Source organism: Chryseobacterium jejuense (assembly GCF_900100075.1).
In the GTDB taxonomy this organism is placed as follows: Bacteria; Bacteroidota; Bacteroidia; order Flavobacteriales; family Weeksellaceae; genus Chryseobacterium; species Chryseobacterium jejuense.
Window position 1 is genome coordinate 1 of the sequence record NZ_FNEG01000004.1, and the last position, 57,671, is coordinate 57,671.

Sequence of the window (57,671 nt, forward strand, 5' to 3'; positions counted from 1 at the left end):
GCGATGACAAGATTGTTTACCTCATTTTGTCTACCCGCTCTATCACCGCCTGTTAAGAAGCCTGTATAAGCAATTCTCCCTAACTGGTCATACTTGGTAATAAGCCATTTATTGGCGGTCTTCAGATTGCCATCCTGGGAGAGAATTAACCTGTCTGATTTATCATACACCATTAGTTCCCAGCCTTTGCCAGGGAGTTTCTTTTCTACCAAACGATTTCTACCGTCATAGCGGTATTCATAAGCTAAAGCCTGTTGATCGTCCCATCCCCAGGTTTGTTTTTTTGATAACAAAGGTGGAATTACCCAAGCCAGTTGCCCATATTCATTATAGACATAATAGGTATCAGCATTTTCTGTTGTACTTAGAATTTTTCTTACTAAAAGGAGCTGACCTTTGCCATTTTTGAACTCTATAGTTTTGTTTCCGTCTTCATCGGCAACTATATTTTTATACAATTGACCCATATTATAAGTTCCACCATAATCAATTGTTGATTTAGTAGCATTATTTTCCCAAGTTGTCGTAGTGGTATATTTTATTACTTCTCCTGTTTCATTGGTTGCATAATCAAAGTTGATCGGTTTACTGCTCCAATCATTACCCACTTGAATCTGCTGTTGAAGTCGGTCCAAAGGAGAGTTTTCCACTATTTTCTCGGAATAGATCTTTTCTGAGCCATAAGGGGTATTGGCTGCATTGGATAACGGATTGGGAACAATAGCGCCATTCAAAGTTCCTCCCTGAGGAACAGGTAGATAATCTTTAAGCTGTCTTCCAAACTGGTCATATTCAATATGAGTAGCTACATCTCTTCCAAGGGGTGAGGCTTTTACATTTACAACCTGTTTGGACCTTCCCAGACCATCAAAATACTGGACGGTTTCTGAGGTTTTGGTAGGGGTAGCTCCATTATAATCCAGATAAGTTTTGGATTGAATATAGTTTTCTCCCTGGGTAAGCTGGCCCTGTACTGAATGGCTTATCAGCAACAGGCCTATGGGAATAAGTATTTTTTTCATCGTCTTAGTTTTTGTAATGGTAATTGAACTCTTTTAGCAGTCTTCCAGTCTGGGTATTTTCTCTGACTTCTTTAAGTCTGCCCGCTGTATCATAAAGATAAACTTCACGGATGCCTGATGGTGGGGTAATACTTCTCACTCCAATTAAAGGATCGTAAGTATAAGTCGTAATCTGATAATCACCTAAATTCCTTTTAAAAGTATTAAAAGCGTTTAGTAAGTTGGTTTCATCATTATTTCTTTCAGCTGAAGCATCTGTATTAGAGGCATTCACAATACTATCTATGAAAGATTGTCCAATGTTTTCCAGTTTTGCATTTTCAATCTTGGCAATTGGCTGGGTTCCATGATAGCCCCAGATAATGACTGTTGAAACTCCATCTTTTGTAGTATACTGCTGGGTATTTCCCTTAAGGTCATACTTATCATATTTTACTTCATTAGCCACTACTGCAGGATTTTGCACGTCGTAGGACAAAGCAGACATAGGAAGTACCAAATCTCCTGTTTGAGGAGTTGGAAGCGCAGTAGGAAAAATTGTTTTGGATTTTGACAATATATTGGTTGTTCCATTGATAGTCTGTTTTGTTTCCGTCTCTAATGGCGTGGCAATCATATTTTTGTCGATTAAAAGCTGATTCCCGGTCTGATGCGCATACTGATACTCTGTTTTTACACTTTCACCGGAGGGTAAAATATTTTCAGTACTTCTTACATTAAAAGGTTTATTAATATCAGTATCCCAATAATTATTTAACACTTGGGTTACAATAGTTTTATTTCCAAAGAACTCTTTTGTTGTGGTTGCTATATGCTCTACTTTTGCAGATTCTATCATGGACATTTTCTGGTCAACAGCATAGATCTCCACTGGAACATCCATAACAATAGCAGTTCCTTTTGTAATATCAAAATCTGTAGAAAAAGCAGCTATTTTCGGATTATTCGTGGTAAATTCTGATAAACCATTTTTCAGAGTGTTAATCACATAGGTATTTTTTACTATTTTTAGTGTATCATTGGCTGTATTCAGATAAATTTCTCTTTTCAGCCTTCCGCCTTTCCATTTATTATACACATAATTTGAACTGCTGGAAATTTCATATTCTCTTACAATTTTTCCTTTTCCTGTAATTTCAACTACAGAAGGATAATTAATGACATCCGAACTTCCATAGCTCGTATTAGCCTGGCTGGAGTTGTGAAGACGATAATATCTTTCAAAAGAATATCCAGTCTGTGTTCCACCAATTCCAGCCGTTTCTGTTATTTGCCTCTTGATAAAAGATGAAAAATTATATTTTTGTTTCAACTGGAAGTCAGGAACAAAAACTCCATTGCTATATTTTCCATAAGCATATTCATAAACGTTTGAAACATTATTGGCATCAATATCTTCAATTTTCCGGATACGAGGGGCACCATACTTTCTCGTTTTATCGCCATAAATAGGATATGAATATCTAATCTTCGCTGAAATACTACAGTTACACATTCCTATTTTGTTCAGATTTAACAGTACATTCTGCCCAGTTGGAATTGTCCAATCAATAGTGCTGGATTTATATTGGGAAAAAGTCTTACTTCCAGTTTGTGCAAATCCGAAACATGAAGTTACTGCAGGACCCTCAGGGCCAGTATTACTAGAATTTTTACATGCATTCCAAAAATCTATTTGCAGTTTTTGAGGAGTAGCATTAATTCCAAGATTTATGATTTGTTGTATATGATCTGATGTAACAGGGAATGTTTGGGTGTCATCAAACCCATCTTCTGTATCTCTTGTTCTAACTGTTCCTATAGCCAAATATCCATCGGCGTCTCCTATACGTTCTCTTTGTGTATTATATGGAAGTTCATAGTAAAAATTTTTCTTTGCCCCTGTAGGGTATTTTATAGAGGTAAGAGTCCCTAAAACAGCATAATCTTCATTAGATTCTCTGTTTCTTGTAGAAATAGCCTGCATTTCTGCTAAAGGGACGTCGTAGTCAAAAACCTTATTGGGGATATTAGGTATTTCTCCGTTATGGATACTATTGATATAGCCCCAGTAATCATCATTACTGCTGCTGCGTTTAGGCATTTTGTACTGTTCGTTATATTCAAATGTATACTCTGTGCTTTGCAAATTATCACGAACACTCAAGAGTTTAAGCCTGTAATCTTCATAGGTTTTATTTGCATTATCCGTTTCAAAATAACTATAATTAAGGCTAATATCTTTTATAATAACCCCTGCTTTATTGGTTACAATCACTCTTCGAAGTGCAACTCCTAAACCGCCGCTCAAATCCTTTCTGAATGAGGAACCATCTGCAAATGCTCCATTAGCATCATTGGAGTACAAAAAGTTGACTTCTCCATTATCAAAACTTATTTTACTGATCAAAGATTCTGAAAATGAAGTTGAGGTTTCCGTTTTTTCATATCTGGGAAGACGAGTCAGATCCTGAAAATTTCCACTTGGTCTGACTGATATTTTAAAATTGGCAACCTGACTGATATTTCTTTCTGTATAACTATTATTCTTATTATAGGAAAACAGAATAGATTTGTTGTTAATTTTAAGTTCGTCAAGGTTGTATAATGTCTTATGCGCTACGGTAGGACCTCCTATACTCTCAGGCATCACTAAATTTCTTGAAGACATCCAGTATTCAGCACCCTGAGTATCTTTTACATAAAATTTATCACTGTTTCTTGTAATCACCACATCATCATTGGGAATCAAAAAGGTCTGATTATTCTCTTTCATCAAAAAAGAACCTGATGCAGTGGGCAGGTTATAATCAAAAATATCTTTTTGGGTATCGTAATTCCCATTGTATATACTTTCAAGATCAGCCCTTATCTGATTGTTCATGTATGACTCTGTAATAGTCCCGCTATACGCTCCATAGTCAGCTATATTTTTTTTAAAAAATGGGACATCCAGGTCATCTAAACCTACAACATTATGAGAAATCGTTCCGGGAATATTAAGTGACCAGCCTAATCCTACCGTAGTAGCCACTTCATTTAGTTTTATTCCTCCTGTATTATAAGCCAAAGAAATAGGAATACTAATTCCGTTAACGCTTATCGTATAAATTGGAATATTGATATTGGCTTTTCCTCTGAAGTAATCCATAGGTATTGCTTCCACTTTGGAAAGGCTGTAGGACTCCGCACTTGCCGGCAGAGGAACAACCTGTTTGGTTTGCTCACCACCGATAAGCTGTGCATTACAGAGCGTCCCCAATAGTAATAATAGTATTATTTTCTTCATGATTAATGTTTTTATTTCTTAATCAGCTTTGCATTCGCTGTTTTATTATTATCTGTTTTTATAGTCACTAAATAAGCTCCCTGTATCAAAGCCTGGGTATTAATCTTAGTCACTCTATTCTTGGTTTTGAAGTTCTGAAGTTGTCTACCACTCATATCATACAGCATAATATCAGCTTCTTTGAAATCAAAGCCGATTTCTACATATGCATAATCGGATACTGGATTTGGATAGATCTTAATGTCATATTTTTCAATCAGATCATTGACCTGCTTGTCTCCCAGCTTTACAATTTTCCAGTTCTCTTTTCCAAGTTCTTTCGCGCTGGTTCCGGCAAGAACAATTGAGCCATCTCTATTCAGTTTCAAATCTGAAAGCCGCTCTTCTTTCTGTCTCGAATCTCCACTCACATGCTTTCTCCACTGTTCATTTCCGTTGCTATCCAAATACAGCATCCAGAAAGTCTCATCGTCTTTTTCTATTCTTCCTTCTGCTTGGGTGTAACCACCTAATAAAATTCCTTTTGAAGAATTGTCATTTGCAGAATGGATTACGCTCATTCCCATTAGAATATCGCGGTTTTTGAAATTGTAGGACTTTTGCCACTGCTCATCTCCTCTATCATTCAAAGCAATCAGCCAAAGGTCTGTGCCTTCTTCAATTCCTACTGTTTTGTTTCCGGATCTTTCTGATCTGGATTCTCCACCGATGATATAACCGTTTGCAGTTAAAGCCAACGTTCTGATATGATCGTCTCCTTTACCGCCAAAGTTCTTTTCCCATTCTACTTTTCCGTTTTTGTCTAATTTGATGATCCAATAGTCGCCTTCACCGAAATTTTCTGTAGATTTTCCGGTGCGAGCTACGGGATTCGCGGTACGAGCTTCAGAAGGTGATGAAGTTCCACGAGGACTATCTCCGGATCCCGAAACACGAATCTCGGAACTCCGTGAGTAAATTCCCAATAAGGCTCCACCATCTTTTGTTGGAATCATTTTCTCCACTTCATCTAAACCTTTTCCACCTAAGATCAATTGGGAGAGTTCTTTTCCATCTTTATCCAGTCTGGTGATCCAGACATCTTTGGAACCATATCCTTTGGGTGAGTTTTGGATATTTCCAGCGACGAAAAAGCCCAAATCTGTACTTTGAATGACTGCTCTGGCTTCTTCATCTGCTGAAGATCCCAAAGTCTTTTGCCACAGTTCATCTCCAAATTCATTGATCCTGATGAGCCAGATATCTGATCCTCCTTTGGAATCCTCTTTCTTATCAAGCCCTTTTCCTGAATAGGTGGTTCCGGCCAATAGAAATCCACCATCCTGAGTGGTTACTGCCCCTGATAAATAATCGTGATTATTTCCTGAGAAATACTTTTCCCAGGCTTCTTCTCCCTGCTGGTTCAGTTTAACCAGATGAAAATCGTAACCGTTATTTTGTCTACTTCCAGCTTCCATCTTCCCGCTTTCTGCCTGAATAGAGCTTCCTGTAATGAGATACTGCTGATCGATCGTAGTAGTGACCTGGCTTAGAAAATCCTGAGTAGAGGATTTAATGTCTTTTTGCCACAAAACTTCCTGGGCAGACAGCCCCAGAATGGTGCATACAGTACATGCACTGAGATAAATCTTTTTCATTCCCGTGTTATTTTTGAGTTGAGTAATTAGCTTTTCAAGTTCGGCGTAAATTTAACTTTTTTTTACTTCACGCAAATCATTTTATCGTGATTTAATATAAAATATTTCCAAACATTAGGATATTTCATTGCGATTCTATGATCCTTCATTGATTCTACAAATCTACTACAACACTGCGACAGAACCTGTCGTATTTTAAGTAATAAGAAATATGTTTTGGCTAAAGCCGGATGGATTTTTATTTTATTTGGCAGGGCTAAAGCCCAGCCCTATTGATGAAGCTAAGAAGAGGTTGAAACTTAGTAACAGGATAATTGATAATTGATAATTGATAATTGATAATTGATAATTGATAATTGATAATTGATACTAAAAAAATATCTTCAATAGATATAAAAGCATACCTATCACCCCACAGGTATGAGTAATATTGAATCTTAACAACAATATTATCATTCATCATTTATTACTTATACCCTAGCCCCGATAGTAGCGGTTACCCCACAGCAAGCGGTTAGCCCTTCGACTTTGCTTAGGCTAACGTTTTGGCGCGAGGAGTATGAGTGGATAGCGGGATGAAGCTCCTAAAAACAAATCTTACCATCTGAAATGTAAATTCATAAAAAAACCACCCTTTTCCGAGTGGTTTTATATTTTAAAAAATTTGATCTTATTGATAAATGACTACGTCGTCTTTTTTTATTTGATAACCGGTTTTCTTGTAGGGAACTAACATATAGGTTTCTTTAATATAGCTTCCGCTTTTCCAGATTTTGTTTTTTCCTTCTTTTTCAAGGATAATACTTTTGGCATTTCCCTCCGGGATAAAAATTTCTGCCCGTTTCAGATCTTTACTAAAAATAACTGCCGTCATTGTAGTATAGCTTTTATCCGAGCCTACTTCCTTTAATTTGATTTTCTGCTCGAAAACCTTTACACAATTATTTCTGATTTGTGAATAGGTATAACCTGCAGAGCCTATACAACCATGAACATCTCTATCGCCTCCCAAAGCCGGAGCTTTTTGTTGGGCAAAAATTAGAGAGCCAAGGAACATCATGCTAAATAAAATTGGTTTTTTCATATTTAAATTATTAATGTTTTCAGTGGGGTAAAAGTGTTTTGGAAATAAAGATATTAATTTCATTCCTAGTTACAAAATGCATTGCCCTTTTTAAGCAACATAAGTCTTATTCTAAGGAAATATTCTCAAGCTATTTTTATCTTATTGAGATTGGTGTTCATGATCTAATGACCTTCATTAATTGGTATAAAAATTCTAACCGGTATCGCATCATCAGTTACTAAATCATTTTATATACTCATAAAAAAAGCCACCCTTTCGAGTGACTTTGTTTTTCTTTGAAAATCTGATATTATTGATAGATTACAACATTATCCTTTTTAAGCTGAAATCCGCTTTTTTTGTAAGGAGTTAATACATAACCATCTTTTTTCCAGGCTTTTGCTTTCCCTGGTCTGGTAAGGATTATGCTCCCTTCTTCTGCATCTTTAACAAAAACTTCAGCATTTTTTTTGTCTTTGCTGAAAATAACTGCTGCAATATAATCTCCTTTTGTAGCAACCTCTTTTAATTTGATTTTTTCTTCAAAAGTTCTTACACAGTTTTTCTTAATCTGTGAATACGTATATCCTGCTGAACCAATACATCCGTGAGCATCTTTATCACCACCTAATACCGGTGTCTGTTGTGCGAATGCTAAAGTTCCAAGGAACATTGCGCTAAGTAAAATTGTTTTTTTCATGTTGCTGGTATTATTATGATAACTACGCTGGTATTAATAAAAATCATGCCAAAAAAACCATAAAACACATTACTATGAAAAAATTCTTCTACTTTTTACTTTGTCCAATTGACTTTAGAATGCTTCACCTCATCAGAGCTTGTTCCAATCATAACATCAAACTCTCCTGATTCCCAGTCGAATTTCAAATCTCCGTTGTAGAATTTTAGGTTTTCAGGAGTGATATCAAAGGTTACTTTTTTCGATTCTCCTTTTTTCAAAAATATTTTCTGGAAGCCTTTCAATTCTTTTACAGGTCTTGTAATACTACCTACCATGTCTCTGATGTATAGCTGAACGACTTCTGCTCCATCATAGTTTCCGGAATTGGTTACCGTTACAGATGCCTGAATGGTTTGATCTCCTTTCGGATTGGAATTGGAAACACTGATATCGGAGTAATTGAACTTGGTATAGCTTAATCCATACCCAAATGCATACAATGGGGTATTGCATTCATCCATATAATTGGAACGGAATCTTTGGTATTCACATTTATCCGTTAGTTTCTGATCTAATGGACGGCCTGTATTTTTAGCATTGTAATAAATAGGAATCTGTCCTAAGCTTCTTGGGAAAGTCATTGGAAGTTTTCCTGATGGGTTTACTTTTCCGAAAAGAATATCAGCCAATGCATTTCCAGCTTCTGAACCTGGGAACCATGCATTGACAATCGCATCAGGCGTATCTTTTACATTCGTTAATGCTAAAGGACGACCTGTGAAAAGGATCATAGCGATTGGTTTTCCGGTCTTTTTCAATTCATTTAAAAGATCAACCTGCGATTGAGGAATGGTTATTTCTGATCTTGATGAAGATTCACCACTCATTTCAGCAGATTCTCCGATAGCGAGAACAATAACATCTGCTTTGTTGGCAACGTCTACAGCTTCTTTTAACAGCTGTTCTTTTGAGCGGTTGTCTCTATCCGTTTTCTTTCCATGAGCTGCATAGATTTCTTCCAGTTTTGCATTGTAATCAATATTAGCCCCTTTGGCAGAAAGGAATTTCACTTCTTTACCATAGTTCGCCTGAAGCCCCTGCATTAAATTAACTGAAACATTATGTTTTGTAGCGACACTCCAGGTTCCGGCCATGTTGATTGAATTATTCACCAATGGACCAATCACTGCGACAGTTCCAGATTTTTTTAAAGGTAATACCTGGTTTTCATTTTTCAATAAAACCATAGACTGAGCAGCAACATTTCTCGCAATGTTACGGTTTTCCAGGTTGTATACTTCTTTGGCTGCTAATTTTGCATCACCATGCTTGTATGGGTTATCGAAAAGACCTAAGTCATATTTAGCTTCAAGGATTCTTCTTGCTGCCATATCGATTTCAGCCTGCGTTACTTTTCCTTCGGATAATGATTTTTTTAAAGTGGTTAGAAAACCTTCTCCCACCATATCCATATCAACACCTGCTTTTAAAGCCAATGCAGAAACCTGCTGAAGATCTCCCATACCGTGGTCAACCATTTCATTGATTCCGGTATAATCTGTTACTACAAATCCTTTGAATTTCCATTGATTTCTCAATACTTCGGTCTGAAGCCATCTGTTCCCTGTTGCAGGAACTCCATCCACTTCATTGAAAGAAGCCATTACCGAAGCAACACCTGCATCTACAGCAGCTTTGTAAGGTGGAAAATATTCGTTGAACATTCTTACATGGCTCATATCAACCGTGTTGTAATCTCTTCCAGATTCTCCTGCTCCATATAAAGCAAAATGCTTTACACAAGCTAATATATTGGTTCCGTTAGCCAAGTCTTTCCCTTGGTAACCGTACACCATGTTTTTTGAGATTTCACTTCCTAAATAAGGATCTTCACCGGAACCTTCGGAAACTCTTCCCCATCTTGGTTCACGGGAAATATCTACCATTGGCGAAAATGTCCAGTTAATCCCATCAGAAGCAGCTTCTCTTGCGGCTACTTTTGCAGACTGTTGTACCAGATTCATATCCCATGAAGCGGCTAGCCCTAATGGAATTGGAAAGGTTGTTTCATATCCGTGAATAACGTCCATTCCGAAGATCATTGGAATTTTCAAACGGCTTTTTTCAACAGCTACTTTCTGAACGGCTTTAATTTTATCCGCTCCTTTTATATTGAATAATCCGCCTACTAATCCCTGCTCTACTTTTTTCCCGATATCTGAACTCTGTGCCATCCCGGTAGTAAAGTCTCCCGAAGTTGGTAGGTTCATCTGACCAATTTTTTCATCTAAGGTCATTTTAGATAAAAGATTGTCTACAAAGGCTTTTTTCTTGGCCTGATATTGAGCAGTCTGATAAGACTGTACAGGCTTATCCACCATTTCCTGGGCAGAAAACACCGGCGAAAGTGCCAGGGCTGCAAGTACAATTAACTTTTTCATAAATCTATCTTCTTATTATTATTGTTTTGATTTTTACTGAGTTTTATTTCTTGGCATTACCTTCTATTTATCTTTCTTTTTAGACAGCATCCATTCATACAGCTTTGGATTTGAATAAGTTGAATCCCATGAGTTATGATTATCATTAGGAAAAATCACCAATTCAGCTGTTGGGTTCACAGGATGAAGCTTCTGGTAAAATTTAAAAGCATTTTCCGGTAATACGATATCATCCATTCCACCATGGAATATTTTCATATTCAAATCTTTGAATTGCTGAATATTGGCGGTCATCACCTGATCTGTAGGGGCACAAACTGAGGCTACTGCCGCAAACATTTCAGGATGTTCCATCGCCAGTTTTAAGGTTCCCCAACCTCCCATAGAGAGGCCTGTAAGGTAAATTCGGGAAGCATCAATTTTATGTTTTTTCTGAATTTCTTTGATCAGATTATATACTGAAACTGTATCCCACCAGCTATCTGTAGGACATTGTGGTGCTAAAATAGCGACTGGTTCCTTAATCAGATTCTTATAAGTAAACGGACTATGGGCTTTTACCAACTCAAGATTATTTCCTCTTTCTCCTGAACCGTGAAGAAACACAATCAACGGAACATTTTCTTTGGAATTTTTTGGATAATCCAAAAGGTAGGAAATTTTCTCCTGCCGTTTAACTTCTTTATTTAATTCTGCTTTTATTTCCTGAGCAGTAAGCTGTAGGGAAAGTGGCAGCAATAAAAGGGAAAGATATTTTAATTTCATAGTGCTATTAGGTTGGGGCTAATGCCTTGAATTTGGTTTTTCTTTTTATTTCTCTCACAGATTGTACAGATAAAGCAGGTTATTGTGTTTGAGTTCTATTCAAAATCTGCGTTATCAGCTACATCTGAAAGTTTTATTTTTTATCATTGATTGAAATGGTCTTTGTAAGCCTATTCCCATCAATTATTTTATTCCATATTTTGTGGATTGGAAACTTAGTTTTTTCAACCCCTGCTGAATTTCCGGGGCATTCATAAACAACTTCCATAAGAAGCCTGTTCTATAGTTTTCAATCATAGGTGCGATTGTTCCTTGGTCAATGGCCAAATATCTTGGGGTAAACCAGTTGTTATAATTGATGGACGTAGCGTCGTAAGGGCCTGCAGACCCAATGAATTCAGGTTTTTGGGTATAGATGAACCTAAGAAAATCCATAGATTCTTTTGGAGTGTATGGGAAGCTGCTCAAAGCGGCTGTTGGTGTTATGACTCCATTGTCATTACCCGGCATGTGAGCGGTATAGCCTGTACTTCCATCCTCATTTCTTGTATATCCGGCTGTTAATCCCCAATATTTTGGACTGTAGCCTTTCCATTGTTTTGGATTTTCAACACAATATTTATAGTCAATAAGGGTTTGATTTTTATTAATATCAAAATAGTTTTTCACCAGTTTATCAGATAATCCTGTAGGATCAAGCCCGACATATGAATATTGAGCCCAGAAAAGTGGCCCGCCATATTCTTCAGCGTAGTTATGTTTTACATACAGAGGTAATCCGTATTTTGTTTTGTCTGTAAGGTAGGTTCCATTTCTGGTCCAGCCTTTATAATAGGTTTCCGCATCTATAGAATAAGTAGGTGAAGATGCGGCAAGGATATAAGTAATTAAACATTCGTTATATCCTTCTAATGGAAAATTCATTTCCCATTGATATTCTGGTGACCAGTGCCAGTACAACACTTTCTCACCGCCTTTGGTGTACCAGTTCCATTGAATTCCTTTCCAAAGTTCATCACATTTTGCTGCTAAAGCTTTTTCTTCTGCATTTCCGTTTTTAAAGTATTCACGAACCATTAATATTCCTGAAGTAAGGAATGCTGTTTCTACAAGATCTCCACCATTATCCTTCTTTCCAAAAGGAACCGTTTTTCCTGTTTCTCCATTGATCCAATGTGGCCAGGCACCTTTATGACGGTCTGCTTTTGCCAGAAAATCCATGATGTGAGTCAATCTTTTCACAGCCTCTTTTCTTGGAATGAATCCTCTCTCCACTCCTACCAGTAAAGTAGCCAATCCAAATCCCGAACCTCCTGTTGTAATAACATGTTTATCATTATCAGGATAAATATTGTCCTCATGATAACGCTCTCTTCCCAACATAGAATTGGGTTCTGCATAGTCCCAAAAGTATTTTAGGGCATCTCTTTGCACTTTATCCATCAGCTGTTCATCAGTAATGGTACTTGAAACGCTATTATTTTTTACGATTTCCTGTTTTGAAACCTGAGCGTTTTTGCAGGAATACATAAAGAATAAAGAAGTTACAGCAATTGACAATAGGGTCCTTTTCATTGGTATCGGGTTACGGGTTATAAAATTAGAGGAGAATTTTCACTCTCCTCTAGTTTATGGTTATTGATTAATATCCTGGGTTTTGTTGGGACAATCCTCCTGCTTCCATGATAAATTCATAAGGAAGTGGGAATAGTTCATGTTTTCCAACGATGAATTTTTTACCTCCATCTGCAGCCATTGCCGTTTGTGCCTGACCAGTTCTTACTAAGTCAAACCATCTATCATGTTCAAAAGCTAACTCTAATCTTCTTTCTTTCCAGATTGCTGTTCTAACATCTGCCTGAGAAGTAGCTGGAGTTGGAGTAATTTTAGCTCTTTCTCTTACCTGATTCAATAATGGAATAGCAACACTTGTTTGTCCTAATTCATTCAATGCTTCTGCTTTGATTAACAAAACTTCAGCATATCTCAGATAACGGATATTGGTATCTGTAGCATCTTTATCATAGAATGCTGAAGAATAAGCCTTATAGTTATAGAACTTGTTCTCTACTTTACTAGAAATATATCTTCCATCATACAATGTCATATCTCTATGAATAATAGTAGCATCTCTTCTCTCAGTATCTCCTTCTGCTGTGTAAGCATCATATAACCCTTGAGTAGGTGTTGCAAATCCCCAGCCCCAGCCTCCAGTACCACGAACTCCCTGAACTTTACTGTACTGCTGGATAGCTCTTCCTGCATCAGCACCTGAACCTTGAATTTCAAAAATTGATTCAGCATTATTCTCTCCAGAAACTTTATAAATATCAATAAAGCTAGGAGTTAAAGAGTATCCTGTCACTAAATCACATTGTTCAGCAGCCAGTTGCCATTTTTTCTGATAAAGATAAACTTTAGCCAAAAGAGCATGAGCTGCTCCTACCGATGCTCTTCCTACCTCTGTTCCTCCATAAGCTTCTTTCCCTGGCAATGATTCAATAGCTTCTTTCAGGTCTTTTTCAATGAAGGCATATATTTCTTCTTTAGAAACTCTTGTTAGCTGCATTTTTTTATCCTCAGCATTTCCTAAAATAGGAACACGATCTACCAAGGGAACCCCTCCAAAAGATTTCACAAGGGTGAAATACATAAATGCTCTCAGGAATTTTGCCTCACCCATTAGTCTTTTACGCAATTCAGGGTTTGCTTTGTCTAATTGCGGGATATATTTTAAAGCCTCATTACATCTATTAATTCCCTGATAGTTAGAAGCAAAAAGTTCTTTAAAAGATGGTGTTGTAGCAGTAATATTCAATGCATCCAATAGGTTTTTATCAGATCCTGTATCTCCATCAGTAGATCCTTTATCAGCATCATCAGAAATAATAGAAGTAACTCCTATCCAGGCAAATGTGCTCATATTCCAGTCTAAAAACTTAGCATAGATAGAATTCACAAAGTAAGTAGCTCCATTATCATTATTAAATTTTTCTAGATCATCAATTGTCATTGACTCTGAGGGTTTCACATCAATAAATTCATCACTACAACTTTGTACAGCAGCTACTGAACCTAATAACATTAAAGAGACTAATAATATCTTATTTCTTTTCATTTTTTCTAAAAGTTTACGTTTACACCAAATACAAAAGATTTTAACGTAGGGTAAGCATTTAATTCTACCCCTGCCATTTTGTAAGGATCCCCTTCTGTTTTCGCATCTGCCGGATTATATCCTGATAATTCTGAGGAATATCCTGAATATTTTTGCCATACAAAAGGATTGATCGCGCTTACATAAAACTTCACTGATTTTACATAATCTACTACATTCCTCACAGTATATCCTATTGAGATATTATTAATTCTAAAGTAATCCCCATCTTCTAAGAAATAAGTGGAGGCAATAGGATTATCTGTATAAGGCTTTGGATGATATGAATTCTGATTGGATGGAGACCAGTAATCCTGAGCTACTGAAGATTCAATATTTACACTGTTACTTCTCTGCGCTTTTTTACCATTATAAACACTAAACCCAAAGGCTCCATATCCATTTGCTGCAAAATCCCAGTTCTTATAACTTAAAGAAACATTGATTCCTAAAGTAGATTTAGGAATATAAGAATTAAAATATTTTCTGTCTCCTGCATCAGCAGATCCGGTAATACCATTTCCGTTAAGATCCTTATATTTCATATTACCATTGGCATCTACCCCATCATATTCCCATAAATAGAAGCTTCCCAAAGCTTGTCCGACTGTGGAGCTGTTAAATAGTTTAACCCATTGTCCATTGCCCAAATCCCCACCACTCAACTGCGCAATATTTTTGCTTGTATCTACTTTGGTCAATGTATTTTGATTGTAAGAATAATTGGCTCCTAAAGAGTAAGTCCAGTCTTCTCCTACTTTATCAGCCCAGTTCAATGAAAATTCCGCTCCTCTGTTTCTTACTGCACCTACGTGAGAATAATAAGTTTCAGACTGCCCTGATGTAATATAATTGGTAATTCCTAAAATAAGATTGTTGGTTTCTCTGTTATAAACATCAATACCTCCGGTTAATCTCTTATTAAACAATCCAAAATCCAATCCTAAGGATGATTCTTCAGTAACTTCCCATCCTAATACAGGATCAAACCCTTTATTGACAGTAATACCATTACTTACCGGATTAGCATTTCCAAAACCATAGTTGTAATCTTTACCCGAATTCAAAGGCAGGTAATTCAAAGGAACTCTCTGATTACCTAATTTACCCCAACCTCCTCTTAATTTTAACAGATCAAAGAATCCATCTTTCATGAACTCTTCTTCAGAAATAATCCATCCTGCTCCAAATGATGGGAAAGTTCCCCATTTTTGACCTGCGGCAAACTGTGAAGATCCATCACGTCTTATAGTTGCACTTAGCAAATAGCGGTTCATTAATTTATACTGTGCTCTGGCAAAATAAGAAACAGTAGTATTCCTGTCGTATTTCACAGATTTCAAGCTTTGAACATTATTTACATAATCGGTTCCGTTAAGGTTCCAGTAATTAGAATCATTCAACAACAAATTCTTTCTTTTTACAATAAGCTGGTCAATACCATTTCTTACTGTAGTTTCAGTACCTATTGTTGCTTCAATATCGTGAACTCCAAATTTTTTATTATATGTTAAATAATTGGTTAATGACCAGTTATAATAATCTTCTCGAGTGTTTTCTAAAGTATTAACAGGGTTCGTATTTGAGAAGCCTCCAGGCACCCTTGTAGGTTCTTCTGCAAGCCAAATATCAACCTCATTTCTAAAATTATAAGATTTATAGTTTGAATACTCTCCATTAAACTGAGAAGTAAATTTTAACCCTTTAATGATATCTATATCTAATTTTAAGCCTCCTTGGAGCAAAGTATTTTTGTTTTGCTCATTATTAAGCAATAACTGGCTTACCGGATTGGTAACATCATTAAATTTTTTCCCTGAATAATCTACAAGTCCTGTCGTTTCATTTACAAAAGGCATCCCAAATTGTCCTGAAGGATAATAAACAGGAACCATAGGAGATTGCTTATAAGCAGTTGTAAATGCATTAAAAGGTTTTGGAGTGGTTTTTGTGAATGCTACACTGAAATTTTGAGAAAGGGTAATTCCCTTAGCAATCTTGAACTCATTATTAGATCTGATGGTAGCACGATTATAATCTGTACCTCTTAAAATAGATTGTTCGTCATAATTACTTAAACTGAAAAAATATTTCACAGCCTCAGAAGATCCGGATACTGAGAGGTTATGTTGATTGTAAACCCCTGTTCTTGTAATTTCTTTAAACCAATCTGTATTCACTGGTTGATTGGTAGAAAATCTATTCAAATTAAGAGCCGTATTATTATAGGTTGCAAACTCTGATGCATTTGCCATTTTCACAGTCTTCAATGGACTTCTTACACCTACTAATCCATCATAAGAAACACTTAATTTACCTTTTCCTGACTTCGTTGTAATAATAATTACTCCGTTTGCAGCCCTATTACCATAAATGGCCAATGCCGCTGCATCTTTCAAAATATCATAAGTAAGAATATCATTAGAGTTGATATTGTTGATATTTTCAAGGAACATTCCATCTACAACATATAAAGGAGATCTTCCTCCAGTTACTGTCCCAAGCCCTCTGATCATTACCAAAGGCGTAGATCCCGGCATATCTGATGCGACAATCTGTACTCCGGCAGCTTTACCCTGAATAGCCTGTGAAGCGTTCAGGACTTTAGTTTTGGTTACTTCTTCTGCACTGATAGAGCTGATGGATGTTGTATTATCCACTTTCTTACGGCTACCATATCCAATCATGACTACTTCGTCAATCTTCTGAACTTTGGCAGAGTCTTTTGTAACCTGTGCATTCACGTTCATCCCGAAGTATAAAACTGCGATGAGGCATGGATACTTTAAATTACTTTGTTTCATATAGTTTCAATTTTATTCGTACAATCAGATTTTCAACATTGTCTCATTTTGAAGCAATTAATTTCTCAAATGAAGACATTAGCCAAAAATAGAAAAAAAACTGAAACTTGTTAACATATCTTAAAAATTCAAAAAAAATTAAATTTTATTAAACAAAACTATCAATAAAATTAAATTTTACAAATTTAAAACCAAAATTAGCATCAATTCAATATCATATCATCAATGTAAAAATCAAATTTTTAACAAAAAAAATCACCAAATAATTCACTAATCATTAATATTTTGTTAAATAGATAATAGTATTTACCTTTGGTGCAGTTTTTGAAAAAAGCATTAAAAAGGATCAATGAAAAAATATATCATTGCAGCGGCTCTTATAGTGGGGACCGGTGCCGTTATTACCACCACTGTACAATCTTGTACAACGCTTGCCACTTCGGACATGGGGCTTTCCATTATTAAGAGAATGTTACTGAATGGTATTGATAAAGGAATGGGTGTTTACACCAATAAAGAAGCCTTTTTACAGAATAATATGGTAGATAAGGCTCTTCCTAAACAGCTTCGGGAGATTAACTCTATGCTGGAAAAAATTGCTCCTTCATTGGTTGCTAAGGAAAGAGATTATATTGCTCAGGCAGCTGCCTATACCGTAAATACCTCAAGACCTATTCTACAGGGTGCTGTAAATAGTTTAAACGCTCAGGATGTAACCAGAATTATTGAAGGAACTACGGCTACACAGATTCTAAAAGAGAAAACATCCCAACAGCTTATTGCGGCTATCGCTCCAAAAGTAGATGAAAAACTGAACGAATTTGGTATTGTAAAAACTATTAACACTGCTTTGGCCGGAAGTAATTTCCTGGGAAGTCTTTTGGGAGGTAATACCAATACAGTAAACGCAGGAGGATTGAGCCAACTAGCTTCGGAACAATTGGTAGCAGGACTCTTTAACATCATTGAAGATTACGAGCATCAGAACTCCAAGTCCCTATTAGGACCTTTTGGAAAATAGAAAAAATTTCGTTATATTTATATATTATATTAGAATTGAAGATGGATATATTACAAGGAAATCAACACGCAAATCCTGAAGATTTCTATAAATCTTTAAAGGAAAAACTGGAAGGTCATCATGATTTTCCTGAGGATTATTTATTTAAATTTATTATTCCTACAGACCAGTCAAAACTTACTGAAATTTACAAAGTTTTTGATGGTATTAAATTTACATTGGGAAACCGCGAAAGCAAAAATGGAAAATACACAGCCTGCAACATTAATGCATTTGTATTAGATGCCAATCAGGTGGTGAATATTTATCAGGAAGTAGCAAAAATAGAGGGCGTTATTCTATTGTAAAATAAAAAAGGTTGTCAGAAATGACAGCCTTTTTATTAAAGACAGAGAGAAATTAAATTCCCTCTCTATTTAAAAACAAAGTTGCGGCTGTTTCGAAGAAACAGCCGCAACTTTTATATATATTTATTATTTCTCAATAAAAAACTTTACATTCTCAATAGGTCTTCCCAACATAGCTACTGAACCTTTTACCAAGATAGGTCTCTGGATTAGGGAAGGATTTTCAGAAAGAATCTTAATCCATTCTTCTTCTGAATAATTTTTATCTGCATAGTTTTCAGTATACAGCTTATCTGTCTTCCGGATGATATGAAAAACACTCTGATTAAGCTTTTTCAACACGGTTTTAATCTCCAGAATACTTAGTGGATCCTCAATGATATTAATGATCTCAAAAGACACTCCGTTTTCATCAAGATACTCTAATACAGCATTTGACTTTGAACAGCTTCCGTTATGTAAAACCTTCACTAACATTTCTAATTATTTTAAAAAATTAAACTTGTCTATCACAAATTTAAAAAGAATTCAATGGACGTTGTCTTAATGTTCTGATAAAAGTTTGTTAAAACAATCCGTGTAATTCAGTTTCAATTTTTTCCAGAATCAATCCGAAGTCTTCCGGTTTTTCAACGAAATCTAAATCATCAACCTCAATAATCAACAGTTTTCCTTCTGTATAGTTAGAAATCCATTTTTCATATTTCTGGTTCAGTTTTGAAAGGTATTCGATACTGATGGATGCTTCATATTCACGTCCTCTTTTGTAAATTTTCTTTACGAGGTTCGGAACGTCTGATTTCAGATAAATTAAAAGATCCGGTGCAGAAACAAATGATTTCATTAGATCAAAAACAGATGAATAGTTATTGAAATCTCTGTCTGAAAGAAGATTCATATCATTTAAGTTTTCTGCAAAGATGTGTGCATCTTCATAAATGGTACGGTCCTGAATAATGTTTTTACCGCTTTCTCTGATCTCTTTTACCTGGCGGAATCTGCTTCCCAGAAAATATACCTGCAGTGCAAAGCTCCATTTGCTCATATCTGAATAAAAATCCTCCAGATAAGGATTGTGATCTACGTCTTCAAATTGTGCGTCCCATCCGTAATGCTTAGAAAGCATTGTGGTTAAAGTTGTTTTTCCTGCTCCAATGTTTCCTGTAACTGCAATATGCATAATATTCTTTTTCCTTGTATTTACTGATTAATTGATAAGCTTTTCTACGCCTGCTGCCTGAACTTCAGAAGTTTCTTCAACCAACTTTTCTAATGTATTGTCAGAGGGCTTTTTTTCTACCTCTCCTCCATTGGATTTTACTTCAACATTTTCTACGGGTTTCCCGGCAGATTGTTCTATGGTTTGAAGTTCTGTCTCCTGTTGTTTCTGCTGTCTGGCTTTCTTTACTTTTTCAAGGCTGTAAAGATAAAGCTTGTTTCCTTTGATTTCAAAATAAGAAAGGATGTTTTTATCCACAATTTGTGCTTCCGGATCGTCAAAAACAACACTCATCCCTTTCTCAGGAATATATTTTAAGATTGAGTTATTGGCAACAACCAATATATTATCATTTTCCCTTCTGAATCGTTTTCCGTTATCCACCGGGGCTTCAAATAGTTTTTCGAACTTCAGATTATAAATTCTGATATGTTTTTTGGTAAGAACATACACTTTCGTTTCATACACCAGCAAATCCATCAGATCCTCAAAACTGATATCAAACGGAAATGAATTGATAGTGGTATCATTCCTGAAATTATACTGTATCAAACGTTTTGTACTGTCGTCCAACAGCCATAACTGCTGCAAATCTTCAGCATACGCCATTCTGATAAACCCGAATTTTTGTTTAAAATCAATTCGTTGAATCTCATTCATATTCTGGTCTACAAATTTCATTTCCTGGGCATTTTCAGAAAATAAAGGTACGTTCAAAGGGTTTTGTACTGTCTGCACTTTGTAAGGAACCGTAAGCATCATTTTCCCGATCTGCTTTCCTAAAGAGTCATATTTGGTAAAGCTAAAGTCCTTATTTTTATAGATGTACAGGTTTCCGTAGTCATCAGCGAGCATATCTTTAGCTTCCTTCAGTTTTAAAGTATCTAAAGGAAGAACGTTCTGCGCCGCAGAGGAACAGAAAATGAAAATGCATATCAGGTAGAGTAATCTCAAAATTCTTTTTACTAAGATAGCGCTCCTTACGGAACGCTACCAATTTACATCTTTATTTTATTCGAATAGAAATTGTTATGAAACTTTTCTTATTTAATAGCAACTTCATAAATCTTCGGCCAATTCTTTCCTGTCACCAACATATTTTCTCCTTTGAAAGCAATTCCGTTTAATACATCATCAGTTCCTTTGGTATTTTGTTTTGCAATTTCCGTGAAATCAAATGTACCTACTACTTCTCCGGTTGCAGGATTAATTTTCAGGATGATTGGTTTTTGCCATACGTTAGCATACAGGAATCCGTTGTGGTATTCTAATTCATTCAGTTGATCATATGCCTGTGAACTTCCTGCTACTGCGATATATTTAATTAATTTTGAAGGATCATTAACATCCAGGAAATATAAAAGTTTACTTCCGTCTGATGCAATCAGGTTTTTTCCGTCATACGTTAATCCCCAACCTTCACCCAATACGTTTGGATACGCAAATTCTGAAAGTAACTTCAGAGAACTTTTATCGTAGATGTATCCTTTTTTGCTTTGCCATGTTAACTGATACACCTTGTCACCAACAATAGTACTTCCTTCAGAAAAATCTTCAGGAGCCTGTTTAGTAGAAGCAAGAGGTGTAGTTGTTCCTAATGTATATTTTAAAATCTGTGAAGATCCGTTCTGACCGTCACTTTCATAAATAGTATTTCCTTCTGCCTGAAATCCCTGTACAAAGTTTTTAGGATCATGAGGATATTCTGCTACAATTTGGTAAGCAATATTCTTTTCAGGATTTTTTGCAAATACATTAATGGTTGCATCCTGATTTAGTACTTCCCCACCTTTCGTTTTAACATTAAAAGTAACTGCATTATCTCCTAAAGTAAAAAACTTCGGATCAATGGTAAGGTCTGTAGTTTCTTTATCTCCAAAGCTAATGGTTACACTTTCTGCATTTTCCGTTACTTCTTTCGGAAGCTGAAGTTTATCACCGAAATGGTACCCTTTTGCTTCCATTGAGTTATTATAGGTATTTAATGTATCAAGAATCTCTTTATCTTTATTACATGATGCCAGTAATAGAATTGCTGCGAAACCCGCTATTATATTTTTTTTCATTGACTTTCTAAATATTTCCCCAAAAATAGCAAATTTTATTCCGTATTGCCAATATTATCCACAGGTTCACCAAATTGTAGGATATATCCGTTGTTATCATATATTGCAAATTCTCTCATTTCCCATTCAAAAGTCTCTATTTCATAGCAGATTTTGGCCTTTGTTTTAAGATCTTCCCATAATTCATCTACTTTATCTACATTAAAATAAAATGATCCGGTAAAACCGATGGCCGCAGGATTTTCATGTTCATTAGGCAAAGCAAGCATAATGTGAACATCATCTTTTCTAAGCGAAGCCCAATGCCATTCATCATTTCTGCTTAATACCTCAAAACCGAGAATATGTGTATAGAATTCTATACTTTCATCTAAATTTTCTGTCCAAAGCATGGGACGGAGCCCAGTAAATCTGCTCATGATTTCTATAGTTCAAATGTATTTTTGTGAATTTTCATATTGAGAGAAACCCAGATTTCATCATCAATGTTTGCTTCATTCCTTACATCCGGATCAATAGCAAAGCCTACTTTTTTATAGCATTCAATGGCTCCGGTATTCCAATCATATACATTCAGCTCTGCCAACGCTCTGTTGAAATTACTAAATCCGTATTTCAGCAGTTCCTGCATTACTTTCTTCCCGTAACCTTTTCCACGGTTATTTTCATCCCAGATCAAAATCCTTCCCAACAGAAAAGTCTTCTCTTTTAGGAATATCTGAGCATGACCGATTGTATTTTGATTTTCAACATCAACTATTTTGAACAAGGTTCTGTTTTCATTAAGTAAATCTTCTTCAAGCTGGTCTTCAGTTAAAGGAAAACTGTACATTGGACCGGCAAACTGAAGAAGAGCTCTTTGATCTTTTATGTTTGAAATTAATGCCGACGCATCCTGAATATGAAAAGGCTGTAATGCTATCATACTTTTATTTTTCTAGATATTCTTTTAAGCTTTGCCCTACAATTGAATTCCAACCACCTGTAAAATTTTCTCTTGAAAAACCTTCTCCTAGCTCTTTGAAGTTCTCAATATTTTCATGGGTTAAAATCACTAAGGTTGCATCATCTACAGGTTGCAGTTCCCAAGTAACGATTGTTTTCAGATCTGAAAAATCAGGATAAGACCAGCTATGTTTTAATTTTTGATGGGGAATAATTTCAAGAATTTCACCCTGATGATGGTATTTATTTTCACCTCCGGGTTCATAGAAATTGAATATATCTCCTGTTTCCAGTTCAAAATCCTGAATATCAAAATACCAGGACTTCATTTCATTTTTATCCGTTAATGCTTTCCAAACCTTATCGATTGGGACATTTATCTTGTATTGAACAGTGATTGGTGTATTCATATTATTAAAATTTGAATGAATTACTACATTATTTTTAACCACAAAAGTCACAAAAGAATCTAAACACTTAAGTTATTTTAAAGTTAATATTCTTACTATTGAGAAGAGCACTTAAGTTTGAAAATCTGTAGATTTTTCCTTCGTGAATCTTATGCAAGTTAACCTTAATTTTAGACTTAGTGTAAATCCTTTTGTGACTTTTGTGGTTTTATTTTTACTTTATTGTAAAGGCTTAATAGTATCAGTGAGAGAATCCTGTAATTTTTGCTTCATCAAAATCCAGCTGCATTTCAATGGTTCTCATCACATGATCATCAAATATTTTCTCTTTTTTCATTCTGTGTAATTCATTTCTCTGAGCCTGAATAACCTGGCGAAGTACATCTTTATTCTCATTGATTGCCGTTACATAATCTCCGGTAGAAGCCATGCATTGGGCTTTATCCGCCATCAGCATCATTTCGTTTTCCAGTTTATGTTTTTGGTGACGAACAAGACTATTAGATACAGCGAGTTCAGAAAAATCATTATCCAGTTTATGCAAAGCTGTTTCTTTAAGTTTACGCATCAGGATAACTTCCTGTTTTTCTTCAGGCAATTCACTTCCTGCATCCTGGATATTCAAAAATTTCAGAATCGGAGACAGTAATAATCCCTGTCCAACCAAAGTAATCAGAATGATCACGAAAGTTACGAATAAGATGATATTTCGGTGCGGAAATGCATCTCCATTCGGTAAAAAGGCAGGAATAGACAATGCTGCAGCCAACGATACAACTCCTCTCATCGCTGCAAAACTGATGATAAAAGGTTCACGCCAATCCGGTTTCGGGACTTTCAATCTTATTTCTTTAGAGCAGACTCTTGGGAAATACATCAATGCATAGCTGTACACGATTCTTGTTCCGATGATAGCTCCTCCAATCACTACACTATAGAAAATTCCTTCTGAAATGGTATAATCTGTTAATCCTTCCACAACGATTGGTAGCTCAAGACCAATGAGGATAAAAATGATGGTATTCATCAGAAATATCAAAACACTCCAGACATTTCCGGACTGAATCCTTGAGGTATGGCTGAGGTAACAATGCGAATTATACGACATCAGTAATCCACCGGCAACCACCGCTAATACTCCCGAAAAATGGAAGTGTTCTGCACCCACATACATAATGTAAGGAACAATCAGGGTAATCACCGTATCTATATTAGAATTGGTAGGAATAATTCTCAATAATGCTCCAAACAGAAAGCCTACAGCCACTCCTACCGCAATTCCACCAATGGCCATGGTAAAGAAATCCTGAATGGCATCTCTCCAAATAAACTGCCCTGAAATAACGGCTGCCAAAGCAAATTTAAAGACAATTAAACTGGAAGCATCGTTAATCAAACTTTCTCCTTCCAGAATACTGGTGATCTTTTTAGGGATTTTCATGTGTTTCAATACTGAAGTAGCGGCTACCGCATCCGGTGGGGAATTTACTCCGCCCAACAAGAACCCCATTGCTACAGTAAGTCCCGGAATAATGGAAGATGAAAGGTAAGCAACAACAACTGATGTTAAAAACACCAATCCAAAAGCCATGGAAAAGATTTGTTTTCTCCATTTATGAAAATCCTGCCATGAAGTAAACCATGCAGCTTCAAACAAAATAGGAGGCAGAAAAATAAGGAAAACAAGATCCGGTTCTATTTCTACACGAGGCATTCCCGGAACGAAGCTTATCAGCAATCCTGCAATCACCAGGAAAATAGGATAAGCGACCTTCAGTTTCTGCCCGATCATTACTAATATCATTACAGACAGTAAGACTACAATGGATATTATAACATAGCTGTGAATCATTTCGATTTAGTTTTTTTTAAGTATTATTTTTTGTTATTATGATTAGAAACGCAGAGAAATTCTTGCTGATATGGCTGACTTTTATCTAAACCTTATAGGTTTTAAAAACCTATAAGGTTTGTTTTTTTATCTCGCGCAGATTTTGCAGATAACGCAGATCTAAATCTAACTCCAGTTATTTCTTAATCTTTTAATTTAAAGTACAATATTATTTTTTGGAGTGATTGCCGGTGGAAGATCGGTTTCATCCAGCATATCTCTCATATCAATTTCAATGGTACGGCTGATCTGGGTAATAGGAACATCGTTAGCGCTTCCTTCAAAAGGATTTACTGATGCTTCTCCTACACTGTCTAAGGTATGAAAACACCAGGTTACCAATAAGGAAAAAGGAATATTGAACCAGATTGTCCATCCTTCTGCCATAGAGCCTTCTCCCAGCTTATCAAATTCTTTCAACATTCCAAAAGGAACAAATACAATGAATAACAACAAAAGATAAGTTGTAATGGAAGAAAAATTCCTTGGATAAGGAAAGTTTTTAATTCTTTCTGCTTTTCCCTGATTGTCGGTAAATTTCACCAACTGCTGATTGATCTGCGTCCATTGAAAGTCGTTGATCTCCCCTTTTTCATAGGCTTTAGATAATTCTTTACTTTGACTGGCCATCAATTGTGTAGCTCTGTTCTTTTTGTTCAGAATATACTGAAGTTCTGTTTCTGAAAGGTATTTCTTCAGTTCATCATCCAGCTTTGAAAGCCTTTCCGGAATATCATATTTTTGAGCATACTCATCAAACTGAGCGGTTCCGGTATTTTCCCAGACTCTTGGCTCTCTGAGTTGAAATCTAAGTGCCGTAAGCCATGCATAATGACGAAGGAACATTTCTTTTACTTTACCTTCATCTTTCACTCCAAGAGAATCTCTTAAAATATATCCGAAGCTACGACTGTCATTGATAATAGCTCCATAAATCTGCCTCGCTTCCCAGAGTCTGCTGTAACTGGCATTATTCTTAAATCCTACGATAAAAGCGACTGCCGTTCCCATGATGGCGATCGGCTGCCAAGGTACAGAAAGAAATTTCCAGCCTAAAAAATATAAAATAGTAGGTATGGCTGCCAATACAATTAAAGCATAAATGCTGCGACGCGTCCAGTTAATAAATTCCCGCGCGCTAAATCTTTTTCCTGAATGCATATGTGTTATTTTTTGTGTTAATTTTAATCAATGTCTTTTAGTAAAGTTCTTCACCAGCGCATTCAGTAGAAACAGTCAACATTAGTTTTTCGTAAACGGTATATTGTTATAAAAACCAATCTGAATTTGTCCTCTATTTCTGTTTTCCTGAATCTGATTCATATATCCGGCTTCAATTCTCATGTTTTTATTAATCACATAACCCAACGCTCCGTAGACTCTGTTTCTATCGAAAGTGGGACTGTTGAAATGCAGGAAAATCTCATTATATACAGATGCGTACAATGTTTTCGGCAACATTTCTTTCTGAGTGATCGGAATATTTACTCCTAACATATAGCGGAATCTCATTCTAAAATCGTCTTCCAGAAAACGTTCTTCCAAACGATAGCGATGCTGAAGGTTAAAACGTCCAAACTTCTGCTTGGTAATATACTGCTGGAAAATTCTGTGCTCTATATTTTCCTTTTTATCTCCGTTTACATAGGGCTGACTTAAAATAAAACCATATCCCAACAATACGTTATTATTATTTTCGGTAAGATCATATCCAATTCCGGTACGGATGAGTAGTTGTTCCAGATCCCCAATAGCATCAAAATTTCTGTACTGAACTTCATTATGCCAGTTCAGTTTTTTACTGATTTTATTGTTCCCAAAATACATATACCAAGCACCCAGATCATTTTTTTGTGCCCATGTTAAAACCGACCCCAAGCTCAATACTGTGAATGCCAACTTCGTAAAAACCTTTCTCATGTTTATCAATTACTATTATCTATCGTTTTAACAAAATTAATAATTTAAATCAATAATAGCAAACGATATTTTTATGATTGAATTGAGCACGGTTTTATAGTAAGCGACTTTAAATCTGACACTTTCCTGAAATCCCAGATATCTTAGACTGGAATCTGTTCTACCAGGACATCTGCTTGTTCTTTATTAAAGTAAGTACAGGTCATTGCTTCCAGATTCATCACCCAGCCTTCAATTCCGTTTTCTGCACAATCTTTACAGAAAGTATAGTAATCTGTACCTCCTTGCTGATGAAGTTTTAATCTGGTTTTAAAATGGTTAAGATTTGTTTTTTCAGAAATGAGAAGGGCATCATACTTACTTCCGGTGTGAATCGATTGATGGTCCCTGTTGAAATATCTTGTATTTCCATCCGAAACATAAGTGGTATAATGAGAAACACCCAGACTTTTGATAGCCTGAATATATTGAGGGAAGTCTGCTCCACTCTTTACTTTTTGATGTGCTGTTGTAATATCTTCGATTGTAAATTCCATCTTTTCTATTTTCTGTCAGTTAGTCTTTTGTTTCAAAAATTAAGACTAATTTAATCAGAAAATATCAATAAAATTTAATCGAATCTGTCTTTTAGATAATTCGCATCTACGATTTTGCTTTCAATAGCGTATACTACCAGACCAGCAGTATTTTTAGATCCTGTCTTCAGAAGGAGGCTGTTTCGGTGTCCTTCTACAGTTCTTGAGCTTATAAAAAGCTGATCCGCAATTTCAGGGGTACTGTATTGTTGACAGATAAGTTCGAGTACTTCTTTCTCTCTTTTAGAAATATGATTGGCATCAAAGATACTGGAAACCTTCTTCTTAGGTTCAGTAAAATTCTCATGCAATGCTTCCATTACTTCGCTGTTATAATAGAATCCTTTCTGGTGTACTTCCCTAATGGCATTAACCAATTCTAAGGGACTTGAATTTTTCTTCAAAAAAGAACATGCCCCAGATTGAATCATATTGACAATAAAAGCTTTTGTATTATAGCTGGTGAGGGCTATAATTTTGATCTGAGGGTATTTGATATGGATTTGTTTGGTGGCCTCTACCCCGTTAATTTCAGGCATATTGAGATCCATCAGTATAATATCCGGCAACTCTTCAAGGGTAGTGAATGCATCAAGCAATTCTCTTCCGTTGCTGAAATCGCGCACCAGCACAATATCTTTTTCTCTCTGTATCAACAATGAAATTCCTTGACGAAACAGGGCTTCATCATCTACGATCATCAGGCGAATGGGTTCTTTTTCCATCTTATTAATCAATTAAAATGTAAATTCTACGGTAATTCCTTTCCTGCTTTCACTTTCTATCTTCAATGTACCATTGATAAGTTCTACCCTGCTTCTTATATTTCTTAATCCCAATCCTCCTTTCATTACATCTTCATTGGGACTGAATCCTTTACCATTGTCCTTATAGATACATGTATTTTTTCCATCCTTCCCTTTAAATACAATATCAATATGAGTACTTTCCCCGTGTTTTATAGAATTATTAATTAATTCCTGAAGTATCCTAAAGATATGCAAATTTTTTTCATCCTCTGTTTTTGCAAAATACAAATTGTTGGCGTAAGAAATCTGTACGGTTTTAGACATGTTGATTTCTGAACATAATGCATCTATAGCGGCATGTAATCCAAATTTCTCGAGAATGGGAGGAAGCAGATCATGAGAGATTTGCCTGGCACTTTCTGCTGTAGTGTTTACCAGATTGATGATCTTATTTTTGAGTTCACTATATTCTTCCCTTGTTAAATTGTCAAAGTCCAGCAGGTGAATATTCAAAGAGACTACACTCAATTTTGAACTGATATCATCATGCAAGTCCTGGGCAATCCGCAATCTTTCTTTTTCCTGGGAACTGATAATAGCATGGGTAAGGTCTTTTTCATACCTAAGTTCAAGCTCTTTCTTTTGAAGAAGATTTTTCGTTATCTTTTTATTTGAAAAATAGTAGAATATAACCAGCGTAACCGCCAGCAAAGTAAAAGCCAAAAAGGTATAGACTATAGTGGAAATAATTGTATTTTCATTCATGTTGTAAGATCATAACAGTAATTACACATTTTTTCTGCGGGAAAAGAAATACTCGGCAAAAATGAAAATCTGATAAACGATAAACATCACCACATTAAAAACCCAGATTTCTCTGTGTAGATTGGTATTCATTACCGTATACAGATTTCCGGACAGGAATATCACGGTACTGCTTATCAGATACAGCAAAAGCCCAAGGCTTATATAGTTATATTTCTTTTCAGTATCCAATATATTGTATAAATGAAACAATGCCAGAATAATGAGTGAGTATGAAGTGACAAATATTTCAAATAAATTGAATACATAATATTTCTCCGGATCTATTATATACTGCACGATCAGAACCGAAGGGATGCTCACTAAAAGGAATCGTGCTATATTTTTTTGATACTTTTCAGTTACAATTTCATGGAAAAAAAGTCCCAGCAGTATAAACTGAATAATCAGATAATAATGAGAAAAAAACAGATTATTGATCCTCTGATAATTTAACACATAGAATACTATTTCACAGATTAATATCCATGCCAGATAGCTTATAAAAAATGTATAGGCTCTCCCTGAGCGGAAAAAGCCTATACAGTATACTGCCAGATTAATCAGCAGAATGCCTTTTCCAATTAACGACAATATTTCAATCCAATGATCCAATGATCTTCAGTTTTAGATTATTGGTCCCACCATATTACCGTTGAGCATACACTTGGGCATGGTGTGGTCATATCATAGACGTAATATCCTCTCTCATAATTCACCATATCATCCCCTTTAGCATCTACCCCAACCATTAAAAATTTATATGTCCCGTCATCGCTAATCGCATTGTAGCCACGAAGGTGTTCAACATTCAGATCTTTGCTGAAAATATCCTGTACATCTTTTTTGGGGATCATATGCGCTTTTATTTCAAGCCCTGAAGTTAATTCTTTTAACTGCCATCTTTTAGTCCATCTAATGGCTTCGTCTAATGTTACTGCATGTTTAGGTAATTCCATAGTTATTTGTTTTAAATTATAGGTTTTGTACAAAATGAAGTTATGAAAAAAACAATTTATATACTCGAAATAAACTTATTTTATTTTCAAAAGCATTAATCTCTTCTATTTTCTTCAAAAATAAAACAATATGAATAACCAAGAATACGTATTTCTACCTGTTTTACAATTCGGAATGTAATACGCTGTTTTCACCTGCTATTTCACCGTTACTTTGGGGTATTATTTAAAGTGATACTGCACAGAGAGCTAAACAATGCTCCTGATATATTCTATAAGTATTTTAAAAACACTAACCATAAGAAATTTACATCATGAAAAAAATTATCCTTTTTACAATTCTTATCTTTTTAAGTAAAATTGTAGACATCAGTGCACAAATGAGCACTATGACTTTTGAAAATGCTGTGAATGGCAGCACATCCTTTACCGATAACAGCTATACTTTTAACATTGTTTCACAAGCCGGTACTTTTAGGATTCAGAAAAATTACCCCAATACAGGCTGGAACGGAACCGCCAATGATAATGCCTATATTGATAACACAGGAACTACGAATACCCCTTCTCCATCTTTCAGTGTTAAAAGCGGTTCTTCATTTAAAGTATCAAAATTTTGGGTATTCTTAAGTAACACAGCATTAAACCAATCTACCTCATCTGGAACGTTAATCATTACAGGAAAATTAAACGGAATTACAAAGTTTTCTACTACGAAAACCTCCGGTTTTAATACAACATTCAATGCTACAACGGGAACAACAGGTGTTTACAATGGATTTACACCGATTGATCTCACGAATCTTAATAATCTAAACTACAGTAATATAATCATTGACGAGATCCAGCTGCAGTCAACCGGCGGTTATGTTTATATGTGTCTTGACGCATTTACGTGGTCTAAAACGCCAACTTTAGGAACTGCAGAAATCACATCTCAAAAGAAAACAAGTGTTTACCCGAATCCTTCGTCCGGAGTCTTCAATCTAAATCTGGAAAAAAACAGTAAGGTCACTTTATATGACCAATCCGGAAAACTTGTAAAATCAACAGAAGCTGCTAAAGGTGAAAATAAGATTGACATTACCGAACTTCCTGATGGAATTTACCTCATGAGATCCGAATCAGAAAGCTATAAAATTATTAAAAAGAACTAATCTTATTCAATAAAAGCAACCGACAATAGGTATTGAAAAAACCGACAGATATCTGTCGGTTTCTTTATTATTTTTTTGGATAAAATTAATTTTATGGATGCTGCTGCATTTTTGCAGGATCATCATAATTAACCATCCAATTGATTCCGAATTTATCCGTAAACATTCCAAAATAAGCACCCCAGAAAGTATCTGCTAATGGCATTGTTACCTGCCCGCCTGCAGAAAGACCATTGAATAATTTCTCTGCTTCTTCTTTAGATTCTGCATTGATAGAGATTGAGAAGTTATTTCCTTCTTTGAAGTTAGAAGCCCATTCTCCACCTGTATCGCTTCCCATTAATACAGTTTCTTTCGAAATAGGAAGGGTAACATGCATAATTTTGTTCTTATCTTCTTCAGGAAGTTCTTTACCTTCCGTTGGAGGCATTTCTCCAAAAGTTCCGATATAAGGATACTCTCCTCCGAAAACAGATTTATAGAAATCGAATGCTTCTTTGCAATTCCCATTGAATGTTAAATAAACGTTTACTGATGCCATGATTGTTTTTTTTTAGTTAAGTTTTAAATTGTTTTGAATTTTGTTTATCTGTGCTGATCGATCAGGATCATATTTCCATCCGGATCTTTCAGGTAGATATGTTCAGGTCCTGAAGTGGTTTCATCAGCTTCTTTATCAAGCTCTACTCCACCTTCCTTTAAACGCTTCTGAATTTCACGTACATCTTCAAAGGATTCAAGATTTTGGGCATTTTCATCCCATCCCGGATTGAAAGTCAACATATTTCCATCAAACATTGCCTGAAACAGACCTATTAAAGTAGATCCGTTTTTCATAATCAGATAGTTTTGCTCTGTAGCTCCAGCCATAGTTATAAATCCAAGCTTTTCATAAAAATCTTTGGACTTCTGAAGATCTTTTACACTTAAGCTGATTGAAAATGCTCCTAGTTTCATATTGTTTTAGTGTTGAGGAATTATTTTAGAATTATTGATTTTTCACATGGGTCTTAAAGGTAAGGGTTCCGTCATAACTTTTCCAATCGCCGATAAGTTCAATATATTGCCCTTCCACTTTTTCAGTTTTCCTGTTCCATTTAAAGTTATAAACGAATCGTCCTTTAAAAACCCCGGAGTGTTTTCCTTTATTCTCTTCAGCCAGTTCATATTCTCCAAATACAGTTCCTTGTTTTTTAGAATCCTTATATTTTGAAATGGTGATGGTTCCTTCAAATTTAGCATAATTGGTATCCACAAGAGAATATCCTGAAACAAAATATTCCTGATCATTCTTTTTATTCTGTTCAGAAATATTAATCTTAAGCTTCAGCTCCTGTCCTTTGTTTCCAATAGTTCCAATATAAGGTTTACTATTGTTCAGCCATGTATTTGAAATATCCGGCATCTGAGCCAACACAACATTAGTTGCCAGAATGAAGAGCAATAAAAGTTTTTTCATGCAGTAATTTTTAAACTCCGAACTGAGATAGGTGATGGTTTAAATGTTTTGCAAACATATTGTTCCATTCCTGAGCTTTCAATTTCCCAAAAGAGAAAGATTCTTTACCGTCGAAAGCGTCTGCTCCCAATTGTTGAGTCTTTTGAATAAAACCAACCAGTCTTCTCTTTTCTTCATCAAAGTTCTTTCTTCCTGACACTAAAAATTGTGGAGCTGTAGGGGAATCTCTAGGATAGGCTTTCTCACCTACTACTTTAGATTTCACAAAAGTTTTTAAAATAAACTTCGCAATAGATCCCGGTTTTTTATGTTTTTCCGGCTCATACACCATTTCATAAGTAATACAACAGTGCGCCAACATCTGATCCACCGTCATTTTCCCCCATAATCCATGCGTATCTTCTACCAGTCTGTTTATTCTATCAATATAGTTTTGAGCGTCTTTTGCGTCAAATACATTTTCCATATACGATCTGTTTTTTACTACAGACAAATATATCAGTTTTTTTGTTTGATTTTTATGGTGAGAGAATTTTTTGTTGCAAGGTTCGGGTTTGGGAGCTTGAGAGTTTTAGTGTACGTTTTATTTTCCTACAACTATCCTACTAACCCTCATTCTATGTGTGTCCATTACCTTCCTTCGAAGGGGTGTCAAAAATTCAAAGAATTTTTGACAGGGTGGTTTTAAAGTTTGAGAATATGATAGCTTTAGAATACAAATACCGAATGAAAACCATTGTCATCATTCGGTATTTGTACTTTTTCAAACTAATAGAATTTATTCAGTCTCTTCTTCAGAATCACCTTCCACAGCAATTCCCTGCGGAGCTGCTTTTTTGAAAATAAACCAAAGTTTAATTTTTAAAGCAATCCATCCTATGATGGCATACACTACTACAAGAACACTTAAATGTTTCAGATATGGGAAAGTCAGTTCTACAGATCCTTTCTGGATCAAGAGGATTTTAAAAGCCTGTAAAAATGGAGTCAATGGGATGATATTCGCGATAAACTGTACAAAAGCCGGCATTGCGCTTAATGGCCATGTAAATCCACTGATGATAAAGGCTGGTGAAGCAATTACCATAAGAATCTGTGTTGCCTTCAAAGCATCCGGAATCAATATACTGATAAATACTCCCAGGAAGGACACCGAGCCTACAAAAACAGCTGTCAGAAGGATAAAATTAAGTATTCCCTCCGGCATCGGAACCCTAAAGATCATGTGCATAAAGTAGTAAATACCTACAATAAGAATAGAAGACACCCAAATTGGGATTACCTTAATCAACATGGTTGGGAATGCCCACTTCTTCATTTTCACATATTCTTTTACAAAAGATCCTCTTTGGAATTCTGCCGCAAAACTTACCGCCATGGCCAGCAAAATAACCTGTTGTAATACTACCGCCAACATCGCCGGCCACATAAAGATCAGATAATTTCCGGTAGTGTTGAAAAGAGTAATATAATTGGCTTTAAAAGGCTCATATTGGGTTGCAGCTTTTGCTGCAGGCATTCCTGCTTTCTGTAATGCTTTAATGGATGCTCCGGCAGAGAATGTTCCAATGGTAAGCTGAAGTGCTTTGGATGCAAAATTAGCCGTTAAAACATTTCCTGTATTGATATAAACATTCAGTTCAGGATATTTTTTCTGAAGCATATCTCCCTCAAATCGGGAGGGGATAATCACCACTGCGGCTGCTTCATGCCTAATGACCTCATCTTTTATACTTAAAGGTTCCTGGATATATTTGATGATCTTAATACTCTTATTGTCATCCAACATTTCCGTTAATTGGTTTGATAAAGGCGTATTATCTCTATCCACAACTAATACAGGCGTGTTTTCAACTTTTCCGCTTTGGTAGACAAACCCCAGCAAAGTAGCATAAAAGATCGGTGCCACAAAGAACACTGTTCTTAAGGTTGAATTGCTGAAAAAAAGCTTGAATTCTCGTTTTAAAAGGCGGAAAAATTCTTTCATCTGTATATTTTAATATTTTAAATGATCAGGCGGAACCCTACTTTTCTTATATGAAACCGCCTGCTCTACTTCGTTTCGTAATTATTTCAGAATAACGTTAGCATTCACCAAAAGACTTTTGGCTTTATTCATATCCGTTGGCTTTACTTTAATTTCGTAAATCGCATCCTGTAACTGATAATCAGGGTAAGCTGTCGTAATATCTGCATATCTTGTAAGCTGCTTGATATACACAACAGTTCCCTGCAGGCTTTCTTTATTGTAGACGATCTGCATATTCACATTCTGGCCTTTCTTATATTTTGAAATAGCACTTTCAGGAACAGTAAATCTGAAATAAGTACTTTCGGGAATATAACCGTTGAATAAAGCAAATCCTGCGGTTGCCAGTTCTCCTGTATTCAAACTGATGGTTTCAATTTCCATATCATTGGTAGCAATGATATATCTTTCTGAGTAAGCTACATTCGCTTCCTGTAATGCTCCTTTTGCCTGAGAAGCCTGTCCAGCTGCCATTTCTACTTTTTCGAAACGGGTTCCTCTGTTCACATCATCCAACTCTGCTACTACAGCATCATACTGTGCTTTTGCCCCCTGAAGTTTGGCATACACTTCATCATGTGCCTGTGGTGACATTAGACTGTCTCGGAACATATTATTGGCTCTCCTGTAAGACTTCTGTGCAAAGTCATATTGCTCTTTCAGTCCTTTATATTTTGCCTGAAGCTGTCTAAGCTGATCCGGTGTTGCTCCGTTTTTAGCCATTTGTTCCTGAGCTGTCGCAGCACTTACTGCTCCTTGTGCCTGGGCAATTTTTGCAGACACTTCCGGTACATCAAGCTGTGCCAGGGTATCTCCCTTTTTCACAGTCTGGCCTTCAGAAACATATATTTTTAAAATCCTTCCGGTTACCTTTGGAGCAAATGAAATGACATCCTTTTTGGTTTTCCCTTCAGGTTCTTTAATTTTTTCGTTTTTCTTATCACAACTTCCCAGTAAAAACAGAGAAGCAAAGACTATAGCTATATTTTTATGCATCATTTTAATTTTTATGGGATTAAATAAAATTTGGTAATATCCAGTTCCTGAGTTGCTCTCATCAGTTCTATTCCTGCTCTTCTCTGGTTGAAAATTGCATTCTGATATTCCAGTTCTGAAGCTTCAAGATCATTTTCCGCATCAATAAGCTGGGATGATTTGCTCATTCCATATCTGAATTCTTTTTCAGCCTGTACCAATGCATTTTTTGCCAGTTCTTTTTGTTTAGCTTTTAAAGTGATCTGTGCTGTCGCAATATCATAATTGGTTTGATTATTCGCCAAATTCAATGATAGCTTTTTCAATGCATCTTCTTTCTGATTCTGCAATACCTCTTTACCCACTTTAGCTGTTTCTTCAGCATGCTTCCCTTCTTTTCCATCGAAAATTTCCCATTTAAAACCAACTCCTGCTGTAATTAATGGGAAGACATTGATATTGTTAGGGCTCCAGTCCAGTTTTTTCCCTTCATATCCAAGTACTGGAACAGCCGGAATTACGTTTTCAGAACTTTTGATACGATTTCCGTACAATCCTATATAGTAAGCGGAAGCCATCAACTGAACTTTAGGAATCATCCAGGTTTTTTCTGCTTTTATTTTATAGTCTGCAGCAGCAATTCCATGCTCAAGAGCGCGAACTTCTGCTCTTTGCTCTATTCCTTTTTCTGCCGTGAGAAGTTCTACAGGAGATAATACCGGATCAATCATTCTCAGACGTTCCTTACTAATTCCCGTTAAAATATAAAGCTGGGTAAGGAGCAATTCTTTTTTCCCTTCATATTCTACAACCTTTGCATTTAAAGTGGCTTGAGCCAATTCAATTTTCTTATGGTCGTAAGGGGTAATCAAGCCGTAACCTAATGCTTTATCTGCTGTTTTCTTGTTGATGTCCAGTCTTTTTTCACTTTCATCCAATACCTTTTTAGACTGATGGATCAATGCCAACTGGTCATAGGCTTTAGAAATAGTGGCCATCACTTCATCTTTTGTTTTTTCCAACAAAATATCTTCAGACTTCTTTTTTTCTTCTACTGCTTTTTTCAGGTATTTTACTTTACCTCCTGAATACAGAAGCATTTTGGCATCTGCTTTGGCAACGCCAGAAAACCCTGATACATTGAAGTTGTTATTAAAAGTTCCTTCCGGGATATTGATGAAAGGGGCCAGATTAATTTCCGGTGACGTAAGTCTTGCTGTTCCGTTAAGGTAACCTACTTTACCACTTAGTTCCAAAGTAGGAAGAAAGATATCTTTTAACTTGTGCTCGTCAAGATCGGTAAGTTTGTTTTGGGTAATCTGCATCTTCAGGTTCGAGTCCCGAACCATTGCACTATCCAGAAGTTCTTTAAAATCCGGCGCAGACTGTGCCCAAGCAGGAAAAGCAAAAAAACTAAACGTAAAAATCAATAAATTGTTTTTCATGGTTTATGTTTATAACAAATATAATGCAAAAAATGTTAAAATACTCAAAGATAATTTAACAAAAGCATGAATTTATAATAAGTTTAAAATGTGTTTAAGTATAAAAGTCTTTACAATAATGTCTTATCAAAACCGTTTAAAAGTTAATTAAAAACTAAAAATCTTTGAAAAAATTTTTAACTCCACTTTTACCCTTCTTCTTTTAAACCCTTTTTCGTAGAATACAAAGGCATTTAAGATCTCCTGATTAGAAATTCAAATAAATAGCATAGAAGATTAAGTTGACTTTGAGATAATGAAATTCTGATTCTTTTAACGCTAGGTTCGCAAAAGATGAATCAAACTTGAAAATAGTTTCGTTCGCTAAGGCATTTCATTTAGCTAAGATATTTACTGTTTCATTGCTGAGTGAAACACCTTTGTAAGCATTACATGATAAAAAAGGATGAATATCTTCAAAAAACCTTGCGATCTATTGCATTAAAATAATGTCATAAAAACATATAAAAGCGAAAACTCCCCACATTGCTGTGAGGAGTTTTCTGTTTATAATAAGCTTGCAAATTTTACTTCTGAACTGCTTTTTTCATCCCGTTATCAGGTCTTAAAACTCTGTAACGAACTTCGATGTCTTTTGGTACATAGAATACCAATGGCAGTTTACTGTTGTATCTTACGATTTCCGGCTTAAGGGTAACAAACTTTTTAGTCATTTTTTTATCCAGACAAGCCATTAATGTTCCTGCAGTCTCTCCTTTTGATTCTACTTCATAATAGTTATATCCCCATCCCTGAAGATCCTGACTTTTCATTTCTCCCATTAAAGAGTAATTGTTACAGTCTAACATTTTTTCAGTTCCTACAAAAACTTCCACTTTTAAATCGTTTTCATTTTTTGCTACAGGAAGCTGGATATATACTTGCTTGTATCCTTCTTTAGCTTTTGGGAACATTTCAATCTGTAGTTTTTCAAACTTTTCAGCTTTCTTTTGAGCGAAAGCACTTACCCCAGCCATCAATACCAATCCAGTAATTAAAGTTTTTGAAAATTTCATTTTATTTGGTTTTAAATTTTACGTATTTGTTAATAGCCAAAAATCATTCCAAAATCTGAATTCCGGTTCCTTTTGTGTGCGAATTCATCTGAGGAGCATAGTAATTTTGCATTGTAGTAATGCCGTTTGAGAACTTTCCGGACGCATTAGCAACTACATCATATTCAAACACATATTTACCTTTTGGCATATATTGAATATAGAAATTTGTGGACGCATCTTTAGTAGATTGATAATATCCTAAATTATTTTTCCACTGGTATCCTGACAACGCATCAAGAGGTTCAAATCCTGCTGCACGCATATCTTTAATATGAATGAATTCCATTGCTCTGTCAGTATTCAGAATCATTCTTACTGTTACTTTATCTCCTACTTTCAGTGGCGTCTCCGGTGAAATCTTCTGAAGTTCTTCTCCGTTTACGGTCTTCACTTTTTTGTAAAGTTCTTTGGTTACGGAAATATAATTTTCAGATGATTTAATTTTATCCAGATCTTCATAATACTGCCAGAATAATCCTCCCTGAACAATCCCAGGTCCCGGTTTGGTTACCGTAACGGTTCCAAGGTTTTTATCTATGGTATCTGTTTTCACTGTTGATTTCACATATCCTGTTGCCTGGGTTTGAGGAACGATTTCTTTTCCGCCCCAAACGATTGTTGCTTTATCACTTTCAACACCTGTCCATGATTTCCCTGAATTTAAAATCGTAAAGATCACTTCAGCTGTTCCTCTTGAGCTTCCCCATGAGTTTACTTCTTTCTGGGTTACCAGCCAGATCTTCGCATCTTCTATAAAGTTCGTGTCATTTGCTTTTAATCTGTTGAAAGCTTCCAATGCCCCAGCATGATTCACTACTTTAGAGCTGAACCAGCCCCAATCATTCAGGTTTTGCTTCCAATATACTCCTTGTGTTTTAGTATCTGTTGAAGTTTCTTTAAGGTAAGTCATCAATTTATCAGATACGTCTTTCACTCCATAATCATTCATCAATAAAGCGGCACGGTGAAGTCCGAAGAAGGTAAAGTCGGTAATTTTCGCCGTTTTTGCTTTTTGTTTTACCAACGTTTTCAGGGCAGCTCCTTTTCCTTTTAAAGGATATTGTTTTTCCCAGTAGTTTCTGGTATCCAAATAATCAAGAACCCAGTTGCTCCAGACATTTTCTTTCTTCGTATCTGCATATTTACTGATTTCGTTATCTACATATTGGATCAGTTTTGCTACTAAAGCATTCTGCCCTGCACTCTGATACTCTTTTGCATTATCTTTTAACCATAGATTAATCTTTCCAAGGTTTTTAAGAATGTATAATGAAGTCCCATAAGAACTTGGATATCCAGCATACCATGAGAATCCCCCATCAGGATTTTGAAGTTTGCTGAAATCATCCCAATTCTGGTTGATTGAATTTCTCATCGTGTTCACATCAAACAGAAGAGCCAGTTTTTGCATCTGTTCAGCTTCATTTTTACTTTCCAGCACCCATGGAGTTTCATCCAATAGCAACTGTTTCAGTTCCTGATTTTTTTCAAGGTTTGAATTCAATAATCCTTTGCCCTGATACTCATCAAATACCGTTTTCATTTTAGGATTCGCTTTGAATACCTCTGAAGCCAATACATCTGCAAACCATTTGTTGAAAATAACATCTGCTGAATTGTTCTGGTCATTTTTCAGACTTGGAAGGGCAAACATAATTTCCCAGATCGGGTTGGTGGTTAATTCCAGTGTATTAGAAACATTTGATGCTGTTGTAGAAGTATTGTTTTTAAGATTATCTAATACAAAAGTCTTTGTTTCTCCTTCTTTCACAAAAACAGGTACTGCATCAGTCACCAACATTCTGTTTGGTAATACTGCTACTGCCTGTTGTTCTCCGTCAGAATAAGCTCCTGCCTTAGCTACTACTTTTAAAATGATAGAGGATACATTGTTTGGAACTTTTAATTTCCAGGTTAACGCACCATTTCCGTTTTCATTTAAATCAAAATTCTGTGTTCCTGAAGTGATTCCGAATTTTGAAGAGATGTTTTCATTGGTGAAGGCATCTAAAATCTGTAATTCAGCAGAACCATTCATTTTTTTATTGGTAAGGTTGGAAAGTTTTGACTGTAAATTCAGTTCATCACCTTCTCTTAAGAATCTCGGATAGTTTGGAGTCACTGAGAATTCTTTTTGGGTCACCACTTCTTTTTCTAATGTAGCAGCTCTTGCGTCTTTTGTATGAGCAAGGAACATTAATTTCCATTTTGTTAATGCTTCCGGAGAAGTGAATTCAAAGTTAACATTTCCTTCTGCATCGGTTTTCAGATCCGGATAGAAGAAAGCAGTTTCATTTAAATTCTGACGTACCGGAACTTTTTCTAATGCTTCTTTTGATTCAGATTGATCTGCTACTGCGGCATCTGCAACCTGAATACCTGCCACTTTACCAGCTATAGCCGATTCTTTTTGTCCATATCCTGTCATTACTACTTCTTCAGCCATTGCTGAATTTCTAGCAATAGGAGCTGCCGGCATTGCACCTGGTGCACCTTTACGACGTAATTTAGGAGATATTCCTCCGTTTCCTCCCAGACTATAAAATAAACTACCATCAAACCAATTAAAGTTAGGAACTGCCACATAATTTCCATTGAAATATTTCAATCGTTTCTGATAGCTTTTCTGCAACAGATATTCTCTCACATCATAAGAAGTAATGATATTGAATGGGGTGTATAATTTATCCCAGCCATAAGTATTCACAGCAAACTGGTCTAAAGACATGTCATACATATTGGCCAACACCTCTGCATTCAACTTCTCTTTATCATTTCCGGTAACTTTTACCGTCCATTTTTCTTTTGAATTAGGCTCTAACTTATCTCTGAAAGTAACCGTCTCAATTTTTAAAGGCTTCTCGGTATCCTTGATCTTCAGAGCAACTGTTTCTGTTTGTACATCGTTAAATGCCACTAATTGGAACTGAAGATTCAGTTCTGAAATGCTTTTATCTTTTGGAATATCAGCCGTGTATTCAAGAATTCCTTTTTTCAGCTGATGCGTTTCTGTAATGGTTTTTCCAGATCCATCCTGAACAAAGACATTCACCAAAGCATCAGGAATTGCTGAGTACACCAATACTTTTGCTTTTTCGCCTCTTGCTGTTTCATTCTTTGGTGCAATTACTGTTAAGAAGGTTTTCTGAGTTGGTTTCAAAGAGTTTTTATCCCAAACACTGAAATATTGAGCCGCTTTGATGGTGTCTTTTCCTTCAATATTGAATAGCTCCAACTGATAGTCTCCTGCTTCCAGTTTTCCTAAATCCAAATCAGAAGTCTGAGTATCGGAAGATGATTGCTGTTGTCTTTCTACAACTACTTTTTCAGTTTTCCAATTTTTTATTTCATCATTTTTATCAAACAAATCGTGTGGGAATTTATTGATAAATTCTGTTTTTGAATACTGAGGCAGATTCTGAACTTCAGTTTTGAAATTATCTCTGAAAATTCTATCCGGAGCAGCCAGTTTTGAAAGCTTAACCTGATATGCTTTTTTAAGAGCCTGTTCGTTATAATTTTTGGTTTCTACCTTTAATTTTGCACTCTCATCACTGAAGATATTTTTGATTTCATCAGCTTTGATGTAATGAGAAACTGAGGCTACCTTCAGATCTGTATTCGCTGATTGAGTTTCCCCATTGATATCAGTAACGGAAGCGTTGATCTGATAGTTATCAATCTGAATTCCTTCTAATTTCTCATCTTTCTTAAGATCTAAACGAATGACAAACTCTCCTTTTTCATTGGTTTTAGCTTCTCCTAAAATTGAATTTTCATTATCGTTTCCTCTTGGGTACCACCAGAAATATCTCCAACGGATATTTTGCTTTTTAATCTCGTAATTTACCGTTGTATTGCTTAAAGCTACTCCTGAGAACATCATGGCTTTTCCTTTCAGTTCTATGGTCTGACCATATTTGTATTCATCTTTTATGGGTTCAAAAGTAACTTCAAACTTTGGTCTTTTGTATTCTTCTACTCTAATGTCTTTGTATCCCTGGCCATCTCCGTCCGTATTCAGGAAAAACGTACCGTTCAGTTTTCCTTTTGGCAACATAAAACTGCCATGATAAGATCCGAATTCATTGGTGGTAAAACTTTGAGAAGAAACTTCCTGATTATTAGCATCCATCAGGGTGATTTTCTGCTTCAATCCTGAAGTTACAGCTTCCGTCTCATTATTTAAACGGGTATTCACTACTTTGAAATAGACCATCTGCCCAGGTCTGTAGATCGCTCTATCTGTAAAGATTTGTGCTTTGGAACGTGCTTCTTTGTTAGGGTTATAGTCTTCACGTCCATTATTTCCATAGACCTGCATGATTTGGAAATCATTGGTTTTAGGCTGTTGAATCAAATATGTTCTGTAGTACTCTTTATTGGCCGTAGAAGGAAATTTAAAAACTCCTTTTTCATTGGTTTTTCCTTCAATTTTATTGATTGAATTGTTGTTGACAAATTCATAAAAACTAAGGTTTTGATTGGCTACAGGTTTACCGTTTTCACTGTTAACCAACTTCAGATCATCCGCAAATGAATTCCTGGAAGATCTGGACTGATAAATAATCTTGTTTCCGGAAACCAGAAAATAGAAATTCTTTTCCGGATTGTTCTCCTTTGCATCTGCCCCTACTACTGAATATTCTGCAACATATACTCCTGATGGAAGCGGTTTAATTTCCAATGACGTTTTATGAAGCTGATAATCTTTCGGATCTGAAATCTGGTAGGTTTCTTTTCTCACCAGATTCTTTTTTACTTTACTGTAATAGTTATCAGCATAGGAATTCTGCATATATTGTATCAGTGATAAAAAGTCTTCTTTTACCTCATAAATATTGATCGAAAATTCTGAAACATTCTTAGATTCAGCCATTAAATGAATAGGCAGATTATTCTGGGTCTGCTTTTCATATTTAATGTTCAACACCGGATTGGTAATCTGGTTTTCCTTGTTTTTGATATTTTCAAGGAAAAGAGATTTCGGATATTCACTTTTGGCCTGAGCCGCAACAGCAATAGCCTCTTTTGCTTTATTCTTCACCACCAGCTCATCCATAATAGCTTCCATGATGATTACTTTATAATCTCCCTGCACATCAGATTTAACTAACTTCTGAAGTTGCTCAAGCTTATCTTTGCATTGATTAAAGTTACAGTTATCCACCAGCTTTTCCTTCATGAAATACAGCTTAGGATTTCCATTATTCTGGGCAATCAATTCATCAAAAATGGTATTGATCAGTTTTCTGTTCTCTGTGAGTTCATTTTTTGTGAAAATATTATTCTCAGATAAAAAAGCGATTTTTTTAAGAGAGGACCAATCATACAGACTTGGGAAATAAGCAATATCTTTTGTGTCCGAAAACAAATCTTTATATTTTTCCAAAGAAACTTTCTTCAGGTCCTGTTTCTGAAGATCCAGGTCCTGATAGCTTTTCGTTAAATAATTTTTGAAATCAAGTTTTGTCCAGGTCTCAATCTGTGCAAGATTCTGCGTATTGATATTGGTTCTTCCATTGATCTTCCAGTAATTTTGATTAAAATAATCCTGGAAAAAGCCATTCAACAGGACTTTATATACCAATTTCTCTTCTCCTTTCAGCTTACCTTCTGCCTCCTGAAGTTTTTTAAAGAATTTTGAAGCGGCATCATTTTGATCGTCATCCACAGTCTGGTTTACAATACTGAACTCTGCTTTCAGAGAACGGATTAACTGAATGGTGTTATTTTCTTTCATAGCTTGGTTTTCCAGGTCTAAAATAATGGGTAGATTAGATTTATAAGCTCCTTTCTGACTGTTTTCTGCTATTTTTTTCCACTGGTCGTCATAATATTTCTGTGCGATAACCGGTGAAAAGCCCAATGATAGCAACGAAAGCATAAATATCTTGGAAAATCTTTTCATATATATTAATTTTGATAAATGAACATTATAAAAATACTGAAAAAAACCGTCATAGACAGCCAAATTTATGTCTCCTTAATGGGAACTCTTTTTGCAGTATTTTTCATGAAAGAGCAAAACACATTCCGTTTCCCTACTATTCTGCTTATTTTCATCACGTATTTCAGTGGTTATATTTATACGAAGTACCAATACACTAAATATTTTTTCAGAATACTGGTTCTGAATGCCATTGCCGGGATTGCCTGTGCATTTTTAATCATTCATAATCATAATGAAGTAAGATTACTGAAATGGTTTATTATTGTTGTTTTGGGATTGCTCTATAATAGCTTTTTTCTGGATGTTTATATCCGGAAAATCCCTTTACTGAAAGTATTTTATGTAGGATTGGTATGGGCATTGGTGAACTGCTGGCTTACACTTCCTGAGTTCAGCCCTCCTATTTTCCTTATCAGTTTCTTTTATATTACCGCATTGGTGCTTCCGTTTGATATCCGGGATATGAATAGTGATACAGTAAAGACCTTCCCTATGATGATTGGGATTCAGAATACAAAATATATTGCGTACGGTTTGGTTTTCATTAGCAGCCTTATTGGAGTTTTTTATCTTAAACCTCTATACGCTCTCGCATTTTTTCTGTCCAGTATTATCACTTATATTTTTATTTATTTCTCTGAAAACAAAAGAGATGACTCATATTTTTCATTCGGAGTAGAAACTTGTTCGGCACTTCCTTTTTTATTTTTACTAATAATGGAGTATTTTTGACGAATGATTATCAAGAAGCTTTCCCTATATAATTTCAAAAACCATTCTGAGAAAAAGTTTGAATTTTCCCCGCAGATCAACTGTTTTGTGGGTAATAATGGTGCAGGTAAAACCAATATCCTGGATGCATTGCACTATTTATCAGTAGGTAAAAGCTTTTTGGGAAATACAGATCTGAACAATATCAAAACTGAGGAAGATTTCTTCACGATTGATGCGGAGATTCAGAATGAAGATGGTGAAGATAATATCAGAATCACCCAGCCTAAAGAAGCCAAAAAGGTGATTAAAAAGAATGATAAAAGCTATGACAGGCTTGCAGATCATATCGGATATCTTCCCAGTGTAATGATTTCGCCTTACGATTCAAACCTTATTTCTGATTCTGGTGAAAGCAGAAGGAAGTTTCTGGATGCTATGATTTCTCAAACGGATTCTGAATATCTTTTTGATCTGATTCAATACCAGAAAACCATTCAACAGAGAAATGCTTTACTGAAATATTTTGCTAAAAACAGAACGTGGGATAAAGATTCTCTGGAGATTTATGATGATCCGATTACCAGATTCGGAACCAAAATTTTCAATAAAAGAAAGGTATTTGTAGAGCAGTTAAATCCTATTGTTCAAAACTTCTATCAAATTATTTCGGGTGGAAAAGAAACGGTTTCCGTCATCTATGAATCTCACCTGTTGGAAAATACTTTTGCAGCCCTTTTAAAAGAAAGTATTGAAAAAGACCGTATGCTAACTTATACATCAAAAGGAATTCATAAGGATGATCTTCTTTTTGAAATGGATCATATTCTGATCAAAAAAATAGGTTCTCAGGGACAGCAGAAATCTTTCCTGATCTCGTTGAAGCTTGCTCAGATGAGTTTGGTTAAAGAATTGACAAAAAAGACTCCTATTCTTTTATTGGATGATATTTTTGATAAGCTTGATGATACGAGGGTGGCCCAATTGATTGAGTTGGTTAACCGTGAAAGTTTCGGACAGATTTTTATTACAGATACCCATAGAGAAAGGACTGAAAGTGTGGTAAAGAAAATTAATGAGGAAAGTGTCATTTTTGATATCTAACGGGATGCGGGTTTCGGGATGCGAGTTACGGAGCACTAATGTAAATAGTATTTCTTGCAAGATATGAAATGGAATTATGGTGTATAGAAATTATAGATTTGGAATATAATTTACGAATATTTGATTTTTTCTTATCTTCCCTTTCATAAACACACAAATGATATGAGTTACAGAAATTTAGATATTTACAAAATAGCTTTTGAGTTGTTTTTAAAAACGCATAAAGCATCCTTTCTTCTTCCCAAATACGAATTATTTGAACTAGGAAGTCAATTGAGAAGATCTTCTGATTCAATAATTACTAATATTGTTGAAGGGTATGGCAGATCAATCTATAAAAATGATTACATTCGCTTTCTCGTATACTGCCACGCCAGTAATGACGAAACAATTAATCATCTCGAAAAGCTCATCATCCTATATCCGGATATTTCTAATGAATTTGAAACCTTAAGAAATGAATACAATATACTAGGTGGAAAAATCAATGTATATAAAAAATGGGTAAAAGAAAACTGGAATGAAAATAAACAATAGAAGATTAAAACATTTCTTATAAAACTACTCTATATCGTATCTTCCACCCCATAAACGCAAATCCCGAACCACTTAACACGCATCTCGAACCACGCAACCCGACTATGAAAAAGAAAAAACGCGAATACCAATCCTCTGAACTTGTAAAGTCATTTGCAAGAATTTATGGTTTTGAAGACAAGCTTGTGGCTTTTGATATTAAAGATTTTCTTGAGGATTATCTTGATCAGAGCCTTTTCAATGAAATCAGAAGCGTAAATATTGAAAAGAAATGTATCATCATTAAAATAGATTCTCCCCTGCTTAAAAATGATTTTAAAATGCGTAAAACTTTCTATTTGAAGAAGTTTCAGGATAAGTTTGGCGAGGATAAGTTTGATGATTTGCAGATATTATAATGTACTCCTGAAGCAAGGATCTGATTAGAAAACATACTATAGAACAGATCTCTATCAATTTTATTTTAATATTTTTGTATCATTCTGTTCACCAAACACATTCCTAATGATCGAAGCCCTTCATTTCAATATTTCCCGTCATATTTCAAGTTCCCAAACGGATATTACGGAGTTCTGTAATTTATTCACTTCAAAAACCATCAAAAAAAAGGAGTTTTTACTAAGAGAAGGTGAAGTATGCAGGTTTGAAGCTTTCGTTATCAAAGGGCTTTTCAAGGTATATCATATAGATGCGAAAGGAACAGAACAGATTCTCTATTTTGGAATGGAAGACTGGTGGCTTACCGATATTGACAGTTTTGGCAATCAAAGCCCTTCACAGCTTTTCATTGAAGCCATTGAAGATAGTGAGGTACTCATCATTTCTAAAAAGGATAAAGATTTTGCGTATGAAAACTTTCCTTTCGTAGAGAAGCTTTTCCGAATTATGACCCAAAAGACTCACAGTGCTTTGCAGCGCAGAATGATTGATAATCTCAGCAAAACGGCAGATCAGCGTTATCTTGATTTCATTGAAAAATATCCATCCCTTAATCAAAGACTTACGAATTTGCAGGTGGCAGCTTATCTTGGGATCAGTCATGAGTTTTTAAGTAAAATCAGGAGAAAAACGACTAAAGGAAAGTAATAATACTTCTGTTTTTCATGTTTTTTCAAAGACAACTCAATATTAATAGGATCTTCCAGCCTCTTTCTCCAGGCTTCTAACCTATTACCCTACTCCACATCTCAAATTCCTTCATTTTCATTTATTGAACTTGTTCAATACTTAAGCCGATAAGTATTGAGAATTTTGTCCTATCAAACAGAAAGATATTTATTGAACTTGTTCAATGTGGACCAGAATCAACGGCCGTAATTTTGTATCCATAAAATGAACAGAACAATGAAATCATTAATAAAAACAACAGTATTAACATTCATAACATTATTTAATATGTCACAAGCACAAAATTTCAAAACATTAGAAGCAGGAAAATTTACATTAGATGTTTATAACGCTTCAGAAAACAGTTTCGGGGTCGCTTCTGTTATTGTTTCCGGACAAACGGATGCCGTTTTGGTAGATGCACAGTTTACTTTAGCAGATGCAGAAACCGTAGCTCAGAAAATTAAAGATTCCGGGAAAAATTTAAAAGCGATCTATGTCTCCCATAATGACCCGGATTTTTATTTCGGACTGGAAGTTTTCAAAAAACATTTTCCGGGAGTTACCGCTTATGCAACGCCTAAAGTGGTGGAAGAAATCGCCAGAACAGCACAGAAGAAACTTGATGTTTGGGGTGGTCAATTAGGATCAGCAGTAACCAGCAATGTTGTATTGCCACAGGTATTGAAAGGAAATAGCATTGAATTGGAAGGTGAAAAATTGGAAGTGGTAGGTTTAGAGGAGTTCCCTGCAAGAACATTTGTATATATACCTTCCGCAAAAGCTGTGGTAGGTGGTATCAACGTATTTGGAAATACATTCAACCTTTGGATGGCTGATGCACAAACAGATGAATCCCGCGCTCAATGGATTAAAGTATTGGATAAAATTGAATCACTGCACCCTTCCATTGTGATTCCTGCTCATGGAAAATCAACTGATGCTGCAGATTTAACCTCTGTGAAACATACTAAAGACTATATTCAGTTTTACGAAGAAGCTTTAAAAACAAATACAACATCAGAGGCTTTGGTTAAGGCTATTAAGACTAAATATCCAAATCTGACTTTTGAGACAGCCCTTCAGCTTGGAGCTAAGGTGAATACCGGAGAAATGAAGTGGTAATCGGAACCGCATGAAATCAATCATTTACAGTCTGATGGCTTTACTTCTGTTATCAGGCTGTTCAATAAAAAATAATGCAACAATGACCAATTTAGAAATTGTAAAAAGTACATACGAAGGAAAAACATCTGAGGAAAACGGGAAAGCATTAGCAAGCCATGTGGCAGAGGATATTCAATGGACTGAAGCTAAAGGGTTTCCTTATGCAGGAACTTATGTTGGCCTGGAAGAAATTACCAAAAACGTTTTCAGCCGTTTGGGAAGCGAATGGATTGATTATAAATTCACACCGGAAAACTATGTTGCCGATGGTGATAAAGTAGTTGCTTTTGGAACATATACCGGAACCTATAAAATAACCATGAAGCCATTCTCTGCCCGCGTTGCCCATATCTGGCACCTGAAAGACGGTAAAATTGTGAAATTTGAACAATTCGTAGACAGCAAAACAGTAGTGGATGCAATGAAGTAAAATCTTAAGATTTTTAACGCTGAGATCGCAAGGTATTTTTAATCAAGCTTGAAAAGATCGTTCGCAAAGGCATTTCATTTAGCAAAGACATTGACTGTTCCATCGCTGAGTGAAACGCCTTTGCGATCTTAAAAACATAAGAACCTAAAAAAGCTTTGCGAACATTGCGGTATAATAATATACATCATGTAAGCTTAGTTATATCAACTTCTAAAAACAAAAAAATGAAAATTATATATATCATGGATCCTCTTTGCGGATGGTGCTACGGGAATTCTGATAACATGGTAAAACTATACAACCAGTACAAAAACGACTTAGATTTTGAAATCTTTTCCGGTGGAATGTGGACTGGCTCCAATGTTCGAAAACAATCACCACAAATGGTTAGTTTCTTCCTTAAGCATGATGATGCTGTAGCAGAACGTACAGGAATAACATTTGGTGAAGGCTATTTTGAGTTACTGAAACAAGAAATTGTATTGGACAGTGAAATTCCATCCAGAGCAATGGTTTCAGTGAAAACAATTGCTCCTGAGCAAACTGTTCCTTTCATGATTTCCGTTCAAAAAGCAAGATATTATTGGGGAAAAGATCTCAATTTGGATACTACTTACCTTGAGATTTGTGATAATTTAGGTATTGATCCACAACAATTCTTAGCAGCTTTCCATTCTGAAGAAATAAAACAGGCTACCCTACAAAACTTTAATGAAGCAGCGCAATACGCCCAATCTTTTCCAACGATGCTGGTTGAAAAAGATGGAAAATATACCATTATTGAACAGGGTTATGCTCCTTTTTCTGAATTGGAAAACCGTATTGAGCTCCTAAAAAATAAAGTTGTTTGACCTGAAAGTTTCCGATCAGGTTTTTATTCCAGATACATATAGAAAAAGATAAGCTTAATGACTTTCAGATAGTGTAAAAAAATAGAATATTTCAAGGATAATTGATATATTTAACACTTCATAAATAAAATCAAATTACCATGAAAAAAGTACTTACACAAAAGAAAGTATCAAGAGAAAATTTAAAAAAAATTCAAGGAGCTGGACGAATGGTATGTTGTGCTTTATCCTGTGCAGATCTTACAACATGCGCTTTTTGGGAGCAATTACCAGCAGAATGCCCGGATTTACTTTACTGTATATAATCAACAGTATTACATAGTATAGAAAATGCTACCGAAATGGTAGCATTTTTATTTTTATTAATGTTCTTCTGATTTATTAGAAATCGTACTGCTCATCAGGTCATCAGCTTTTTTATCCAATCCTGAACTTAGTGGCAGGAAGAATTTCAGCGGATGCTTTATAAAATACCTGAAAATTTCTTTATAGATCTCACTTACCTGTCCGAAGTTCATCTTTCTTGACCTGAACGCCAGGAACATAGATAAACTGAAGCTTACCAGGAAGTTGAAGAACCCAATTAAGAAAACCGTCACAAAGGACATCCAGAATGTATAGGAATCTACGGAAAAATCTTTTCCATAAAGCCCTAAAGCAAAGTTTCCGGCAGCAAAGGTAATGTGTCTGATATCAAGATCAAGCCCGAAGAACAATCCTACAGGTGCCGTAGCTCCAAGGAAAACCCCGAACCAGAAATTCGATACGATTCCCGGCCAGTTTTTAGCATAATATTTTGATAGTCCTTTCGCAAATTTCTTTCCAAAAAAACTTCTGATAGAAAGGTTTTTTGCAATTCTTTCCGGAATCTGATAGAACACGGAGTTGTTTCCGATATTCCCAGAAATAATTCCTGAAATGAAAAGATAGAAACCAGCAATACTGGCATGAAGAATTGCTTTGGATTTGAAAGGATCAAGGTCTTTTAACAGCTTATCTGATCTGTCTACAGCAAGGTTTTGTGAAAAGAATACATCCAATCCATAAATAATGGCAAGCGCTATCGGAAATGCCAATAAAACGTTTCCTACGAAGGCAATAAACTGGCTTCGGAAAAGCTTGGAGACAAGGTGGGCAAATTCGGTATTGTTTCTTTTATTGTTTCCTTCTTCAGACAGCACTTTGGTCATGGTTGCAGCAGTCATCGCTGGCTGTTTTGTAGCCAGTGTGAAACCCATCAGGTAGATCATGATGAATCCCATCGCATAGTTCATGGAATATAGAAACGCGTGTGAAAAGTCACTTCCGGGAATATATCCGTACAACATTTTCAGCACGCAGAGTGCTCCTACGATAATTCCACCACCACTCGCTTTGTAGAACATAGTCATATATTCCTTTCTGGTGGAAGTAATATAATGAGTTCCCGCTTCCGCCGTGTGATTGGTGATAAGGTGAGAAATTAGTCTCGTACTGTCATTAATAAGATCAGCAATATTATTCTTGTGAGATTTATAGCTCAGAATATTGAAGACCAACTGTTTTGATCTTATCAGAATATCTTCTTCATTGTCAATAATCAAAAGCTGTACAATATCATAAATTCTTTCGGTCTGTTGGCGGATCTTCAGCAGTGATTGGTTAATCTTCCCTGAAATTCCATATTTAGCTGAATTTTTGAAGGCTATATTCACAAATTCCAAACATTGCTCTGAATAAATCTTGATCTGCTTATATCTGCTGTCCTTAGAATGCAGCTGTAGCTCAGGATCCTTAACAAGATCATCTGCCAATGCTTCCAACTCGTTCTGAAGAGCTAAAAATGGATTGGAAAGGTTCCTGTATTGAGGAGCCATTCTTACCACTTCTACTTCCATAGCCATTCCCGTTACCCTCCATGAAAGGATGTTCATCGAAAAGATCAGTTCCTTCTTTACATTTGGCTTAATGATAAAATCTGAAGCTCCAATGAGTGTCAGAAATTCATTCACCTCGTTTTCAGGAAGATTATGAAGATATTTTAAGTCTGTTTTAGGTCTTAGACTTACATTATCAATCATGTACCACACTGTTTTTTCATTTTCAACAGGCGGCAATACCTTATTCAGGATTCTTTTTTTAAGTTCCGGGAAAAAGGCATTTTCAGAAAGAATATTGGCTTCTGTCAAGGACAGATTGAATGGTCTTCCTTTAAAAACATTATGAATGTAATACTTGAAGTTTTCCGCAAAATTCGGATTGCTTCTGAAAAAGTTAAGCACATCTGTAAAGTCTGCCCTTTTTACACTCTCTAACAACTCTGCAAAGGGTTCCAAAGAAAGGGTTTCGTTCTTAAAAGAAAAGTATTTTTTAAGAACCGACTCAAAATTTGTGCTGGAATTAAAGAATTTCATTAGTACAAAGATACTATTTCAAACTCACATTCCTCATCTGTCTCATAATCCAATTATGTTTCTTTCTTAAATAAGGGGATGGATTCTTCGGATCATACTTCTTTGGATTCGGCAGTACAGCAGCAATCCAGGCAGCATCTGAAGAGCTCAGGTCCTTGGATGATTTACCAAAATAATATTGTGCTGCTGCTTCTACTCCAAATACCCCCTGCCCCATTTCAATGGAATTCAGGTATCTTTCAAGAATAATATCTTTGCTCCATACCTTTTCAATAATGAAGGTGTAGACAGCTTCAAGCCCTTTTCTTACCCAGCTTCTGCCCTGCCAAAGGAAGACATTCTTAGCTGTTTGCTGGGAAATAGTACTTCCCCCTCTTATTTTTTTACCTTTTTCATTATACTTCATTGCTTTTTCAATGGCGGTATAATCGAAGCCGTCATGGTCAAAGAATTTCTGGTCTTCTGAAGCAATCACTGCTTTTTTTACATTACTCCCCATCTCATCATAGGAAATATAGTCTCTGTGCAATTTTCCATACTCAAACAGTCCTCCTATCTGAGTAAGGGTAATGGGTGGATTAAAAAATCTTCCCCAAATGATAAAAACCACGTTCAGAACAAGAACGATGAAAATAAACTGTTTAATTCTTTTCCACATAACTTTATAAAAAGGAAAGGCAAAAATAAGCAAATAGTCCGATTTACTGCAATTCTTTCATATAAGTAAGCTGATAATCCGGCAAAAGTTCAGGATGGAAGATTTTAATATAATCTTTAAGGATTAAATCTGCTCTTACAACCCCACTTTCAAAGAAGTCGTTGGCTTTTTCTCTCTCTTTTCCGGCCATTGTATACAGCTTTCCTTTGTTGAATACATTCAGCTTTCCGTAGAAAGGATTCATCTTCAGCATTTCTTTTTTTGAAGTATGGTTTCCTGCATTTACCCAATACTGAACACCGCTGGTCTTTGCAAAAACTTCTTCAAAGCTCATCGTTAAGGCTTTTTCATCCTTATTATCCTTCATGATATAAGTAGCATTGGCATCAGCAATATAATGTGCTACTGAAGTGTTTCCACCTGGAAGATACCAAACATCTCCATACATTTCATTAGCCAAAACAATAGGTTTTTCTTTTGCTGTTAATGCGAGTTTCTTCAGATCATTATAGTTTTTCTCTACTTCCTGATATTTAGCTTCAGCTTCTTTTTCTTTTCCGAAAAGTTCTCCGAATAACTTTACATAAGCCGTTTTCTGTAATGGCTGCTGCTCCATATATTCATCCAGAAATATCACCTGAATACCATTATTCTTCAATAACTGATAGGCATTATCAAAACTTGCAATATAGTTAGTGAAAATTGCATCCGGTTTCATGGAAATAATTTTCTCCACATCATACTTCTGATCGCTTCCTACATTCTGAATGTTTCCTTCTTTAATCAGATGCTGGATCTTTTCTGAATAAATATACTCCGGACTTGATACTCCAATGATTAAATTTTCGGCTCCAAGCTCTGAAATATACCCCGCCATACTGGCATTAAGGAGGATGATTTTCTTAAAAGGAGTCTGATTTTGTTTGAAATTATAGGTGAAATTTCCCGATTTCAGCTCCAAACTTCCATCTTGTTCCTTGTATTGGGTGCGATTTGAGATATTTGTCCAATCTGAGGACGAAATTTTTTGTTCTCTTTTACAAGCAATTAGCGAAAATACCGTGAATAAAAGTAAAATTTTCTGTTTCATGTTTCAAAGAACGGAAAAAAGTGGTATATTTGCAACCGTTAAACAACAACAAAACAAACGGCCTCGTGGCGCAACTGAATAGCGCATCTGATTACGGCTCAGAAGGTTACAGGTTTGAATCCTGTCGAGGTCACAAACGACAATATGCGCAAATTTAAGACAATTTGCGCATATTTATTTATACATACCTCATATTCAATTAGTTAACTTTGATCAAATTAAGACTTTCATTACAAAAACACTATTTCAAAAATATCTTAATTGATTCCATACAAAAGCGAAATGTGATTGAAAAATCAGCAAGTTATATTTAAATTAATAAAAGTTTAAAAATTTTATCTGCGATGACCTAACAGGATTCGAACACCAAAAATTCACAAAAAAACCACATATTTTTCGCTAAATAGTTTTCAACCGTTGTTCAAAAGCAAACAAGGAAATTTCCTTTAGAAAATGATTTATCTTCTCATCATTACCTAAAGCTTCTCCTACTCTTGCCCCAGATTTTTCTAATTTTACTCCAAATATTTTTTTATAAATCCCAGTAACATAAACATATTCAAAGTATTTTCATCAATAATTACTTTCTCAAAAAAATAATCTTGCCAATCTTTGTTTAGTTAAACTATTCTTGATTTTTGAGATGTATTGTGTCTATTTAAAGATAAAGAAGACGAATGTAATTACTCATCCGCCTTCGAAATATAAGTCTAGAAAATAATATTTAAAAAAGCTGACTAATTAAGCTTTTCCAAATAAAGCTTTTTTAAGTGCTAATGCACCCTGTTCAGAAGAAAACTTTATTGCTTCTATATGATCCAACGGGTTTAATAATCCATAGTCATGGATAAATCCGTTATAAGTCTGGATCGTGGTTGGCACACCTGCTTCATCTAATTTTCTGGCATATGCTAATCCTTCGTCAAAAAGGATGTCATTCTCCGCTAATTGTACTAATGCTGGTGGCAATCCTTTTAACTGCTCTAAAGAAGCGTTGAAAGGTGTTGCATAATACTCTTTTCTTGTTTCGAGATCGGGTAAATAATTATCCCACATCCATTTCATCAATGGAGCTGTCAGGAATCTTCCTTCACCATATTTTTGCCAAGATTCACGTGTAAAATCAGCGTCCGCTACAGGCCACAATAATAATTGAAATTTTATCTCTGGGCCACCTTTATCCTTAGCCATATGACAAAGTACCGCCGTCATATTCCCACCTACACTATTTCCGGCAGCAGCCATATTTTTACCGTCAACTCCGATTTCAGCGCCATTTTCTGACACCCATTTTGTGGCAGCGTAAATCTGATTGATCGCTACAGGGTATTGAGCTTCTGGAGATGGTGTATAGTCAGTAAATACAGCAGCAGCTCCGCTATTTACAACAAGATCTCTAACCAGCCTTCTATGAGTAGGATAATCACCCAATATCCAACCTCCACCATGCGTAAACATAAATACCGGAAGGTTTTCCGAAGTTGAGTTTGCAGGTTTAACAATATGAATATTTACCGTAATACCATCCTGTGTAATTTCTCTTTCTGTCTCAATGATCCCTGAGTAATCCACCTCTACAGATTTTTGGGCATCCACTAACACCTGTCTTGCCTGCTGGGGTGTCAAGGTTTCCAAGGGACTCCCCCCACTGTTATTCAATGCATTTAGAAATTCTCTGATCCCCGAAAGGATTTGCGGATCGTTTTCCGCTTTAATGTTTGATGCCATAATTAAAATTTTAATGATTAATTATAAATTTATTTGGCTTATACAAGCCTGAAAGTATATTATTTATCAAGTTCTTTAGCAACAACTTGTGCCATTTCTTTTGAACTGAAGGGGTTTTGTCCTGTAATCAGGTTCCCATCCACTATAACATTGGACGTCATGGGAATACATGCTTTTTTCAGATCTGCACCACGTTCAACAATTGAAGCTTCAAGATTAAAAGGAACCTCCCTTTTTCTTCTGGCGATGGTCTCCTCGAACCAATCAAACCCAGTCATTGATTTTCCCGTAATCAGATAAGTTCCGTCTGAAAGCTTTACATTAATCAATCCTCCCACTCCGTGGCAAATAGCAGCAACCATTTTTCCACTTTCGTACTGCTTTCTGATTATATTTTGTATAATAATATCATCGGGGAAATCATACATGGTCGCATGACCACCTGCGAGATATACACAATCAAAATCTTCATTTTGAACTTCCAGCAAATTCCTTGATTGATTGAGGTCGTTCATAAAAGCAGTGTTTTCGTAATATGATCTTGAAATCTTGTCCAATACAAGAGGTTTTAAGCTCTCGGGGTCAATGGGAACATGTCCTCCTTTAGGACTTGCTATGGTGACCACCCATCCTTTTTCTTTTGCTGTGTGGTAGATATGGGTAAGCTCACTCAACCATAGACCGGTTTCTAAACCACTTTTATAATGTCCGGTATTAGTTACAACCAGAAGGATTTTTTTCATTTTTATACCTTTTTTTGTCATCTAAAGTTAGTAATAAACGAATGGACATCAGTAACCAAATCATGGAAGATTGTAACCGAATCTCTGTTAGAAAAAATGATGGATGTAGAACCGCATTCCTTAGTTATCTCTTTACATATATTTCGTTAAACGGAACCCTACAGCATTCACCCCAAATACCTTCATTCCCTTTTCTTATTCCGCAGGAGACAACCATATTAACTTCTGCTCCGCGAGGTAGACCCAATACTTTTTTTAATACCTTGCTATCAAAACCTTCCAATGGACAGGTATCATATCCTTCATTTGCCATGGCAATCATAAAAGTCTGAGCTGCCAACGCACAGGATTTATGAACCACCACTCGCATATCATTCTCAGACACCTCTCTTGTAATGGTTCTGAACGCCCCTATAGTTCCTGTCAATAATTTTCTAAAACTTCCCAATAAGCCAAAGAAACGTCCATATAATAAGGGCATGATCTTCCCATAATATAATTCTCTGTCCTTGATCCGTTTTTCCTGCCGCTCAACAGGACTATTGCGTCTGATGTTTCCTTTTTCAAAATTCAGTACAAATTTTGCCCTTTTGCGAAACAGATCACGCCTTGTGACAAAAACCACGATCTGCGCTGCTGTTGAAGTGGCAGTCTGATCCAGACAAGCGCTGGAAACCTTAGATAACAGATCAGTATCTGTGATGTGATGAAACTCCCAAAGCTGCATATTGGAACTACTTGGAGCTAAAGCTGCCAATTGAAGGCATGCTCTGATTTTTTCATCCTCTAGAGCTTTTTCCCGATCATAGACACGTACAGATCGTCTAAAGTCCATTACTTCTGATAAATTCATATCAATTATAGTTTTTACAATATGATCAAAATATCCTGACAAGAAATTAAAGTTTCTTGTCTCTAAACTGCTCCTTCTTAATTTGTGCTATTCCTTCTCTATAGGTAGTGACCTGAAATTCAGGAAAACGTTTTTTGAATTTTGTATCATCAAAAAGATTATCATACGAATATCTCGGAAGCAATTCCAATAGTTCTTTAACCTTAGGATTGAACCACGAACCTATTTTGAAAAGAAACTTTGGAACTACGTTATGTTTAAGCTTCTTGCCATAGATCCCGGATGCTATTTCTATAAACTCTTTATATGTCGGATGACTTTTGTCAACCGGCAGGTGCCATGTCTGACCGTAAGCATCAGGGGTATTTCCAATTAGCGCTGTGGCACGACTTGCATCCGGTGTCCAGATCAGGCTTCGTTTTTTACTGTCACTTAG

The 57,671-nt window shown here is 35.7% G+C and carries 53 protein-coding genes and 1 tRNA gene (1 of these 54 running past the window's edge); 13 read left to right on the forward strand and 41 right to left on the reverse strand.

The features are described from left to right. The 10 genes from BLS98_RS12400 to BLS98_RS12445 form a co-directional block, all read right to left on the reverse strand. Nucleotides 1-1,022: DUF6443 domain-containing protein (locus BLS98_RS12400; protein ID WP_228436020.1), on the reverse strand; the 1,022-nt coding region annotated here is incomplete at its 3' end. A 4-nt stretch (nucleotides 1,023-1,026) separates the two neighbouring features. Further along, nucleotides 1,027-4,290, reverse strand: a complete 3,264-nt coding sequence (locus BLS98_RS12405; RefSeq protein WP_139166110.1) for a hypothetical protein — start codon at nucleotides 4,288-4,290, stop codon at nucleotides 1,027-1,029. A gap of 11 nt (nucleotides 4,291-4,301) precedes the next feature. Continuing rightward, nucleotides 4,302-5,927 (reverse strand): T9SS type A sorting domain-containing protein, encoded by a 1,626-nt coding sequence (locus BLS98_RS12410; protein WP_089736841.1) that lies wholly within the window; start codon nucleotides 5,925-5,927, stop codon nucleotides 4,302-4,304. A gap of 670 nt (nucleotides 5,928-6,597) precedes the next feature. Then, nucleotides 6,598-7,011, reverse strand: coding sequence for a hypothetical protein (locus BLS98_RS12415; RefSeq protein WP_089737320.1), 414 nt, complete (start codon nucleotides 7,009-7,011; stop codon nucleotides 6,598-6,600). A gap of 292 nt (nucleotides 7,012-7,303) precedes the next feature. Continuing rightward, entirely contained in the window at nucleotides 7,304-7,693 is a 390-nt protein-coding gene (locus tag BLS98_RS12420) for a hypothetical protein (protein ID WP_089736842.1), read from the reverse strand. A gap of 95 nt (nucleotides 7,694-7,788) precedes the next feature. After that, nucleotides 7,789-10,116 carry a beta-glucosidase BglX gene (gene bglX / locus BLS98_RS12425; protein WP_089736843.1) on the reverse strand — a complete coding sequence of 776 codons (2,328 nt, stop codon included), beginning with the start codon at nucleotides 10,114-10,116 and terminating at the stop codon, nucleotides 7,789-7,791. Nucleotides 10,117-10,179: 63 nt separating this feature from the next. After that, a complete protein-coding gene (locus BLS98_RS12430) occupies nucleotides 10,180-10,881 on the reverse strand; it encodes a carboxylesterase family protein (protein WP_089736844.1) in 702 nt (233 codons plus the stop codon). Between the two features lie 183 nt (nucleotides 10,882-11,064). Next, nucleotides 11,065-12,456, reverse strand: coding sequence for a glucoamylase family protein (locus BLS98_RS12435; RefSeq protein WP_089736845.1), 1,392 nt, complete (start codon nucleotides 12,454-12,456; stop codon nucleotides 11,065-11,067). A 67-nt stretch (nucleotides 12,457-12,523) separates the two neighbouring features. Beyond that, complete coding sequence (locus BLS98_RS12440; protein WP_089736846.1) at nucleotides 12,524-13,999, reverse strand: RagB/SusD family nutrient uptake outer membrane protein; 1,476 nt, start codon at nucleotides 13,997-13,999, stop codon at nucleotides 12,524-12,526. Nucleotides 14,000-14,004: 5 nt separating this feature from the next. Beyond that, complete coding sequence (locus BLS98_RS12445; protein WP_089736847.1) at nucleotides 14,005-16,842, reverse strand: SusC/RagA family TonB-linked outer membrane protein; 2,838 nt, start codon at nucleotides 16,840-16,842, stop codon at nucleotides 14,005-14,007. Between the two features lie 349 nt (nucleotides 16,843-17,191). Here BLS98_RS12445 and BLS98_RS12450 point away from each other — a divergent pair, with 349 nt between their 5' ends. Next, nucleotides 17,192-17,863, forward strand: coding sequence for a DUF4197 family protein (locus BLS98_RS12450; protein WP_089736848.1), 672 nt, complete (start codon nucleotides 17,192-17,194; stop codon nucleotides 17,861-17,863). A gap of 41 nt (nucleotides 17,864-17,904) precedes the next feature. Beyond that, complete coding sequence (locus BLS98_RS12455) at nucleotides 17,905-18,210, forward strand: DUF493 family protein (protein ID WP_089736849.1); 306 nt, start codon at nucleotides 17,905-17,907, stop codon at nucleotides 18,208-18,210. A 126-nt stretch (nucleotides 18,211-18,336) separates the two neighbouring features. Here the strand turns inward: BLS98_RS12455 and BLS98_RS12460 are convergent, their stop codons facing one another. The 15 genes from BLS98_RS12460 to BLS98_RS12530 form a co-directional block, all read right to left on the reverse strand. Next, on the reverse strand, nucleotides 18,337-18,687 hold the full coding sequence (locus BLS98_RS12460; protein WP_089736850.1) for an ArsC/Spx/MgsR family protein: 351 nt from the start codon (nucleotides 18,685-18,687) through the stop codon (nucleotides 18,337-18,339). A gap of 88 nt (nucleotides 18,688-18,775) precedes the next feature. Further along, nucleotides 18,776-19,390 carry a deoxynucleoside kinase gene (locus BLS98_RS12465; RefSeq protein ID WP_068943809.1) on the reverse strand — a complete coding sequence of 205 codons (615 nt, stop codon included), beginning with the start codon at nucleotides 19,388-19,390 and terminating at the stop codon, nucleotides 18,776-18,778. Between the two features lie 27 nt (nucleotides 19,391-19,417). Further along, nucleotides 19,418-20,383 carry a hypothetical protein gene (locus BLS98_RS12470; RefSeq protein WP_089736851.1) on the reverse strand — a complete coding sequence of 322 codons (966 nt, stop codon included), beginning with the start codon at nucleotides 20,381-20,383 and terminating at the stop codon, nucleotides 19,418-19,420. A gap of 89 nt (nucleotides 20,384-20,472) precedes the next feature. Continuing rightward, nucleotides 20,473-21,495: a glutaminyl-peptide cyclotransferase gene (locus BLS98_RS12475; RefSeq protein ID WP_089736852.1), complete on the reverse strand. Its 1,023-nt coding sequence runs from the start codon at nucleotides 21,493-21,495 to the stop codon at nucleotides 20,473-20,475. Between the two features lie 35 nt (nucleotides 21,496-21,530). Beyond that, nucleotides 21,531-21,914 (reverse strand): VOC family protein, encoded by a 384-nt coding sequence (locus tag BLS98_RS12480; protein ID WP_089736853.1) that lies wholly within the window; start codon nucleotides 21,912-21,914, stop codon nucleotides 21,531-21,533. A gap of 5 nt (nucleotides 21,915-21,919) precedes the next feature. Beyond that, nucleotides 21,920-22,420, reverse strand: a complete 501-nt coding sequence (locus BLS98_RS12485) for a GNAT family N-acetyltransferase (RefSeq protein ID WP_089736854.1) — start codon at nucleotides 22,418-22,420, stop codon at nucleotides 21,920-21,922. A 4-nt stretch (nucleotides 22,421-22,424) separates the two neighbouring features. Further along, nucleotides 22,425-22,850 (reverse strand): SRPBCC family protein, encoded by a 426-nt coding sequence (locus tag BLS98_RS12490; protein ID WP_089737321.1) that lies wholly within the window; start codon nucleotides 22,848-22,850, stop codon nucleotides 22,425-22,427. 241 nt (nucleotides 22,851-23,091) lie between these two features. Beyond that, nucleotides 23,092-24,702, reverse strand: coding sequence for a Na+/H+ antiporter (locus BLS98_RS12495; protein WP_089736855.1), 1,611 nt, complete (start codon nucleotides 24,700-24,702; stop codon nucleotides 23,092-23,094). A gap of 195 nt (nucleotides 24,703-24,897) precedes the next feature. Further along, nucleotides 24,898-25,902, reverse strand: a complete 1,005-nt coding sequence (locus BLS98_RS12500) for a bestrophin family protein (protein WP_089736856.1) — start codon at nucleotides 25,900-25,902, stop codon at nucleotides 24,898-24,900. Nucleotides 25,903-25,983: 81 nt separating this feature from the next. Next, a complete protein-coding gene (locus BLS98_RS12505; RefSeq protein ID WP_089736857.1) occupies nucleotides 25,984-26,661 on the reverse strand; it encodes a DUF2490 domain-containing protein in 678 nt (225 codons plus the stop codon). Nucleotides 26,662-26,804: 143 nt separating this feature from the next. Beyond that, nucleotides 26,805-27,197: a DUF1398 domain-containing protein gene (locus BLS98_RS12510; protein ID WP_089736858.1), complete on the reverse strand. Its 393-nt coding sequence runs from the start codon at nucleotides 27,195-27,197 to the stop codon at nucleotides 26,805-26,807. Nucleotides 27,198-27,271: 74 nt separating this feature from the next. Continuing rightward, nucleotides 27,272-27,961 carry a response regulator transcription factor gene (locus BLS98_RS12515; RefSeq protein ID WP_089736859.1) on the reverse strand — a complete coding sequence of 230 codons (690 nt, stop codon included), beginning with the start codon at nucleotides 27,959-27,961 and terminating at the stop codon, nucleotides 27,272-27,274. 12 nt (nucleotides 27,962-27,973) lie between these two features. Continuing rightward, nucleotides 27,974-28,750: a sensor histidine kinase gene (locus BLS98_RS12520; RefSeq protein ID WP_089736860.1), complete on the reverse strand. Its 777-nt coding sequence runs from the start codon at nucleotides 28,748-28,750 to the stop codon at nucleotides 27,974-27,976. Nucleotides 28,751-28,771: 21 nt separating this feature from the next. Further along, nucleotides 28,772-29,404 (reverse strand): hypothetical protein, encoded by a 633-nt coding sequence (locus BLS98_RS12525; protein ID WP_139166111.1) that lies wholly within the window; start codon nucleotides 29,402-29,404, stop codon nucleotides 28,772-28,774. 17 nt (nucleotides 29,405-29,421) lie between these two features. Continuing rightward, nucleotides 29,422-29,748 carry a hypothetical protein gene (locus tag BLS98_RS12530; RefSeq protein WP_089736862.1) on the reverse strand — a complete coding sequence of 109 codons (327 nt, stop codon included), beginning with the start codon at nucleotides 29,746-29,748 and terminating at the stop codon, nucleotides 29,422-29,424. 314 nt (nucleotides 29,749-30,062) lie between these two features. Here BLS98_RS12530 and BLS98_RS12535 point away from each other — a divergent pair, with 314 nt between their 5' ends. Continuing rightward, entirely contained in the window at nucleotides 30,063-30,905 is an 843-nt protein-coding gene (locus BLS98_RS12535) for a T9SS type A sorting domain-containing protein (RefSeq protein WP_089736863.1), read from the forward strand. A 91-nt stretch (nucleotides 30,906-30,996) separates the two neighbouring features. Here the strand turns inward: BLS98_RS12535 and BLS98_RS12540 are convergent, their stop codons facing one another. From BLS98_RS12540 to BLS98_RS12580, 9 genes are all read right to left on the reverse strand, one after another. Beyond that, nucleotides 30,997-31,446: a VOC family protein gene (locus BLS98_RS12540; RefSeq protein WP_089736864.1), complete on the reverse strand. Its 450-nt coding sequence runs from the start codon at nucleotides 31,444-31,446 to the stop codon at nucleotides 30,997-30,999. Between the two features lie 44 nt (nucleotides 31,447-31,490). Continuing rightward, on the reverse strand, nucleotides 31,491-31,862 hold the full coding sequence (locus BLS98_RS12545) for a VOC family protein (RefSeq protein WP_089736865.1): 372 nt from the start codon (nucleotides 31,860-31,862) through the stop codon (nucleotides 31,491-31,493). A 31-nt stretch (nucleotides 31,863-31,893) separates the two neighbouring features. Then, entirely contained in the window at nucleotides 31,894-32,364 is a 471-nt protein-coding gene (locus BLS98_RS12550) for a hypothetical protein (RefSeq protein ID WP_089736866.1), read from the reverse strand. 10 nt (nucleotides 32,365-32,374) lie between these two features. Continuing rightward, entirely contained in the window at nucleotides 32,375-32,830 is a 456-nt protein-coding gene (locus BLS98_RS12555; protein WP_089736867.1) for a DUF1569 domain-containing protein, read from the reverse strand. 312 nt (nucleotides 32,831-33,142) lie between these two features. Then, nucleotides 33,143-34,351, reverse strand: coding sequence for an ABC transporter permease (locus BLS98_RS12560; protein WP_089736868.1), 1,209 nt, complete (start codon nucleotides 34,349-34,351; stop codon nucleotides 33,143-33,145). 81 nt (nucleotides 34,352-34,432) lie between these two features. Continuing rightward, nucleotides 34,433-35,389 (reverse strand): HlyD family secretion protein, encoded by a 957-nt coding sequence (locus BLS98_RS12565; RefSeq protein ID WP_045498296.1) that lies wholly within the window; start codon nucleotides 35,387-35,389, stop codon nucleotides 34,433-34,435. An 11-nt stretch (nucleotides 35,390-35,400) separates the two neighbouring features. Further along, entirely contained in the window at nucleotides 35,401-36,813 is a 1,413-nt protein-coding gene (locus BLS98_RS12570) for a TolC family protein (protein WP_089736869.1), read from the reverse strand. 566 nt (nucleotides 36,814-37,379) lie between these two features. Then, nucleotides 37,380-37,868 carry a serine protease inhibitor ecotin gene (gene eco, locus BLS98_RS12575; protein WP_089736870.1) on the reverse strand — a complete coding sequence of 163 codons (489 nt, stop codon included), beginning with the start codon at nucleotides 37,866-37,868 and terminating at the stop codon, nucleotides 37,380-37,382. A gap of 43 nt (nucleotides 37,869-37,911) precedes the next feature. Continuing rightward, nucleotides 37,912-43,821 carry an alpha-2-macroglobulin family protein gene (locus tag BLS98_RS12580; RefSeq protein ID WP_089736871.1) on the reverse strand — a complete coding sequence of 1,970 codons (5,910 nt, stop codon included), beginning with the start codon at nucleotides 43,819-43,821 and terminating at the stop codon, nucleotides 37,912-37,914. Between the two features lie 18 nt (nucleotides 43,822-43,839). Here BLS98_RS12580 and BLS98_RS12585 point away from each other — a divergent pair, with 18 nt between their 5' ends. From BLS98_RS12585 to BLS98_RS23315, 9 genes are all read left to right on the forward strand, one after another. Beyond that, a complete protein-coding gene (locus BLS98_RS12585) occupies nucleotides 43,840-44,595 on the forward strand; it encodes a UbiA prenyltransferase family protein (protein WP_089736872.1) in 756 nt (251 codons plus the stop codon). A gap of 3 nt (nucleotides 44,596-44,598) precedes the next feature. After that, complete coding sequence (gene recF, locus BLS98_RS12590; protein ID WP_089736873.1) at nucleotides 44,599-45,678, forward strand: DNA replication/repair protein RecF; 1,080 nt, start codon at nucleotides 44,599-44,601, stop codon at nucleotides 45,676-45,678. 162 nt (nucleotides 45,679-45,840) lie between these two features. Beyond that, nucleotides 45,841-46,215: a four helix bundle protein gene (locus BLS98_RS12595; protein WP_089736874.1), complete on the forward strand. Its 375-nt coding sequence runs from the start codon at nucleotides 45,841-45,843 to the stop codon at nucleotides 46,213-46,215. Nucleotides 46,216-46,319: 104 nt separating this feature from the next. After that, nucleotides 46,320-46,613, forward strand: a complete 294-nt coding sequence (locus tag BLS98_RS12600) for a hypothetical protein (protein ID WP_045498317.1) — start codon at nucleotides 46,320-46,322, stop codon at nucleotides 46,611-46,613. Nucleotides 46,614-46,719: 106 nt separating this feature from the next. After that, nucleotides 46,720-47,301 carry a Crp/Fnr family transcriptional regulator gene (locus tag BLS98_RS12605; RefSeq protein ID WP_089736875.1) on the forward strand — a complete coding sequence of 194 codons (582 nt, stop codon included), beginning with the start codon at nucleotides 46,720-46,722 and terminating at the stop codon, nucleotides 47,299-47,301. Between the two features lie 309 nt (nucleotides 47,302-47,610). Next, a complete protein-coding gene (locus BLS98_RS12610; protein ID WP_228436022.1) occupies nucleotides 47,611-48,447 on the forward strand; it encodes an MBL fold metallo-hydrolase in 837 nt (278 codons plus the stop codon). Between the two features lie 10 nt (nucleotides 48,448-48,457). Beyond that, nucleotides 48,458-48,919: a nuclear transport factor 2 family protein gene (locus BLS98_RS12615; protein WP_228425202.1), complete on the forward strand. Its 462-nt coding sequence runs from the start codon at nucleotides 48,458-48,460 to the stop codon at nucleotides 48,917-48,919. Nucleotides 48,920-49,143: 224 nt separating this feature from the next. After that, complete coding sequence (locus BLS98_RS12620; RefSeq protein ID WP_228425204.1) at nucleotides 49,144-49,770, forward strand: DsbA family protein; 627 nt, start codon at nucleotides 49,144-49,146, stop codon at nucleotides 49,768-49,770. A gap of 140 nt (nucleotides 49,771-49,910) precedes the next feature. Then, nucleotides 49,911-50,075, forward strand: a complete 165-nt coding sequence (locus BLS98_RS23315) for a bacteriocin-like protein (protein WP_167356218.1) — start codon at nucleotides 49,911-49,913, stop codon at nucleotides 50,073-50,075. A 57-nt stretch (nucleotides 50,076-50,132) separates the two neighbouring features. On the opposite strand, the gene BLS98_RS12625 is transcribed toward BLS98_RS23315, so the two are convergent. From BLS98_RS12625 to BLS98_RS12635, 3 genes are read right to left on the reverse strand one after another with little or no spacing between them, the layout of a single operon-like run. Further along, nucleotides 50,133-52,163, reverse strand: a complete 2,031-nt coding sequence (locus tag BLS98_RS12625; RefSeq protein ID WP_089736876.1) for a recombinase — start codon at nucleotides 52,161-52,163, stop codon at nucleotides 50,133-50,135. Nucleotides 52,164-52,176: 13 nt separating this feature from the next. Beyond that, nucleotides 52,177-52,821 (reverse strand): monofunctional biosynthetic peptidoglycan transglycosylase, encoded by a 645-nt coding sequence (mtgA, locus tag BLS98_RS12630; protein WP_089736877.1) that lies wholly within the window; start codon nucleotides 52,819-52,821, stop codon nucleotides 52,177-52,179. Nucleotides 52,822-52,864: 43 nt separating this feature from the next. After that, nucleotides 52,865-53,911: an ABC transporter substrate-binding protein gene (locus BLS98_RS12635; RefSeq protein WP_167356219.1), complete on the reverse strand. Its 1,047-nt coding sequence runs from the start codon at nucleotides 53,909-53,911 to the stop codon at nucleotides 52,865-52,867. A 59-nt stretch (nucleotides 53,912-53,970) separates the two neighbouring features. On the opposite strand from BLS98_RS12635, the gene BLS98_RS12640 reads away from it, so the two are divergent. Then, nucleotides 53,971-54,044: transfer RNA gene (locus tag BLS98_RS12640), tRNA-Arg, on the forward strand. Nucleotides 54,045-54,652: 608 nt separating this feature from the next. Here the strand turns inward: BLS98_RS12640 and BLS98_RS12645 are convergent. The 4 genes from BLS98_RS12645 to BLS98_RS12660 all read right to left on the reverse strand — a co-directional run. Then, nucleotides 54,653-55,639, reverse strand: coding sequence for an alpha/beta hydrolase (locus tag BLS98_RS12645; RefSeq protein ID WP_045180179.1), 987 nt, complete (start codon nucleotides 55,637-55,639; stop codon nucleotides 54,653-54,655). 59 nt (nucleotides 55,640-55,698) lie between these two features. Continuing rightward, a complete protein-coding gene (locus tag BLS98_RS12650) occupies nucleotides 55,699-56,382 on the reverse strand; it encodes a type 1 glutamine amidotransferase domain-containing protein (RefSeq protein WP_089737326.1) in 684 nt (227 codons plus the stop codon). A 124-nt stretch (nucleotides 56,383-56,506) separates the two neighbouring features. Next, a complete protein-coding gene (locus tag BLS98_RS12655; RefSeq protein ID WP_089736878.1) occupies nucleotides 56,507-57,235 on the reverse strand; it encodes a nitroreductase family protein in 729 nt (242 codons plus the stop codon). Between the two features lie 46 nt (nucleotides 57,236-57,281). Continuing rightward, nucleotides 57,282-57,671 carry the end of an NAD-dependent epimerase/dehydratase family protein gene (locus BLS98_RS12660; RefSeq protein WP_089736879.1) on the reverse strand. The gene runs 552 nt beyond the window's last position, so only the last 390 of its 942 coding nucleotides appear in the window; its start codon lies off the right edge, out of view — the gene reads right to left on this strand; its stop codon occupies nucleotides 57,282-57,284.

Coding starts and splice junctions, on each gene's coding strand:
- BLS98_RS12405 (WP_139166110.1), bottom strand. CDS start 4,290: ATGAAGAAAATAATACTATTATTACTATTGGGGACGCTCTGTAATGCA.
- BLS98_RS12410 (WP_089736841.1), bottom strand. CDS start 5,927: ATGAAAAAGATTTATCTCAGTGCATGTACTGTATGCACCATTCTGGGG.
- BLS98_RS12415 (WP_089737320.1), bottom strand. CDS start 7,011: ATGAAAAAACCAATTTTATTTAGCATGATGTTCCTTGGCTCTCTAATT.
- BLS98_RS12420 (WP_089736842.1), bottom strand. CDS start 7,693: ATGAAAAAAACAATTTTACTTAGCGCAATGTTCCTTGGAACTTTAGCA.
- bglX (WP_089736843.1), bottom strand. CDS start 10,116: ATGAAAAAGTTAATTGTACTTGCAGCCCTGGCACTTTCGCCGGTGTTT.
- BLS98_RS12430 (WP_089736844.1), bottom strand. CDS start 10,881: ATGAAATTAAAATATCTTTCCCTTTTATTGCTGCCACTTTCCCTACAG.
- BLS98_RS12435 (WP_089736845.1), bottom strand. CDS start 12,456: ATGAAAAGGACCCTATTGTCAATTGCTGTAACTTCTTTATTCTTTATG.
- BLS98_RS12440 (WP_089736846.1), bottom strand. CDS start 13,999: ATGAAAAGAAATAAGATATTATTAGTCTCTTTAATGTTATTAGGTTCA.
- BLS98_RS12445 (WP_089736847.1), bottom strand. CDS start 16,842: ATGAAACAAAGTAATTTAAAGTATCCATGCCTCATCGCAGTTTTATAC.
- BLS98_RS12450 (WP_089736848.1), top strand. CDS start 17,192: ATGAAAAAATATATCATTGCAGCGGCTCTTATAGTGGGGACCGGTGCC.
- BLS98_RS12455 (WP_089736849.1), top strand. CDS start 17,905: ATGGATATATTACAAGGAAATCAACACGCAAATCCTGAAGATTTCTAT.
- BLS98_RS12460 (WP_089736850.1), bottom strand. CDS start 18,687: ATGTTAGTGAAGGTTTTACATAACGGAAGCTGTTCAAAGTCAAATGCT.
- BLS98_RS12465 (WP_068943809.1), bottom strand. CDS start 19,390: ATGCATATTGCAGTTACAGGAAACATTGGAGCAGGAAAAACAACTTTA.
- BLS98_RS12475 (WP_089736852.1), bottom strand. CDS start 21,495: ATGAAAAAAAATATAATAGCGGGTTTCGCAGCAATTCTATTACTGGCA.
- BLS98_RS12480 (WP_089736853.1), bottom strand. CDS start 21,914: ATGAGCAGATTTACTGGGCTCCGTCCCATGCTTTGGACAGAAAATTTA.
- BLS98_RS12485 (WP_089736854.1), bottom strand. CDS start 22,420: ATGATAGCATTACAGCCTTTTCATATTCAGGATGCGTCGGCATTAATT.
- BLS98_RS12490 (WP_089737321.1), bottom strand. CDS start 22,850: ATGAATACACCAATCACTGTTCAATACAAGATAAATGTCCCAATCGAT.
- BLS98_RS12495 (WP_089736855.1), bottom strand. CDS start 24,702: ATGATTCACAGCTATGTTATAATATCCATTGTAGTCTTACTGTCTGTA.
- BLS98_RS12500 (WP_089736856.1), bottom strand. CDS start 25,902: ATGCATTCAGGAAAAAGATTTAGCGCGCGGGAATTTATTAACTGGACG.
- BLS98_RS12505 (WP_089736857.1), bottom strand. CDS start 26,661: ATGAGAAAGGTTTTTACGAAGTTGGCATTCACAGTATTGAGCTTGGGG.
- BLS98_RS12510 (WP_089736858.1), bottom strand. CDS start 27,197: ATGGAATTTACAATCGAAGATATTACAACAGCACATCAAAAAGTAAAG.
- BLS98_RS12515 (WP_089736859.1), bottom strand. CDS start 27,961: ATGGAAAAAGAACCCATTCGCCTGATGATCGTAGATGATGAAGCCCTG.
- BLS98_RS12520 (WP_089736860.1), bottom strand. CDS start 28,750: ATGAATGAAAATACAATTATTTCCACTATAGTCTATACCTTTTTGGCT.
- BLS98_RS12530 (WP_089736862.1), bottom strand. CDS start 29,748: ATGGAATTACCTAAACATGCAGTAACATTAGACGAAGCCATTAGATGG.
- BLS98_RS12535 (WP_089736863.1), top strand. CDS start 30,063: ATGAAAAAAATTATCCTTTTTACAATTCTTATCTTTTTAAGTAAAATT.
- BLS98_RS12540 (WP_089736864.1), bottom strand. CDS start 31,446: ATGGCATCAGTAAACGTTTATTTAACATTCAATGGGAATTGCAAAGAA.
- BLS98_RS12545 (WP_089736865.1), bottom strand. CDS start 31,862: ATGAAACTAGGAGCATTTTCAATCAGCTTAAGTGTAAAAGATCTTCAG.
- BLS98_RS12550 (WP_089736866.1), bottom strand. CDS start 32,364: ATGAAAAAACTTTTATTGCTCTTCATTCTGGCAACTAATGTTGTGTTG.
- BLS98_RS12555 (WP_089736867.1), bottom strand. CDS start 32,830: ATGGAAAATGTATTTGACGCAAAAGACGCTCAAAACTATATTGATAGA.
- BLS98_RS12560 (WP_089736868.1), bottom strand. CDS start 34,351: ATGAAAGAATTTTTCCGCCTTTTAAAACGAGAATTCAAGCTTTTTTTC.
- BLS98_RS12565 (WP_045498296.1), bottom strand. CDS start 35,389: ATGCATAAAAATATAGCTATAGTCTTTGCTTCTCTGTTTTTACTGGGA.
- BLS98_RS12570 (WP_089736869.1), bottom strand. CDS start 36,813: ATGAAAAACAATTTATTGATTTTTACGTTTAGTTTTTTTGCTTTTCCT.
- eco (WP_089736870.1), bottom strand. CDS start 37,868: ATGAAATTTTCAAAAACTTTAATTACTGGATTGGTATTGATGGCTGGG.
- BLS98_RS12580 (WP_089736871.1), bottom strand. CDS start 43,821: ATGAAAAGATTTTCCAAGATATTTATGCTTTCGTTGCTATCATTGGGC.
- BLS98_RS12585 (WP_089736872.1), top strand. CDS start 43,840: ATGAACATTATAAAAATACTGAAAAAAACCGTCATAGACAGCCAAATT.
- recF (WP_089736873.1), top strand. CDS start 44,599: ATGATTATCAAGAAGCTTTCCCTATATAATTTCAAAAACCATTCTGAG.
- BLS98_RS12595 (WP_089736874.1), top strand. CDS start 45,841: ATGAGTTACAGAAATTTAGATATTTACAAAATAGCTTTTGAGTTGTTT.
- BLS98_RS12600 (WP_045498317.1), top strand. CDS start 46,320: ATGAAAAAGAAAAAACGCGAATACCAATCCTCTGAACTTGTAAAGTCA.
- BLS98_RS12605 (WP_089736875.1), top strand. CDS start 46,720: ATGATCGAAGCCCTTCATTTCAATATTTCCCGTCATATTTCAAGTTCC.
- BLS98_RS12610 (WP_228436022.1), top strand. CDS start 47,611: ATGTCACAAGCACAAAATTTCAAAACATTAGAAGCAGGAAAATTTACA.
- BLS98_RS12615 (WP_228425202.1), top strand. CDS start 48,458: ATGAAATCAATCATTTACAGTCTGATGGCTTTACTTCTGTTATCAGGC.
- BLS98_RS12620 (WP_228425204.1), top strand. CDS start 49,144: ATGAAAATTATATATATCATGGATCCTCTTTGCGGATGGTGCTACGGG.
- BLS98_RS23315 (WP_167356218.1), top strand. CDS start 49,911: ATGAAAAAAGTACTTACACAAAAGAAAGTATCAAGAGAAAATTTAAAA.
- BLS98_RS12625 (WP_089736876.1), bottom strand. CDS start 52,163: ATGAAATTCTTTAATTCCAGCACAAATTTTGAGTCGGTTCTTAAAAAA.
- mtgA (WP_089736877.1), bottom strand. CDS start 52,821: ATGTGGAAAAGAATTAAACAGTTTATTTTCATCGTTCTTGTTCTGAAC.
- BLS98_RS12635 (WP_167356219.1), bottom strand. CDS start 53,911: ATGAAACAGAAAATTTTACTTTTATTCACGGTATTTTCGCTAATTGCT.
- BLS98_RS12645 (WP_045180179.1), bottom strand. CDS start 55,639: ATGGCATCAAACATTAAAGCGGAAAACGATCCGCAAATCCTTTCGGGG.
- BLS98_RS12650 (WP_089737326.1), bottom strand. CDS start 56,382: ATGAAAAAAATCCTTCTGGTTGTAACTAATACCGGACATTATAAAAGT.
- BLS98_RS12655 (WP_089736878.1), bottom strand. CDS start 57,235: ATGAATTTATCAGAAGTAATGGACTTTAGACGATCTGTACGTGTCTAT.